The sequence below is a fragment of the Trichocoleus sp. DQ-A1 genome (assembly GCF_039961955.1).
Taxonomy (GTDB): Bacteria; Cyanobacteriota; Cyanobacteriia; order Cyanobacteriales; family FACHB-T130; genus FACHB-T130.
Genome location: NZ_JAMPKE010000028.1, coordinates 1 through 57,671 on the forward strand (window position 1 = coordinate 1; position 57,671 = coordinate 57,671).

Here is a 57,671-nt window from a genome sequence, read left to right on the forward strand (position 1 = left end):
TTAGTGCCATAGGGTTTGAAGTTCAGCGATAAAGAGGCAGCAAGTGCGGCAGAGAGTTCTGTTAGATTGGGGTCGCATTCCACGCTCAAGACGGGTCTAACACCAGCCATGACCATGCCAGCTTCTACACCACCGCCTCCAGCAAACAGTACAATAGCCGTTGGAGCATCATCCGGTAGGGTGGGAGCATGACCTAAATATTTGAGTACCTTTTGGCGTTTTTGACCGTCAGCGGTTTTATAAGTTTCGACCAGGTAACGGTAAGGTTGACCTTTAATAATTTTGGTTCGGATAAACATGAATAGAGTGCCTAACTCTAGGATTTTTTTAGGCATTCTATACGACAGATGCCGATTCAACTGAAACCTGATTCCAGCTCTTCGCGGGTATTTGAAGGTCGCGAAACCGAAATTCTGGTCACGGGACCCAAAAGAGGTGGTGGGATCTCTGGCTTAATTGGTGGAGGATGCCTGAAAATTGAATAGAAGACTCTAGCTATAAGTGTTTTGGACATTCTGAGACCTTTCTCCCTCAACACTAATAGCAGCAAGGATTTAATCGCTTTCCAACCGTAAAACTCCTTGGAATCGGGGTTTAAGTAGCAACGGAACAGAAACTCACGTTAAGCCTGAAATGCTTACAGAGTAAACGTTCTAGAAATCGCTTTTCAGTCTCAATGAGACGTACCAATTAGTCTTTAAGCTAATTGGTACAGAAATCTAGAACAGAATATCAGGGGTTTTAGGCTCCTAAATTTCGGTAGGTTTAATTGGTACACCCCTTAACGGGAGTTCTTGTTCCGTTGCTACTCAAACCCATTACCTGCGCTGAAGTTAACTCCTCCTGATTTTTATGTTCTCCGTAATGGCAGTCCTTGTCGATGTGCTAGCTCAAACTCTTCAGATTTGTATGAGCACTGATGAGCTGTGTGGGTGCGCTGACATGATCGGCAAGTTCTTCTGATAAAAGGACAAGCTCCTGCAATCGCTCTTGAGCCACGATAGATGCGGAGCGAGGCTCCCTAGGCAGGGGCACATGGCGTGACATGGCGAAGGCTGGTCCCGCAGTACGAAGACCATACCGTGCGCCTGCTGGCAGCAGGGTTAGCGCCTCCCCCAACGGCTTGATGACAGTACACATCATCTTGATGGCCATCCTGGAAAAGTCACGCAGTAGAGCAGCATCTTCTGTGCTGTTGTCGAAGACATACTGTAGCATTCGTAGCATCAGTCCGTAGAGTTCATCGAAGAGTTCTGCCACTTGCTTCGTGTACTCATCTTCAATTAAGTTGCCTTTTACCGCTCCATAACTTCCTCGGTAGCGAGAGATTGGATTCTTGATGGTATTGCGGGCAGGTTCAAATTCTTCCCCCCGGCACTGGCTTTCTTCCTGCTCAGACTGAAGTTCGCTCTGGATCTTTCTAAATATTCCGTAGTGGCAGTCAGTGCGGTCTGGCACCGTCCCCTCACCTTGCGAGGTAATCGCCTCAATAGCAGCTTCAGCAGATGCTCTGTCAACTACCTTGACGATATCGGGAAAATCAACTAAATCCTGATCAATCTGCCTCTCAGGCGCTCCAATAAACAACTGTTCCTCAGGGATTGACTGAAATCCTGATAAGATGAGGCGGTATAGCTCTCCTACTGTCCGATATTCGGGAGAGGGTGAATCTGTTTCGGCAAGACCAAGCTCTTTGGAGAATGCACGCTCTGGTGTCACCTCTGCTGGCCGCTCGTAATAAACAAACCGCTTAATGGCTTCAGGACCAAAGGGTTCGAGTTCCAGTGGGAGGTTGAGCGGGTAATACTTCGAGTTCTGCGGGAAGTTGGGACGCAGATAGTAAGGAGTACCACCAATGGCTGCCAGGAGGTTCCAGACCTGTGCCAAGTGCAGCATTTCTTCAGAAGCTACGAAGTAGATTTGAGCAGCCCACAAGCGCACCTTTTGGAGTTGCTGCCAGTTTAAGCCGCCCTCTGTCAAATCCTGCTTCAGGGTGAAAGCGGTGTAGAGGTAGGAGCAGGCAAGGGTATGCTCCAGCTCGCAGGCTTCAGAGAGAAGGCTCAGCAGCTCAGAGCGGGATGAAATGATTTTCTTGTCCGACATGGATCTACTCGTTATCGATGCAAAGTAACATCATTGCCTGCTGGTTCCGCCGCAAGCTGAAACTTGATCGCCTTTGCCGCACGCAAGGCCAAGGCAGCGACTGTAAGCGTGGGGTTAGCCGTTCCACAGGTCGGGAACACGCTAGCCCCCAGGATAAATAGGTTTGGGTGATCGTGAGCGCGGCATTCGGAATCCACCACAGATTGAGTGGAGTCGTTTCCCATCCGGCAAGTCCCCATGATGTGCCCTGCGCCTGAATAATCGTTTCGATCCTTTGGAATTCTGATCTCAGTTGCCTTCATAGCTGTGAAGATCGTCTCCATAACTTCCCAGGCACTCTCAAAGGCAGCTTTATTATATTCATCGACTTTGATATGGAGCTTTGGCCTTCGGATACCCAAACCATCCGTTTGGTCTGAGAGCGTTACCCGGTTCTCTGGGTTCGGGAGCATCTCGGTAGAGTAACTGATGCGGAATTGCCGCGTAACCCGTGCTGCAAGCCGCTCCTTGAGTTCGTTACCGAAGAGGTTTTCCTCACGCACGAGCTTCAACACAGTTGCATAGGGTGTTTCTACTCGACCCCAACCGTCGTTACCTATAGACATCCGGAAGGCGCTCCTGGTGCTGCGGAATGCGCCATCCCGAAAGTTATCAATACCTGAGGTTGTAGGCGGACCGCGAAACGGAAACAGTGGCTCCAGGGCTAGGGCTGCGCCTGCCCCTTGCAGGTGATCCATTAGGTTGCGCCCTACCTGGTCGCTGGAATTTGCAACGCCATTCGGTGTTCGCTTACACGCCGACATCAACAGCAGCTTGGCAGTCTCGATGGCGTGTGCAGCTATCACCACGATACGGCCTGAGACGGTATGCTCTTGACCATCCCAAGACTTGTAGATGACTCGGCGAATATGCCTGTCCTCATCTACCTCTAGACGTGTTACCACCGACTTCTCGCGAAGAATAGCCTTTGCCTGCTCAGCTTTGGCCAGATGGACTGTCGCATCGTATTTTGCCTGGATCGGGCATATAGGCACGCAGCTTGAATTTCCAGCGCAGGCAGGTCGATCATCATAGGGTTGGGAGTTGCGTGCTTGTGGAGTGCTGACCAGAGCCAGCGGAACGTCATCGAACTGCACTCCCACAAGTGCCTCTGCTACCTTTGTGTCACCGTAGCTCGACCATATCTTACTCATCGGGAAAGAACGGCTGCGATAGGCTCCCAAAAGCCCATTCCACTCGGCGTGATCTCCTGACACCCCAATGGCCTGTTCCGCCTCGCAGTACCAAGGTTCCAGTTCGTCATAGGTTATTGGCCAGTCAACTCCTACACCGTAGACAGACTTCATCCGGAAGTCGTTGGGAATCAGGCGGGGGACATTTCCCAGCCAATGCCAAGTTGAGCCACCGATGCGCCGCTGATAGGTACTCTTGAACAGGTCGGTACTTGTACTTTGCTCGTAGTAATCCTTCTCACTGTCCGGGCTGGGAGCCTTAATGTCACCGAATCTGCCTTTATAGGGCGATCCGGGTGTCTTTAATGATGCTCTGGCGTAGGCTCCGACCAACTCCACACGTTCGGGGCCTCGTTCACCAGCCTCAAGAATCAGAACCTTGAACTGTTCATTGGCTAGTTGCCAAGCAGTCAACGTACCGGCAACTCCTGATCCAATAATAATGACATCAAAGTCTTGTTCCATTTTGGCTCTCTAGCCTAGCGCTGTTTAGGAATGTAGTCTGGCGGATATTTCCAGTGGCCAAAGTAACCTCCCGACAGACCCGGTGGGTGGGCCTGGATTATAGACCACATGAGACTGCTGAAGTACCCTTCAGGAGATCCGAATCTCCATGTCTTGCCATCTGCTTCAGGAAATCCAGATGTGTACCAGAGGATGATAATCTGCTTGGCAAGCGGTCCAAGTGTACTATTCTCGATAATTTGCTTCCTAATCTTTCCTACAATATCGTCACCCTCAGACTGGATTTCGTAGAAGAGCTTTAGAAGGTTTTCCAACTGGTTTCCTACAGGTTCCTGCAAGACTCTCTGCATATACTGGTCTGCTAAGTTTCGATCCAACTTATGCTCACCTGTGAGGACTGAGGAGAGTGCGACGAAATCATCGAGCATGGATAAGCTCCTTCCCGTAAATACTGTCTAATGCAGCGGACTGAAGGTCGTCCACTGTGCATTTTATTGCGTTCTCGAACGCAATAAAATGCAGGACAGAAATGTAACATAAATTTCTGATTCAACGGATGACAGGCGTTTCCGGAAACTTCCAAAATTTGTGATGAATTAGCGAAGCCACGATAAGTTCAACTGTGATAGGGTCATCACACCCGATGGAACAGAAAATCGGGTTAAGCCTGTAATCTTTGTGTAGTTGTAGTTTTAGCGCTTTGTTTTTTTTGTTCATTTTGGGTGTCATTTAATTCTGCCCTAGGAAAACTGGTTTCTGTGCTCATGCGTTCTTTAAGAGAAATCTGTGAGATATCCGGAGAGGTGCAGCCTCAATTGGTAGATCAACTCAGTTATGAAGCCCAGAGGCACAAGGAAGTCAGCTATGGCATCAATGCATCAGGTACTCCAAGTCCAACAACGCTTTGGGGACGATCAAGACACGTTAGCTTCACTGGCACCGAATTTTCAAAAAGTTAATAATGGTCAAGCTGGTCCACCCGTTACCTTTCAGGTAGAAGCAGGTGGCAAGGACGCTTTTGCCCTCATCCAAGGATATGACCTTGATAAAGTTGGGCTTAAGGTTTTGCTAGATGGGCAAGTTGTAGGAACCCTCAGCCGGGGCAGCAATTCCGGTTGGTCCACGTTTATATTACCTCTGCCTGATTTGAACAAAGGCGAACACAAGCTCCAGTTCGTACCCGGTGATGCTCCTGATAACAGCCTAATCGCTACGGCGATTGTGCAATGGAGTCCCAGCGATGCACCGATCCAAAACCCCTTCCCCGATGATGCTGAAACCGTGGTGTTTCGAGGCTGGGTAAACCTAGATTTGCAACGTCAACTGGGGGGCAGTCCCGATGGCGATACCCTCTGGCTGCTCGATGCTGAGGTGGAGGAGGACATTCGAGGCATAGGAGCAGCTGTGCTTACTAACAAAAAAGTCAACAAAGAGCGCCAGCATGCGATGGGAGTAGTCAAACGCCTACCCATCCGCTTTCAAGGCATTGACACGCCCGAAATCCATGCCCTTGGGTCGCGTCAGAACTATGGCTTTCTTGCTCTGGCCAAGCTGGAGGAGATTGGAGGCAGGCGGTTTTTGGGCCAACGCACTGAGCTTGCTGTTCAGCTGCGCTGCTCAGTCCACAAAGATACCATCCTAGACCCTAATGACAGGGTTTTAGGCTACGTTACCCTGGATGGTCTAAACGTTAATGCTGAAATGGTGCGCTTGGGCTACGCCTTCCCTTTTCTATATGACAGCGTCAGTTTGGCCATGCAGCAGCGTCTACGCGAGTATGCCTCAGCCGCTAGCACGGCTGAGGCGGGTGTGTGGCGTGAATACGCCTCTATACCTGTGGAACCCTTGCCTGAAGTGAAGCAACCTTTCGCAGACTTCGGTCCAGTGAATTTCCCTACTTTCTGGCGACGCTGGGCTGAGTTTCGCAAGTCAGGAGGTCTAGGTGGTCCTCGCTTTGTTGAATGGTTGAAAGCTAATAAGGACAAGCGTCTAGCCGCAGCCCCACACGGTGCGAAGGTGTTTTCTGACCTGATCGATCCCTCGTCCAATCGTCTGTTGGTGAAGCCTTGGGAAATTGTTTTCGAGGAGTAGCGCTTCCAGACAAGTGGCTTGCCAGCATCACCCAACGATTAGCTGAATTGGTATTCATCACTGGGCAGCTAGTTCAGCCTACCTTGCAACAAGGGCAGAACATAGAAGTCCTGACAGCCGGGGTTGGGCAAGCCCTGGAAGAAATAACTACGCTTTGACTCGCTGCTGGTGACCGAAAGACGAGGCTTCCCATTAATGAGAAGCGATCCACCTGTAAATTTTCCTGCGGTATATCAATGTGACGGAGAAGGACAAGGAGATGGCAATCGCGACATTAAGCTTTAGATCGAGAGTAGGGCTGACAGGTTAACTTTTACAATTTTATGTTCTAATGAGTGCGAGAAATATTTGTTGTAGTTTTTGTTCAAGTCATATTTAGGGGTAAGACTAATTGGTACGTCTCATTGAGGCTGAAAGCGATTTCTAGAACGTTTACTCTGTAAGCATTTCAGCTTAACATGAGTTTCTGTTCCGTTGCTACTCAAACCCCGAATCTATATAGAGCCATAGGAATAATTAAGTATTGACAAGGGTTCAGATGTTTTTAGGTCATCAACCTTTTTTCTTTGTTCCGGGGGCTTTCAGCCCCTTTATTTAGCCAGAAAAGGTCTAAGTCCCAAAGTCCTACTAACGGGACTTAGACAAAAATGATAAAAAAAGGGCTTCAAACCTGGGCAGAGAAAGACTTTCAGCTTGAAAAAGTATAAATCCAGTATTCACAAGGGTTTCAGGCATTTTTGGGCCATCGACCTCTTTTTCTTGCTCAGAGAGGTTTTCAGCCCCTAAAGGGGCTAGAAAATGCCTAAGTCCTACTAAAACAGCACCGCTTCCCCTCTATCCCTTATCCGTGAGGATACCAGAGCCATTGAACGATACCTTGGATGGTGCCGTAAAACAGACCCGCCGTTCAATGGGGAGGAAGATTCGCAAGGAAGTCTTGGTATCGCTAGCCATAGAAGCGATGTTGCAACGTGTCGAGACCGCTGGGGGATGGAGAGAGATCGCATCCGAGGAGGAACTGCGGCAGCTGCTGGGGTTAGAGACTGAGTGACCCATCTGCCGCAGCCACCGATACTAAATATCCGAAGTGCAGGATATTTTCTTCTCAGGTGCAGGGAAACCAAAATTGGGAAAGTGGAATCGTTACATATTCTCTATCCACCAGTCATCTGCAAGTTCTGCGATCAATTCATATTCAGAAGTGATTTGAGCTGCATATTCATCACCCATCTTCTTGGAATGTCCAATCAGTGTTCCAAAGGACTCAGTAATATCTTTCCGACCAGGTTGGCGAATATGCTTTTCTGCAATATGCCTCAGAGCATGAGGGTTAATCCAGCGAGCTTCTCCGCATAAGCTTTGTGTTGCAATTGCAAAAGCCCGACGAACCGTTTCCCAGAAGGTGTCTACCTCAAAAGGCTTCCCAAAGGCTTCCGTTTCGTGCTTGCCGAACATAAAGAACAAACGGTTATTGGCTTCAAAATTACTCTTGGCAATTTTCCAAGCATTAATCCGTCGCTCAACTCCCGACCGTCGCCACTCTTGATACTGGATATATTCTTCTGGTGAAGTTTTCACGGTTTTTGGAAGAATTCCTTGTTGGGCAGCTTCTATCCTTTGATGAATGCGTTCTACCTTATCAAGCCTATAGTTCCAAAGTTTCATCCATCCCTCTGGTGTCTCAACTAATTCTTGAATCAGGGGTCGCCACTTGTACACCCACATATCTAAATCAGGGGTCAAGATAGCGGGCAATCGATAATGCCGAGGCTTGCTGTGAGAGGAGTGTTGGGTAGCGCGTTTGTGTTCCTCAAAGTAAGCTTCATAGTAGGGATTGCCCTCATCGTCCTCTCGACGGAATAGGGTTTCGTTAAGAGCCAATTTTCTAATTTCCTCCTGCCGAACGGGACAGTAAACCAGAATTTTGACAATTAAATAAGTTTGCCAGGAACGGGCAACTGCTGAAGTTTGGCGTTTCCTCAAATATTTACTGAGTTCTCCTGTCTGTGGATCGCAATGACCCGTATGCGGAGCGCATAACTCCCTCAGGTATTGAACTACTTGTTGGGCTTCTGGATGGGTTAACTTTTTGCTGGAGCCTTTTTCTGCCTCAAGCTGTTCTTTCTCCTTGGCATACTCTTGAGCGTACTCATTTCGCAAGTCTTGTAAATCTAAAATCAGTGGAATATCCGACCAATTGCGGCGAGTCGATTTGTCGTAGTTTAACCACTTAGCGATCGCAATCGCTGTTTTAGCCATACTTACACCTGTGGAATGACAAACTCCTCGTGTTTCAATTGCCCAATATGTATATTTGTCCAGTAGGTCTACATCAGTCAGTCGCTCTAAATTGAGTTCAGAGTTAGGATACTCTTGGGCGTACCAGCCTAAGAATGCTAGTATCTTGTCCTCATCATTTTTAAATGTTGATGGCTGGATAGCGTCTATTTTGGGTCTACGGGCTTCTCTATCTTCTCTAGACTGTTTTGGATTGGATGCAGTTCGGCGTATACTTCTGCCTCCGGTTAGGCGAAACTCTTTGAACTCTGCAACTTGCTTAAGAATATGACTGGGCAGATTGTCTTTAGATAAGCCGTAGGGTGAATGTCGTTCTCTAGTTTTTGGTAATTCAGGACTCTTTTCTCGAAACGGAGAAACTGTTGCAACCGGATCGGGAAATAGACAATGCCACCAAGCCTGCTTCTCTAGCCACTGTATGAATTGCCGAAGAGTGGAACGATAGTTTCTCCCAGTACTTCGAGATGTTCTTCCTTTCTCAACAGCTTTTTCAAATTGTCGGTCGAAAATATCTAAGGCTCCGTTGAGTTGGGCAACGGGTAGTCGCTCGCAAAAGGAAGCAAATTCCTCGACCTTCAAATTTTGTGCAACCGGGTCTAATTCCGGAAAGACGTATTGCCTTAGGGCAATGCTCAGGTATTTATCAAAGTTAATGCCAACGTTCTTGGCATCGATAGAGGTTTCCCAGAGTTTTAGGGCACGACCGAGAGTGTATTGTTCCATGTTCATGTAAGGGTAATAAATAATCTAACGGACTTGAATTCTCGAAAAAAGCCCTAAGCTGATGCGCCTACCGAACAACGCGAGCTACTCAGTAACTAGAACAATAGTACTATGAGTATGCACTCATACGTTTTTTGTATGAGTGCATACTCTAAAAAAAGTTACTTTAACCTTTCTGCAAAGGGTATTTTATCGAGATTCTCGAAGCAAGCTTCGAGAATCTTCACCGTGGGATTGTGGTTAAAAGCTAGAAAATTATGGTATAAATGTACTAATTTTAGGTGGATTTATGTATGAAAAGCTACTCGCTTAGTCATGTACTAAATTTATGGCGTAAGTCCAAGGAAGCAAAACTTGTTGCCAATGATTTTGAGAAATACCTCAGCATCGCTTTGAGGTTTTATGTCATTCCTGAACTAGATCCTCTTTCTCAAATTTTAAAAACTAAGCAGTTTGCTGCATACTGCGATGAATTCCCATCTGCCAAACTTAAAGACGCTTTAGAAATCTTCAATCAGCAGACCTTAATCGCGATAGAGAACGGGCAAATTTCTGAAGGTACCAGAGATAATTACCGTTCGACTCTCAAGCGATTTTTGGAGTGGATGGAGAGACAAGTTTGGTGGCGCGAGTTATTTCCAGTTCCAGTTACAAGAGAGGATGTTGCTCCTTTTCGAGTATCCCTAGAGCCAAAACCGACGCGGGGAAAGCTGGCATCCTATGGATTGACGTGGAGTCAATTGCCACCAAATGTAGTCCAGGAGATGCAGGCATTTAAGGAGTTTCGGTTAACGGGAGGTCAGAACCTACGCCGCACTGCGAGTTCTCTCCGGGAACGTCGGGAATTTGAAAGAGTTCGCAAGCCCAAAGTCGATCCGGTTAAACCATCTACGTTCCAACATGATGAACAAGCCGTACTCCGGTTTCTGGGCTGGTATGCCCAAGAGAACCCTGATTTTGAACTGAGCTTGGAGCTGTTAACGGATGTAAATCTGCTTGATGACTACACTTACTGGGCTACACAAACTCGTGGAGTCAGTCATTCAACGGGTGAACAAATGGTTGGCACAGGAATTGCGATCGCTAAGTGGCTCAATTACAACAATTCACAGCGGCGTAATTGGTCAGATATTCCGATTGTTCTCCAACTACAGGACTTACAAAGCGAATATTCAGAGATTTATCAGAAAGAAAAGCAGAGACTTACACAGGAGAAATGGGAGCAGAAGCAGCTAACCCATGAGGAAGCTCGACAGGTTGTTCAATACGTCCAAAGCCTGTGCGCTCCAAATTATGGAAAACATCATCAACAAACCGGAGAGTTTCTCAGTCACGGGACTCGACCAAAATCCGCAGTTGCTAGAGCTTGGCAGACTTACCTAATTCTGAAGCTTTTGGTTTACTGCCCCGTTCGTCAAGAGGAGGTGAGAAATTTAAAATTTGGAGAAACTTTGTTTCGCAAACAAGATGGCCAGGGGATTCCCTATTATGTGGTGAAACTCCAGGAGCATAAACTCTCTTCGAGAACCCACAAACCTCGTGAATATAAGCTACCGGCAATTCTGACCGAAGACCTTGATTTGTGGGTATACAAGTGGCGGTCTCTGATTGCCGAGTCGGTAAAGACTTTGCCAGGATGGACAGAGTTTTGGGGCTATGGTGCTGACAAAGTAGAACGAATTCGGGCCAGAGTGGAAGCGGCTCGACAAGGAATTGTCGCTGAAAAGGTAAAAGCTCCGATTGATAAATACATCCAGCAACAAGAAATAAGGCTACAAGGAGCGGAAAATCGTATAGCTGCTTGGAAAGTAGCGAAGACAAACTTCGAGAGCCATAATTACTTATTTTTCATTACTGGTAAGCGAGACCCGAATAGTTTCGGCAAGCCTCATTATGTTGCTAGCATCTGGCGCATGGTCAATCGAGCGATCGCGACGGCAACACTCGCTTTATTCGGAGAAGCCCGATGGACGAATCCTCACGCTTTGCGGCATATTGCAGAGAAACATATCCGGCAAATCGGGAAATCAAATATTGCCCATCAATTCGGAACTTTGCTTGGACACTCAAAGGAAATGGGTGATCAGTATGCGGCTCAAATTACATCAGATTACGAGGTAATAGAAAACATCGTAGACGGCTGGTGGGAGTAACAACCGTAACAAGGATTAAATAAAGTTGTAAGTTTTGAACAGTTGATGGTTGCTACGGAATGTAAGCTAATCCTCCCCACACAATTGATTCAGGTACCAGTAGGGCTTGCACGTCGTCATTTTATAGTCAAAAAAGTGGTTGATAAGTTTTAAACTCAATCAACTTGCTTGCACAACTTCGTTGCCACCAGCTCTCCAGCGGCCTGCGATCGCATTCGATCGGAATTCGATCGGGGCGATCGAACGGGAAAAGTCATACTGGTTGAGGCGTTGGATAATGTATTCGATCAATGTGATCGCTCCCCCTCCCTCGCCTATGAGCTTGATAGTGATGATTCTCTCTCAGTGAATTTATCTGTCCAACCCCCTGTTTCCGATCGAACCAATCGAAAAACAGATGAAACCCTAGTAGGAGAATACACAGAGGCATTCGATCAAAGCGATCGAATGCGATCAAAGCGATCAAACAATCAGACGGAAGAAGTACAAAACCCCCAAGGCGCTACTCCCACGTCTTTGAATACTAAACCCACCTCACCTATCGAGTTCCGAGTAAGTAATCGCGTTTTTTGGAAGAACTGCCTTTCCTATTGCGAAGAGTTAGCCCCGTTTGAAATTACCGCTATTGATGGCGATTACGCCAAGCTTGACTTGATTAACAAGCCGGTGCTAATTGCAGAGCTAACGTTAGCGACTTAGCGCTCTACTCGTCACCTCTACCCCGACGCCTAATGCTCTGAAAGCGGCTTTCAGCAGGGTTTCTTAGGATATGCGTACCCGTCAAGCCGTAACGCTTAGTTAGACATTACACATAAAATTCCCGCGCTGCCTGTAATCTCTAGTTAGGAGTTACACCTTGACTTCAGAATCAAAAGGAAAATTAGAAATTCTTAAAGCAGCGGCAGATATCTCAGATTGGGGGTACGGTCGTTGGGCTTACGAACAGTGGGAAATCTCAACGAACAGTATTGGGACGGAAGTTTAGAACCCGGTGGTATATTTTGGGGATTTACAGCCCACGGACAATCGCTTGGCTCTTATGAATCCTGGCGCAATGCCATTACCTTGCACAAAGCTCTTGTTGAACCAGCTTCTAATGCCTGGGGACGCGGTAAATTACTGGGTAAGAAATTCGCGGCGGATGTGTTGCTCCACGAGATGATCCACCAAGCTCTTTTTCAACAAGGAAAGGTCTGCCCGGAATCCCACAACTGCGAGGCTTGGTGCGATGAGATTAATCGCTTCATTCCCTTGATGGGCATAGAAAGCAGTTTGATTGCCCGACCTGTGAAGCAGCGCCGAATCAAAGTTGAGTCAGTAGGGGTAGACGGCAAGCTTACCACGAAGTCTAAAGTGACGTGGGAGCCACGACCGGGGTTTATGTCTCGTTCGACGATCGCTAATTTTCCCCACTCGTTGCGATCGCACTCTTACTATGAAAAACCAGCCGTGCAGTTAGGCAAAAAATCTGGGTTGTTGGTAGATAGCGATGCCGCAACTGAGCGTAACGTTTAGTTACGCGTTACAGTTAACGAGCCAGTGCGAGGTTGAGTCGAGGGTCAATATATATATTTGGTGAAAGACTTACCTTGGTTTACTGTAACGTCTAACTATAAGTTACGGTAAACCAACGCCTTTTCACAACATAGCTGCTCTGATAGTGCAGGTTCATGAAAATACACTGAAAGTTTTCAGTGCTAACCACTGCTACCTAGGAAAATATCTAAAAGATAGTGAAGTATAGATGGTGAATTACTTACCGCTAGCAGTGGTTGTGGCTGTTCAAACAAGGGCACATAATTATATTTTTGTCAACATCTTAGTTCTAGATTCTGTGAGAAACCTGTAGAAAACCCAAGGAGATACCTGAGATGACCAATGAACTATCCCCTCCTAACCTACAAGAGGCAGATACTCTGCTGTCTGACCTATTTAAAGAGGTCAAAAATTGGGAAGGTACGCTAGCTGGTGGCGAGAAACTTGGTATTGGTGCAGAGGCTGTTAATAGCCTATTTCAAACTAGGGTTAGCTTTGGCAACCCCAGAGACAGGTTGATTCGGCTTACAGAGGAGACATTCAAAAATAGTGGTACTGAACTGAACGACATTTACAAGCAACAGATGCGGGAGCAGTTCGACTTCTATTACATGACACTCACCGTCGATCTGCGTCCTGAGCGGGCTGCTAGATTTTGGCGATTGACCTGTGAGCTTGATTTTGGTTCTAAAGAGAGCGGTGAGCCAATTATTCAGAGCCTGTTTCCAACACAGCGGTGGCGCTCGGTTCTGAGTTCTGATGTCGGTATGGAGGTGGGGTTGAATGGCAACCTAGATTGGAATGTCGGCGTGGATAGCTCTCAGTTGGCTCAACTGTTGCAATCGCTTCCAGGTGAGCTAAAAGCGAATGTAGCCAACAAAGATGATTTCAAAGTGTTCCTTGCTATTCCAGCCTATCGATACGAACTCGGTCATCCTGAAATCCTTACTAATGGCGAAGGTAACTCTACCTGTTACTGGCGTATTCAGGATCGGGAGTTGCAAAAAATCGGGACAGCGAAATTTGCAATTGTCTTCAAAGTACCCAAGGGAACTGAATCTATTACTCTGCGGGGTACAGCGTGGGCTGAACCAGATATCAATTGGCTCACGGCTGATATACGGGATGTCTTCGGTGAGTTGTCAGATGGATTGAAGCATCTACTACGGCAAAAGAATGAAGTGGCAAGCCGATTTGCCCGTGGCGATGCCGAGGAATGGATGCTAACCCTGCCTAAAGCAGCTAGTCATGCATAGACAGCTTATTTGTAAGTGAACTGAATTGGAGAGGCAGCAACTGATGGCTAAGACGTACTACACCTATCGCATTCGCGTTGCTAACTATGAGCGGGTGCAGGTGGAAAAGTGGAATGCTCAGCATCAAGATTTGGGCCAACCCTCTAGAGTCTTTCGCTACAAGGAGAAGTTGGAGGAAATTACGCCCCTGTTGAAAATCGCTGGGAAAAAAGATAAAGATGGGCTGAATGATTCCAGTAAAGCGCGCGCACTGGGAGAAGCTTTATTCGATGTTCTGTTTGATGATGTACTGAGCCAGGATTTCGTTAACTTTTACCATCAGGTAGTGCAACAGGAGAAACAACTACTTAGAGTTGAATTGGATATCGATGAACAGGGAATGCCTGAGGTGGCTGCTCTCCCTTGGGAATTCTTGTGTTTGCCTGCACGAGCGAACTTAGGAACAATCTGGATGGGAACGGTGCCGAATTTGGTTTTCTCGCGTCGTCGCGCGCAATGGATTCCGGCACAACCAATTCAGTTGGATAAGGATGAAAAGCTGAGAATTGCTTTGGTTGTGTCTGCTCCTCCAGATTTACCGACTGTCGCTTATGAACCAGTACAAGAAGCGTTGGAAAAACTAGCAAGCGAGCAGGCAAACCGCATTGAGTTGCTGCCTATCGTGAACTCAGCCAATCCTGACGCGATTGATACTATTTTGTCGAAAGAACCCCACCTCTTTCACTTTATTGGTCATGGACGTTTGGTAAAGGAGGGTAGTCAAGAAGTGGGTCAGATTGCCTTCGTAGACCCAGACTTTGATGAAGCAATGTGGGTGGATGCGGATTATTTCAGCGAACTGTTTAATCAACATCGTCCTGGTGTTGTGATGCTGCAAGCCTGCGAAGGAGGAATGTTATCGGCATCGCAGGCATTTGTAGGGGTTGCCTCTAGCATTGTTCAACAAAATATCCCGGTTGTGGTGGCTATGCAGTATGAAGTCACTAACAGCACTGCGAGTCGGTTTGCCCTTCGCTTTTATCAGCAGCTAGCGGCAGACGATCCAGTAGATATTGCTGCTCAATATGGACGACGTGTGATTGCCTTCGGTTCAACGCAATATCGCAAGCGAGATTTTGCAACCCCTATCATCTTTATGCGCGTGCAAGATGGCTATCTGTTCAAACGTCCGGGTTCTCACCCAATTTCAACAAGTGAATCTGAGAACTCGTTTTTAGTTGAAGAAATAAAAGACTTGAATCATTTCGAGTTTAATAAATTAGCAGATATTCTTACAAGAAGTGGTCGAGTTAGTAAACTAGATGCACGAAGAGCGTTATGTATATCGATACAACTCGATCCGTCTGATATAGATTTCATAGAAGCTATTGCTCCTCGTGATTTTGCAACGCAATTAGTCTTTCGGCTTTACGAGAATCGTAATTTTTTGGCACTATGTAAGCTTTGTCAGACAATTGCCCCTAACGTTCCTGGTTTCAATTCTGATTTAAACTCCATCAAAAGCAAGCTAAATTGTCATTGATATGGAAGAGTTACTAGATAGACGACAGCAAGAAAATATCGTTACTTTGATTGAATCTTCGGGTATATGTAACTCAAATGAGCGGCGCAGAACATTTCTAATTGAAATCAATCTAAGACCACAACAAAATCGTGTAGAGGTAGATGAACATGATTTTCTTGTAAATTTGATTGACCAGTTAGTCCAAACAAGAAATCAAGAAGCTCTTAGGTTGATTATAAAAAAAATATCGTCATCCTGCGCTCGTCAAGAATTGCGATACTTAGAACGTAGATTAAATTCAACCAGTTATAGACCTTCTCAACCCACAGGAAAGCCAGCCTATTTTGTGGATAACCAAGTATTCCAACTTATGCCTCTTGACATAGGGACAATTTGGGGATTACAACGTAGCAGTTTTATTGGTATATTAATTGGCTTCGAGCAAACTAAAATATATGAAAATTTTAAAAATATTGAGTTTATATTGGAGCAAGCGATAAAAGAAATTCAAAAAGTAAATGAGTTTACCACAGTACTGCCAAAGCGAGAATGGATACAGTTAGAGATAAATATGCATCCAGATGCGCCCTACAAAAAACTCCAAATTATAGATGCAGCAGTGGATATAAGTAATAAGGTGGCTGAAAGTTTAAAGGATGATTTTTTTCCAAATTCAAGTATACCAGGTTTCTTCTTTGAGATTGATGCTAAGCAACTCCATACAGGTTATTACGAACAAATTATAAATTGGTGCGAAGCTCTACTAAACCACCTATTTCCTTCACAAGCAGTAGCCATTATTATTAATGTTATTACTTCGATTGATGAAGATATTGATCGACGTGTTAAAACACTTAAAACCCAATTGCGAGAAATTGCTGAAGAAATCCCTATTGAGTTGATGCGTCTAGATGCTCGGCTGTTTTTCGCAAACAATATATCATCCCAGAAAACTGAGCGTACTAATTTTATCAATATTGAAGGAAAACCTGGATTACCGTTCTGTAGCTGGATGTATCATGTCCTGACCCGCAGTTCTCAACGAGAAAAGTTAGATAAGGAGAGAAAAAAATACAGAGATACTATTGATTTATATATAAATTTAAACGACCAGTATTTAGAAAAAGAATTGCAGGATACTTATTCTGGAATCACAGCGAGAGATGTCGTGTTAGATATTCAAGTAATCGCCCCTACAATGCTTGGAAAAGCGTACTATCAGTTGCTTTGCCTTATTGTAAATTTATTTCCTCAATGGAGTTATGAATGGGTTGGCGTTTATGCAGAAAGTGCAATTGAGGATGCAGTTAGTGCTGCATTAATCATAGCAACCAATGCTGGTTTACTCTCAGATATACTGATGAAGGCTTGGGTTGATGCCATAGATATTGACAGGTTTAATATAGATTTACTTTACCAAGATGGGCCTATTACACCAGATTCTTATAATATTAATAACTTTAAATTAGAAGGTTTCTTTTTGGCTCTTCTGCGAAGCGAACAGGCTCAAAGTGACGAAAAAGTTCAAAGCATTCTTCAAAAGCTAGCGCTTAACTCACCCTCTCTTCAGGCATTGCATCATTTCTATCAGAATCAAAAGGAGGAGAAGGAAAATGAATTTCTCAATCAAAACGATCCCAATCAGTTTACCCTTGCAATTCGAGCGAAAGTCAAGTTTGAGCAAGCAATAAATCACTTTAAAGCTGCCCCAACTAGTCACCTTCCTAGTGCCATCTGCTGGCTACTAGCTGCCAATCCTCCTTGTCAAAACAACATTACAGAACTGTTGCAGCTAGAAGCAAAAAAACGTGCAGTTTTTGGGTTATGTACGCCCCAGGAGTGGCAACAGATAAAAAAAAAGCAGGAGAAGGAACGTCAAGTCCTAGATTGTCGGCGTGAACGCCGTCTGATTTACTCCCACTCATCTTTGACCAACATCTAGAGGTATGATTGATGCTTGCCGAATGGTATTTTTGCTGTTGCATTAGCGCCAACCCATCCGACACGGAAGCCTTTCTATCAATTCTGAACAGTCTTGAAAATCCAGAAAGTGATTCTCAGTTACTCTACTTAGCCTATAACGAGCTAAAGCACACAGAAGACAGAATGCAAATTTATGCATTGCCTGCTGTACTGAAGTCACTGCATCGAGAAAACATTCCCGCTGGGCTTAAGAGTACGGTTAAGCGATACTTTAACCATTTAACCGAGAGTGTTCCAGAAGGTGTAGAGAACTCAGTTCGGCAACTGATTAACTTGGCGTTATCGAATCAGCCCTCTGCCAAAATCATCGAGATAGTCAATTCTTTTGTGCGAGAGAGTCAACACTTACCAGAACGGAGGTTGAGTCCTACGCCCTATCTTGACTTGAAAGAGTTTTTGCCAGAAACACTTGTGCTGGCAATTCTTGCCGACCAACTTGAAAATCATGAAAGATTAATTGATGAACTTATAGCAGAAGTTAATAAGCAGGATGAAACCTCTTCACCTATCAGTGAGTTCCTTCAAGCGGCGTTAGAGTGCCAGTTGGGTCGTTTGGCATTTCGGCTTTCTGCATCGATTGCCTCGTTAACATCGATTGAATATCCGGATAAGCTACGGTCTTTAATTGCTAAAAAAGCATCTGTTGTAGCGCAAGTAGAACCAGATCTCTTGCAGACTTACGCTATTGTCTTATTCAGAGAGCCAAATATAAAATATACAGCTACTAGCCAGTGCCAGCGTATCATGCAGGAATCGCTGACATTAAGCGAACTGCGTAATTTGATCCGAGAAGCTCCAGAGCAAGACCGCCATAATCTAGATGCTTCATTCCGTCGAGTCGGCATTCAAAATACCCCCAACCGCACTGAAAGTTTGCCAATTTTCTACTGGCATATTGCTTTATGGGAACTTTCATCTCACATTGATGCATCAACGACGGCTGACGAGCTAATTAATTTCTGGGCACCTAGTCGGTTGCCACAACATCTACACATAAATTGCCCTGAAACGGATATTCAAAAATTGGTAAAAGCTCAGTTTAAATCTCTTCTGAATCTGCGAGGCTTACAGAGAAAAATTCCGTTACAAGTAAACCATAGAGCAAAATTTAATCTCGACAATCAATATGCATGGATATTCTTTTCTCCGTGGATCGCACGAACTCAAAATCCGAATAATCTATATCCTATGGCTGATGAGCCAGCGCTACTCATTCGCCTTATGGGCAGCGTATTTGTCGCTATTCGGCTGCTGCAAGAATTAGCACAGGACAAGTTTAATCGGGTTGAATTTGCTGCCCGGTTGCTGGCTCATGCGTCAGATGTGACTGCCATAATTGAGAGGCGCTACAACAAGGGCGAAGCACCTCAGCTTTCTCCTGCTTTAATGGGACTATTTCACTTCACCCAGCGGCAAATTAAGCTTGCAGGTACTGGAAAGTTTGAGTCGGTTGATCCGCAAATTTTTGTTGAGATATGTGAGCGGGGACAATCTCTTGAGGAAGAACGTTCCAATATCAACATAGAAGAATCACTATTTATAAATTCCGTTCTCCCGGAAGTGCTAATTTCCTGGATCTTAGATGCTTATCCTAGTGTAGTCAGCCCTAAACTATCAGGGCGCTGGCTGAGCTTAATTCCCTATGTTCACGGGCACCATATCAGAGAACGCCACAGCTTTCCCGAACAGCAGAAAGCAGCCTTAGTCACCCGTTTCCTGTGTCCTGGTTACTCGCGTCGCCCAGATGATCGTTTGAACTGGAAAAGTCAACGCTCTAATAATCCCCCTCCCTGGAAAGTAAACTCGCGCCAACTTCTCCTAACAGAACCGTTACATCCAAATGAATGGATTGGATCGGAATGGGATGATGAGCGTGTCAATTGGGGAAGCGAACCCTCGGCAGTTGCATCGAATTGTTTGGTCTACACATTAGAGTTGTTAGATACAATCGGGCATCACCTCCCTGATTACGAAATCGCTCCAAAAGCATTAGAGCAAACGTTTTCTGATTGGAAGCACTGCCTGAATAGTGTGGGACAAACTAAAAACCTCGATCGATTCACCCGCTTGCGGCTGCTGGAATTTTTAGACAGCTCCATTTTAGAAAACCGATCTGAAGAGCAACTCCTGCTTGCCTCGGTGCTGCTCGAATACGGCAGTATCTACGACCTCAAAAATATGCTTGAACGAGTGTATCCCACAGAAGCAGATCATAGAACATTTAAAGAAACGGGGTCTGCTCGTCAACAGTTACAGGCAGCATTGTTACCAATGATGTGCAATCGTCTGGAAAAACATACAGACTTGATGCAGGAAATTAATGATGAACGTGATATCTGGAGCCAACAAAGAAAAGTTCAAAGTCCACGAGAAACATACAAAGAGTTACAGTATGCCGAACTATTCAAAGAATGGGTAACGAAACTTCTCTATCTCAGCAATATTCACGAAAATGCTGAAGATTTTAGTGGACTTGGCGTTGACTTGGCAAATTTGCGTCGCGCATCATTGGAAAGACAAGCGACCACCACGATTCGAGCTAGAACCCTCAATGTAGAACTCCGCAATGACCAGAAGCTGCTTGTTTTACCGCCTGGTGAGCAACCGATTGCAGACTTGGCAATCAAGGCAATAAATTATAATCCCAATCGTCTCACAGCAACAGTCTTCTATGAAGATTTTGAGACCGCAGGAGTGGAGAACTTATTTAAAAAAATTCCTGCTGAAATTCGTACCCTGAATCATGAAAGCGATTGCCCCTTAAACGTTCTAGCTGTGGTGGTTGATGTTGCTGAGACAGAACAAGACGATCGACATCAATGGAAATATACCTTTGATTGCGGGTTTGAGTCTGAGTCCCTGCTAACTTACGAATCCGCTCAGTCTTTGTCTTTCAAACCTGGGGAACGCGTTAAGCTTCCTATTCAGCAGTTTAAGAAAGAAAACAAGTTAGAGTGGGAGATATCAGATCGGTCTTCAATCAAAGGTTTAGCTCACAGATCTCTGCCAGGAGACATCAACAATATCGATGTTGATGAAACTTGGAAGGATGGTCAGCGTACTCTGTCTTTGCAACGCAAACTTGATAAACAGACAGAGCTGATTACAGACAAGGTGAACCTACGTCTGTGGGATGCCGATATTTCTCGTAGCTTTTGTCAACGTTCCCAAACGTTAAAGCGTAACGTCTTCGCCAAACTAAATTCTCGGCAGGAATGGGTGCCAGTCGACCTTGATTTCAGCGATTTGCTTTCCCAGGCATTTCCTTCTCAACAGCGCAGTAATATTGCTGTTTTGACCCTAATCGAGGAAACGATCGGGCAATTTGGCGAGAAGGCATGGCGGTTTTCTCGTCAACCTGGAGAAAACTATCTGATTGAACAGCATCGTTTTTTGGGTGATGATGCTGCAACTTTAGCAGATGCGATCACAAACTATCAAAACCCCAGAGACAGGGCAGTGGGATTGCTCATCTCCATCACTCCAGACTTTGAATCAGGTCGGGTGGGGTTAAGGCTAGTCCCCCCTGATTCCATCAATCCTGCTGCACTCAATGGATTTTACCCAGATTTAAGCGTTCCCTTTGATGATCGGAATATTCGGTGGCGCGAACTGTTTGATCGGTCTGATGAACGGTTGATCGCCGAAAGAGATGATCGTCGTAACTGGTTCTTCCACCTTCAAGAAAACATTGCGATTCCTGGTTATCCTCGTCAAGTGAAGGTGGAATGGGATGTTAGAAACCCTGATCGAAATGCACAAATCGCAGATTTGATTATCAAAAAATGGAAAGAATCCGAATGGCGGCGCTGTGCCGCAAGCGGTGAAACACCTCCATTTTACAGAATTACCCCTCAAAACCAAGACTGGGCCGCTTTCCTCGATCGCTGGCTTAAATTGCCTGAGAGACAGTACATAGAAGCAGGAGATCGTGTTAAAATTTCGCGACCTCTGGGATGGATTGATCGTGAAGGAGATGGTTTTGTACCCTGCATTACAAGTGAAAATATCCGCGTTTTGGTGCAAGCTGAATCCCTTACAATGCTTCCTCTAGAACATCAGACAGAACCTCCGATTGGTGAAAACCGAGAGGCAGAAATTTTTTGGATCGAATGGTTTAAAATCCAAATTCTTCCCGATATACCTGATGAACAAAAGAAGACCATTTTTCTCAATGCGAGCCAAAATCACCGATGTGTTGGAATCATAACGCTTGTGCCAAAATTAGGAACAGAGGGGACGCAGTGTCAAGTGGTTTGGCAAGTGAGTCAAGGTGCGATCAAGGAGCAAGGTTTGCAAATTGATAACTTGGGTGAACTCCGTATCAGTCAAGGGTACAAGATTGTTGGACAACAGCATCATGGGGAGTTGATGTTTCATATTGAGAAACCCTACATTCAAGCTAGGGCACTCTGGTCATTAAAACAGTGGAAGAGCGGCGAGTTAGACAAGCTTTCCTATCTAGGAAGAGCGCGTTCTAGTGACGGGAAATATTTGGAAATTTCAGAGTCAAAGTTATCTCCTGGTAAATTATTCTTCTTGCCCCATCAAATTAAAGAAACTTTTCATCCAGCAATCGGCAAAGAAATCAAATCTAAAGAACTGAGTTTTAAGGAGAATAGCTTCTGGGAAGACAATCAGACAACATACACTCGCAGCAAACCTGCCTTCGATGAACTACCCTTCCAATACCGACGTGCAGTTCTGAAGCTCGAAAAGCAGCTTTTGATCGGTAATTGTAGAGAAGGGACAAGTGATGGAAAGGTTACTATTCAAGCGACTGAATTATTTCTAACGCCACGAGAGGAGGAAAAATGTGTATTGCGAAGACGAATTGATTTGCGCTCGATTCGTGACGTTAAGCAACAATACACAAATAGTAACACCGATCTATGGAAGCGGAGACTGGAAGACTATCTGCGGAAGCCACCCGAACCCCTAAGAGCAACCTTTGCCAAAAACAGAGGTGAACTCGGATTTTGGCTGTCCAAAGGTGAATCAGATGAGATCAGAGTTCCAGAAGACTCTTCTGGGAAGAATTGGACGCTGTGGGTGCCACTTGCGCCGGAGCGTGGCAAATTTGTGATGGGGGGCGATTATTCTGACCAGGCTAGGATTTGTTTATTTATGGAGCAGCGGCGAGTCTGGGCTTCCTGCCGCCTAGTACCATCTCTCACTCTTGAAGAATTTAGAGTCAATTATTGTGAAGCCCCCACACTAAATACTGAGGTCTTTTTACTCAAAGACAAAGATATTCGTCTTTACTATGTGGGTCCTGAAGAGGTTAATGACTTTACAGGTGAGCAGTATGCAGAAATTCATCACCGATTTGAGATGGGATATGGGGAAACTTTACTGATTCCTGAAAGTCAACTGGAATTTGATGATGGCTCATTTAGTAAAGCACAATTTTTCCTATTTTATGGCGATCTTATCAAGGTCATCTCATTCAAAAAAACACTAATTGAGGGTAGTGCTAATGACCAAGTTACCCAGGATGTTCTCAATATTAAGGGTATTCACCTTCAGTGGTCTGAAGCACGACAGCTTTACTATCAAAGTAGTCGATATCAAATTGTTCACTTGCTTCACCTCAATCCTCAGAGCAAGGAGCTAGAAATCTCCTATATTGATGGATTTAACGAAAACGCGATCGCGCAACAGCGAAAATTTGAACCCAAGAGGTTCAAGGCATATCTCACGCCAGAAAGCAAAGATCGACTGTCTGATAGACGGCAAAGATGGGCAGACAATGGAGAATCTGACCCTGTGGTTTTTGGGCGCTTAGATGAGGAACGCTTTAAAAGCAGCTACGGTAGAGACATCTACTTTGACCATATACGATTGTCATTTGTCGAGTCTTCAAAAGGTTCGTGCCTGCTCAATAGAGATCTGGTCTTTCTCAGAGCGGGTCAAATCAAGTCGGTTAAAAATGATATGGCGCTGACCCTCAAACCACCAAAAGGGTTTGATTCAGAAGATGTTGGCAAAGATGCAAATAGTCTGCTGTTGCTGCGGCGAAATTTCTCAGTCCGGGAAAACCTCCTCAAACAGGTTTATGAAGAAAAAGGAGAAAACTATTTTCAAGACGATCATCTGCTGATCCAACTAACTCAGAAAGACGATCAAAAAATTACTTCACTCTTGCTGATGGAAGGTGATAGAGTTCCATCTCGAAAGGCATCGGCATTGCTGGGAGCCGTCTCAAACCTTGGTAGAGCAGGATTGTTAGCAATGATCGTGAGCGCAGAAAATCGGGGTGTGGTGCAAATCGAATATAAGCCTGGAATCTTCGTTCGCCTGCAACCATATCAGATTCAATCTCGCCCTCATGACCTACCGCGAGGTACGAGCATTCGCATTGAGGCATCTGAGGGGAATTTGAGTATTACCCGTGCCGCATTTGGAAATGCACAATATGTTTCAGAAAGCATTCGACCTGCTGTCATATTACCGACAAACGACATACAAAAGATTGATCCAGAAGACTGGGGAAGTCAAGGTCGCTTCGCCATCGGGGGTTTACCCGATATTGTTGCCCGTCCTGGTAGTTATACGAACGATCAGTGGAAGAAGGCTCTGCAATCCGAAGTCATAACTGATTTGATGGCAAGACAGCATCCCAAGATCGCCTGTTTGGGGAAGATTGCAAAGGGAAATTACTGCATTGCACCACCCTCTGACAACTTCCCTTGTGGTCGCCTGACAAGGATAGACAACAGCCTAACAGTGCAGTATGTGCCTTTAAAGTCAGAACCGACAGATCCAAATAACCCTAGCATTCCCTGGCATTTGCTCTCGTTTGGAGACGAATCAGTACAGCAAATCCTTGAGCGAGCTAATGCAGAATCGTGGCGTTATCATGACAACGAAACCTTTACCTGGGTTCCAGACACAAAAAAATTTAAGGTCGAGAAGCTGCAAAACCGTGATCATACAGTTTGGACTGGTCCTATTTTCTTCCAATCAGTTGGCGGAGAACTGAGACTACGGTACACCCAATCCGAGTTTCGGAGGTTTGGGTTCCCAGTTGAGGAGCTAATTTATGCACTGAAGCAACCGGGGCGATCGCATTGCTATCCAATAGCAGGGATTTCCAAATTTGTCGCAGGGCGTTCTCAATCTCTGGAGTATAGTTTGTGGATTGAGTTAGCGCCTGGACGCTTGGTTGAGCTACCCGTCCAACTGATTGTCTGGCGTTCTGGTGTAAATGACAAAGCTAAATCGCTTGCCGACTTGATGTACTGGCAGGGGTTTGCACCAGGCGATCGAGTTGAGCTTGAACTTGTCTCAACCGAGCCGCTGACCATCGATCGGATAGCTCTCAAAAACTGGATTCCAGGCGTTCGGAATGCCCTCGGTTCAAACCGCTGTTTCATTCCAGTCGAGTCTGTAGACGAACAGCAAGGAGAAATCACCCTTGGTCACGGAGAGTTTAAACTCAAACTGCCCTTTACCGCTCAAAACCCAAACTGGCAGATGGCGATCCTAACTCCTGAAAATGATATGAGGGGTATTGCCGTGGGTCAGCCTAAACGCAATCCTAACCGTGATGATGTTGTGTTTCTCGGCATCAACGATCAAGACAAGATCGTCGTTTTAGGTTTTGAGATAATGACACCTGTACTCGCTCTGGAAGAGGCAGATGCTTGGAAAAGTCACCCAATTACTGGTTGCTTAATTCGTCAGGGACCGCGAAAACCTTTCCTTGATTCAGAACAGCTAAAAAATTGGGTTCGTGCGGCGGGTGGTGCTTTACCAGTGACGGTTGAAGGATTGGACAGGAATGAAAATCAGCATCTCCTATTATTCTCAATGCGACATCAGCAGGACGCTGCGCTAATTCCACCTGGTTGTATCAGCCTTGCTCGTTTTGTAGATCTTTTGCCTGACCAGTACACAGCAATGTTGCGATGTGGTGGTGGGTTAATCACCCTGCCCATGCGACAGATTGTTTCTGGACTAGATCGATCCCTCTACACTGTGGCAGCAGAACAGCTTAAACAAGCTCAGGTTTCTCTTTGGTTGCGTCGAGAGCAAAACGGCGAAATTAAGGTAGGATTCAGCGATGACTCTGGAAATCAAGACCTACTTGTTGAATCGTTAGACATTCTCCTTCAAAAGAATGGCGAAGAAGAAGTTGGATTAATTTGTCAATCAATTGAGACAAAAACGCTGCACTGGTTCCCAATTCAGGAAGCTGCCTGGACGACTCTATCGGTTCCAGAATTCCGCGATGTGTTTAAGTCAAAGGGCGCATTCAAGGTCAGAGGTAAGCTCATCACCCGTGAGAGTCAGGTTGGCAGGACTTCTATTATTTCGATGCTCGCTGTGCCAGATGTGTACGCCGAGTCTAAAAAGCTGACTATCGGTCAGGAACTATTCGTGCAAGTAGTTAAACAGGTTGAAACGAATGATGAGAACAAGCAGCGATATCTAGTGGAGTCTTTGACTACTCAGGTCATCCTAGACTGTGAAATTTACGATCACCAACGCTTACAACCAGGAGAGACGCTTCCTGTTGAGGTTTTATGGCACATCAAAGGTAGTCCAGAGTTAATTACAGTCGTTCCGGTTGGCAAGAAGCGAAAATATTTAGACTTACCCACCTGGATGACAGAGAAACTTCCTGAACCCGGACTACAGCGACAATCAATACGGCAATACATAAGATGGCGGCAAAGTGAACAATTAGTTAACGATCCTAGCAATGATCTCGAGCGTTTCCTCTGTCATTGTTTCAACGATGCCTACGGAATTACCTATGGGCAGACAGCGCGAAACTCTGATCCTGAAAGCCAGCTAATAGTTGCAAAACAATGGGAGAACCAAAACCGATATAAACCTGAAATTAATGCGGCGTTTGCTATCATGGCAATCCTTCTTCTGAACAAGCATGAAGAGACGAAGCGTAAGGCTTACGAGTTAACCCAAAACTTGGGACGACGGGCACTTCGCAGCTTGCACATCGAGGTTCTGTATCAGCAATGGTTGAGGATTAAAGATAATCGACAAAGGACGGATGGGCTATGGCGACGGCTACGCCAGCTAGAGACTGACGAACACTTATATATTCCTCTCAAGGAAACTAGCCCTGATGCGATCAGACAATTCTGCAATGCTGTAGAGATGCGCTCGGATACCAATCTTTTACCCATTGCCAAAAGTTTATCTGCGGCATTAGGCGAATTATCCAGCACCGCAGAACTAGAGCGTCACGCTTTGATTACAAAAAACTTGATTAACATTTACCTCACTTTTCACCCTAGATCTAGAGTGAAAAAATTGCAAAATCATCACACAAACAAACTACAGGAGATTTTGAAGCTAATTGACCAAAATAGATTTGATATCATGCTTCTAGAACCTCTAAATCCTAACGTAGATAATTACTCTACAGATTTAGATAAAATTGATTTATTAGCTGAACTATTTAGACAAGAATACGCCGAGTATGATTGGAAAAGCTGGCTATTACAGCAAATCGGTCACCTAGAAGAATTGGCTTATAAATCTATTTCACTTCAAGAAAACACTAAAAGTTTAAAAGCTCGTTTCCACCAAATTAACCAGAAATTAGGGGAGTAATTCGTCATGGAAAATCTTACTATGGATTTCGAGCGAATAGAGCAAGAGCTACAAGAACTAAGAAGCCGTTTTTCAAGGGCAGATGTAGTTTTGAGTGACTTAGAAGAGATTCAAATCCAGTTTGAAGATCTTGCTGAAATCCACAAACAGCTCAAGGAAGATGTAAAGAAACATGTGTCAGAATTTTCACGATTTAATGCAGAATCAACTGACATAATAAAGCTACTTCAGCAATCACAAAAAGATTTTGAGCAGCGTTTCACTCAACTTAGAGATGCAAATCAAATAAAAATTGACGATATGAAATCTCAACTCTTGGAATATCAAGATAGATTAAGCATTCATGATTCTCATATCCAAGCTCTTCAGTCTTCTATGAGTCTTGTCGAAAAAAATTGCCATGACATCAAAAATGATTTGGGTGGTTTGCCCAAACAAATTCAATATTTAGTTGACCAACAACTCTCTTCAACCCAACAAGCTTATTGTGACTTAAAAAAACAAATAAGAATAATGAGGTATGCACTGATATTTGTGATTTTGTTCTTGCTGATTGTTGCTTGGGTTGGGCTGAAGTAAAGTAGTACGGAAAACCAGATTGGAGAGGCAGCGACCTATGGCTAAGACGTACTACACCTATCGCATTCGCGTTGCTAATTACGAGCGGGTGCAGGTGGAAAAGTGGGATGCTCAACATCAATCTATAGGCGAACCGTCTGGGGTATTTAGCTATAAGAAGTTGGGAGAAATTACACCATTGCTCCAAGTGACTTGCAACAATGAGCTGAAAGACTCCAGCAAGGCACGCGCAATTGGAGAAGCTTTGTTTGATGTTCTATTTGATAATGTGCTGCGTCAGGATTTCGTCAACTTCTACTACCAGGTTGTGCAGAAGGACAAGCAACTGCTGCGGGTTGAGCTAGATATCGATGAGCGTGGTATGCCTGATGTGGCGGCATTGCCTTGGGAGTTCACCTGCTTACCTGGAAACGCCAACTTAGGTGAAATCTGGATGGGCACCGATCCTAACCTCATCTTCGCCCGCCGCCGTGCCCAATGGCAGGCAGCCCTACCGATTCAGTTAAACCAAGGTGAAAAGCTGAAGATTGCCTTAGCGATCGCTGCAACCACAGGTTCTTCTGATTTGGGGTCAGTTGTCTATGAAAAAGTGCAGGCAGTGTTAGAAAAACTGGCGAATAGCCAATCAGATCGTGTTGAGCTGCTGCCAATTGTGAATCCAGCCACTCCCGAAGCAATTGATGCGGTGCTAGAGCAACAACCCCACATTTTTCACTTCATTGGACATGGTCGCCTCAAGAATGAGGCAGGGGAGGAAGTGGGGCAAATTGCTCTAGTAGATGATATGTTCGACGAAGCATTATGGGTTGATGCCAGTTTCTTCGGTGGGTTGTTTAATCGACACCGTCCTGGAGTTGTGATGTTGCAAGCGTGTGAGGGTGGAATGCTGTCTGCTTCGCAAGCTTTTGTTGGCGTTGCCTCCAAGATTGTGCAGCAGAATATCCCCGTGATTGTAGCAATGCAGTACGAAGTTTCAAACGTCACAGCAAGCCGCTTTGCTTATCGTTTCTATGAACGGTTAGCTCAGGGTGACCCAGTTGATATTGCTGCCCAAAACGGTCGTCGCACGATTGCCCTTAATACGCAGTATCGAAACCGCGATTTTGCCACCCCCGTCATCTTTATGCGCGTCCAAGATGGCTATCTATTCAAGCGTCAAGAAGCAGAAGCTGAATCCGGAAAGCCAAATAACCAACCTATCGCCAAGGACAATGCTTATAATATTCAGATTGTAGACCAGCATCAGGATGTGAATCAGCGAGGCAGATTCAACACCAATGCTGGTTCTGGCAGCACTGTGCATCAGTATCACGGTGTTGGAGTTGAGCCGAAAGCCAATACTGCACCCAGCAAGCCTAGCCAACAGCCTACCGCTAAAGATGGTACTCGGATTATCCAGAACGTGCAGCAGTCTGGAGATAAGAACTTAAACTTTGAGCAAGCCAATAACCTCAGTATTGGAGAAGATGAGCACCTTTGAACTTTTTCAGAGCCAATCTCTGCCAGTTAGGAAAATACATTAAATATGATGAAATATAGATGTTTTTAGCCGCTCATCGTTAACAAATGCTCAGAATATTCAGATTTTGGCAGCATCAGAATGTGAACCAGCAAGGTAAATACAACACCTATGTTGGTTCTGGTCGTAACGTGCATCAGGCTCACGGTGCTGAAGTTGAGTCGAGAGTCGGGACTGCACCCAGCGGGTCTAGCCAAGCTCCTATCGCTAAAGATAGTACTGAAATTATCCAGAACGTGACGCAGCATAGAGAAGTAAACTTAAACTTCGAGCGAGCCAGTAACTTCAGAATTGGAGATGGTTATTAGCAGTTGCCATCGTCCTAGAAGAAGTAAAGATGATACACCCTATATTTAGGCAAGAGTGGCGTGACCGAGCAGGATGAACTCATTGCAATCCTTGACAGTATTCTCAGAGGTCGGCGGGATGAGGAGGATATTGCCAAGCTGCGCCAATCCCTTAGCATGGCTGGCAGCGTGCTGCAATTGATATCACAGGATGGCAAGTTTAACACTAACATTGGGCAAATAACTGGAGGGGAAGTTCACCTTGGCGATCGCATCTACCAAGGTGCCGATGCCGAAGCTATCAAGGAAATCTTACAAGACGCTTTACAGGCACTTCAGCCCAACACTAAACTGACTGGAATTCCTGAGAACTTACCCCGCAGTGGGGTCGTGCAGTTTGTTGGTCGGGAGCGAGAATTGGAAACTTTGCACCAGCAGCTTCAGGAGAATGAACGGGTAGCGGTGTCTGCGATCGCAGGGATGGGGGGCATCGGTAAAACCGAACTGGCACTGCAATATGCTCTCTCCAGCAAGCAAACCTATCAAGGTGGCATCTGCTGGTTACGGGCGAAGGGGTTGAATGTAGGCACTCAGATTGTCCAGTTTGGGCGATCGCGCCTCCAGCTTCAGCCTCCTGAAGACTTGGACTTAACGGGTCAGGTAGGATTCTGCTGGACGCATTGGGCAGCGGGTGAGGTGTTGGCGATATTCGATGATGTCACGGACTACGAAGTCATTAAAACCTACTTGCCCCCTGCTGAATCCCGGTTTAAAGTATTAATGACCACCCGCCTGCGGTTGGGCAAATCGGTCAAACAGTTGGAAATTGACGTGCTAGATGAGTCAGCAGCACTAGCACTTCTGGAATCGTTGGTAGGAGCAGAGCGCATCCAGAAAGAACTGGATAATGCCAAAAAACTCTGTGCTTGGTTAGGATACTTACCCCTAGGGTTGGAGCTGGTGGGGCGCTATCTTGACCGCAAACCTGACCTTTCTCTGGCAGAAATGCAGCAACGGTTGGAGAAGAAGAGATTGGATGAGCGATCACTCTCTAAACCTGATGCCGACATGACTGCATCTTTGGGAGTTGCCGCTGCCTTTGAACTGAGTTGGGAGATACTAGATGAGCCAACAAAACAGTTAAGTTGTTTACTGAGCTTGTTTGCCCTAGCCCCCATCCCTTGGTCGTTAGTCGAGCCGTGTCTGCCAGAGCAAGACTTAGACGAATTGGAAGAGCTGCGGGATGATAACTTGCTTAACCTGAACCTACTCCAGCGTAAGGGGGCAGGCGTTTATCAACTGCATCAGCTCATTCGGGAATTCTTACAGGCAAAGCAAGCCAGTTTAGCTAAGTCAGATGAACTTAGACAGCAGTTCTGTCAGGCGATGGTAGCTGTTGCCCAGCAAATTCCAGAAATCCCGACCCGCGACTTGGTTATAGAACTTGCTCCTGCCATGCCCCATGTTGCCCAAGCTGCCACGACTTTGAATCACTATTTAAGTGACAAGGATTTGATTAAGCCTTTTGAGGGTCTGGGCAGGTTTTATAGAGGGCAGGGGTTCTATCAACAAGCAGCCGATTGGTACGAGCAGTGCTGGAACCAGACTGAGCAACGCTTTGGCTCGGAACATCTTGACGTGGCAAATAGCATTAGCTGTCTAGCATCTATTTACAGAATTCAGGGTCGTTATCCAGAAGCCGAACCTTTGTATCAACAGGCATTAGAGATGAGACAAAACTTGCTGGGAGCAGAACACCCCCAAGTGGCAGACAGCTTGAATAAGTTAGCAGTTCTTTATCACGATCAAGGGCGATATAAGGCGGCAGAGGAGATATACAGGCAGGCACTGGAAGTGAGACAACGCCTGTTAGGCTCTGAGCATCCAGATGTGGCAGAGAGCTTTAATAACCTAGCATACCTCTACGTCTCTCAGAAGCGTTACACAGAAGCAGAGTTCCTGTTTAATCAAGCAATCACTCTATATAGACGCACGATAGGAGAAGAAAGTATCGAGGTTGCTACGATTCTGAATAACCTAGCACAGCTCTACAGGACTCAAGAACGGTATACCGAAGCTGAATCTCTATATATACAGGCACTAACACTAAATAAGCGATTGCTAGGGGAAGAGCATCTCAATGTAGCAGCTAACCTAAATAATCTGGCTTTTATTTACAATAAGCAGGGTCGTCAGCTAGAGGCAGAGCAACTTTATAAGCAAGTCTTGGTAATAGTGGAAAAGCTTTTGGGAGCTGAACACCATTACCTGGCTTTTACCCTAAAAAACTTGGCTGAGCTTTATGCTTTGCAGGGACGCTATGCAGAGGCAGAACCGTTATACCTACGAGGATTAGCAATCCTTGAGACAAAGTTTGGTGCAGAGCATCCAGACACTATTAAACTCTATGAAAGTATGCATCAACTAATAAATGCTGAGAAAATGACGGAAGGATAAGTTGGTGTTATATGTATCCTAAACAACCTAACATTCGGCTTTTATTAATCTTTGCTAGCCTAACTATAATTGGGCTGTTTTTTTCCATTCTCTACCTTCGATCATCACCCACCCAAAATTCAGATCAAAGTCCAAGTCCAACTCACAATAAAACCGATGAGGTTTCCAACCAGGCAGAGCAGTTTTTGATTCGGGGAGATGAATTATACAAAAAGTTTCAATATAATGATGCTATCAGCTCTTTTAATGAGGCATTAAACCTCTACCAAAAAGAGCTAAACAAAGCAAAACAGGCGATTGCTCTTGGAAAGATAGGTCGAGTCTATCATGACTTAGCGAATTACAAAGAAGCAATACACTATCATGGAAAGCGTTTAATAATTGCTCAAAATATTAAAGATACACAGGAAGAATCCGCTGCTCTAAGTAGTTTAGGAAATGCCTACGATTTGATGGGAAACTACGCCGAAGCACTCGGTTATTATAGACAGAGCTTGAAGATTAGTCAAACAATTAACTATCTTCAAGGGCAGGCAGTTGCTGAGGGCGAACTGGGAAGTATTTACCACAAATTGGGAGACTATGAAACAGCAATCAAAAAACATAATGAGCGTTTGAGAATTGCTTTAGAGCTTGAAGATTTTAAGTTATCCCTTAAGTTAGCGGGTGATGCTTTCAGCGGTTTGGGCAATGCTTACTATGCTCGGGCAGAACATAGAGCAGATAAAACAACAGAAAAATGCAATAAAAAAAGAGAAAACTACACTGAAGCAATAAAGTACCATAATTTGCACTTGAAAATTGCTCAAGAAATTAGCAATCCCCGAGGAGAAGCAATTGCTTGGGGAAGTTTGGGAAGCGTTTACCACCATTTATGGAAATGTGAGAAAAAACAAAATGACCTTGATAAAGCAATTAAATACCTAAACAACCGGTTAAATATTGCACGAGCAATAAAAGACAGTCGGCTAGAGGGAGCTGCTTATGGTGGACTAGCTTATGTTTACCTTTCTCTCAAGGACTATTCTGAAAGTATTAAACATGCTAATAAATATCTAGAAATCTCTCATAATACTCTGGACTACCCTGGTCAGGGTAATGCATTAAATCTCTTGGGAGTCACGCATTTTCAATCAGGTAAATTTGACGAAGCTAAAACAAACATAGAAGAAGCTATAAAAGTGCGTAAATCTCTACGGGAGGGATTGACAGATACGGAGAAGGTGTTCATTTTCGATACCGAGCAAACCGCCTATCTCAATCTGCAACAAATCTTAATTAGCAAAGATAAGAATGAGCAGGCACTAGAAATTGCTGAGCAGGGAAGGGCGCAAGCCTTCTTGGATTTGTTAATAAATCAATTGAATGGTAATCAAAAAATATCTAAGGCTATTAATATTGAAGAAATCAAGAAAATTGCTTTTGAGCAAAAAGCTACATTAGTAGTCTACTCTATAGTAGAGAATTCTATTCTTGACCACAGTAAACCTCTCTATATATGGGTTGTTAAGCCAACAGGAGAAGTCGAGTTTAGAACTAACGATCTGAATAATTTAAAAAAAGAGCTAAATAATCAGAGTAATACTAGACAGCAAGGTTCACAAAATTTAGTAGATGACTGGCGCGATCTTGTAGTTGCTTGGGATCGTGGCGCTGATAACCCTAATAAGGCACCCGTACCTGGTTCCGAACAAGAAAAACGAAAAGAAATACTCCAGGCTTACTATAATCTCCTAATTGAACCAATTGATGAGCTACTTCCAACAAAAGAAGATGAAAAAGTAATTTTTGTCCCTCAGGGGACACTGTTCCTCGTTCCTTTTGCCGCCTTGCAAAATCCCTTTAATGAAAAATACCTAATCCAAAAACACACGATTTTGACTGCCCCCTCTATTCAAGCTATTCAGATTTTGAGTCAACGGCGTACTCAAAAACAAAACATTAAGCCTAATCGCGAAGCTGAGGACATTTTAATTGTAGGTATTAAAAAGTACGTCAAAGAGCTTAAAAAAAGTTCAAGACAATTTTGTTCTAAAGATTACCCACTGAAGGATTTACCCAAAGCAGCCGAGGAAGCAACAGAAATTGCTAAAATTCTGGGTCTTTCCCCTGCCAAGGTCTTGATAGATGACAAAGCAACCGAAGCAGCCGTTAAACAGCAGTTGCCTCAAGCGCGAATCATTCATCTGGCGACTCATGGCTTACTGGATAGTTGCGAAGAAGAAGCAGTTCCAGGAGCGATTGCTCTGGCTGAATCTTCTGAAACTGACAAACCTAATGATAGTTGGCTCACTGCTAGTGAAATCTTTGATATGAAAGATAAGGAAGACAGGAGACTAGACAAAGCTGAGCTAGTTGTCCTAAGTGCCTGCGATACTGGAGGGGGACGACTGACCGGAGATGGTGTGATTGGTCTGTCTCGGTCTTTAATTGCTGCTGGAACTCCTAGCGTGGTCGTTTCTCTTAGGAAGGTGAATGACAAGTCAACGAAAGTATTAATGACTAGGTTCTACCACTACTGGTACAAAAAAAAGCTAGACAAAGCTCAAGCTCTTCGTCAAGCAATGCTAGACACAATGAACACACCAGATAGCGAGACAAACACGAAGTATAAAGATCCATCTTACTGGTCTGTTTTTACCCTTATTGGTCTACCATGATTGCTGAAGCAGAAGGAATCTTCAGCATACAGATCATTTTTGGTCAAAGGTTCCATTGGCTAAAGCGCTTGCTTCACATGGTATTCCATTACAGGTTGGCAGCCGCTACTGCATCTGATGACCAACTTGCCATAGTTGATTGCATTGTTGCAGAAAAACACGCTGAAGCCGATCTTCTATTGCTTCGCCATATCTTGATTGTAGGTAACCTGAGTTCGGGATAAGGAAGGGACAAGCGAGTAAGCTAAAAGTCATCACACAACAGCTTTACAGGCTCGTCCCATGCTTAGTCTAGAAGAACTTTTTTGCTCTGTCGATGATTTCTGCCTTCTTTTTGAACCTTTGTGGCATAAACAACTGATGAGGGATGCACTCAAACATCGCCACCGCCATCGTCAACTGTGCCTGAGCGAAATTATGACCATCGAGATGGCATTTCATCAATCTCATTACCGGAGTTTTAAAGCGTTTTACCAAGAGAAGGTACATGGACAGTGGAGTGCAGCCTTTCCCAAGTTGGTGAGTTATCAACGCTTTGTAGAATGGATGCCTTCCACAAGTCATGCCTTTAAGTATCTATCTACACAGTTGTTTTGGTCAGTGTACAGGTGTGTCTGTAATGGACTCGACCAAGATTGCGGTCTGTCATAACCGACGAATCAAAAGCCACAAGGTGTTCAAGGATATCGGCAGGCGGGGTAAGACTTCTGTAGATTGGTTCTTCGGCTTTAAACTACATCTGATTTGTAATGACCAAGGGGAACTGCTGAATATCGCTGTCACTGCTGGCAATATAGATGACCGTAAGCCTGTGCTGACTCTACTTAAAGGGTTGTCGGGTAAGGTGGTGGCTGACCGAGGCTACATATCGCAAAAGTTGTTTGAGCAGATGTTAACCCAGATGGGGATTCAACTAATTACTAAGCCGAAGCGCAATATGAAAAATAAGCTAATGCCGCTGATAGATAAGCTGCTTATCCGCAAACGCTCCATAATTGAGACAATTACCCTTCCAATTGAAAAACATCTCTCACATTGAGCATTCTAGGCATCGCAGTCCGGTCAATTTCTTGGTGAATTTGGTCTGTGGATTAATTGCCTATTGCCATCAGCCCAAGAAGCCCTCTCTCAATATCAATGCGTTTTTCCTCCCTTCTGCTTAACCCGAACTCAGGTTAGGTAAGAATCAACGCCTGATGCAGTTGGGAAAGTATAACGTCAATATTGGACATGGGCAGAATTGGACATGGGCAGAATGTTCAGATTGGCGATCGCATCTATCAAGGTGCAAGTGCCGAAGCTATAAAACGGGTGTTCCAGGAAGTTCTTGACCTTGCTGCCTACGCGCTTGGTTTGAAGGATAAAAATCTTCAGGTTTGGGTTTTTGCCCAGCAAGTAGTGCAGGTGCTTCAAACAGATATTGAACGTGAAGAAGCTCAAGAGAGGCTTGAAGGGCGAAGTTGGTAGGCGGTTTAGTATGGAACAAGCATGAAGCTCCTAGTAGACAATGACTTCTGATGAGCTAGGCAACATTCTCGATCGCATTGCCAGTGGTAAGCACGTTGAAGCTGACATAGCTGCCTTACGTCAGTTACTGAGTTCAAGCGATCACCAGAGTTTGTTGCAGCTAGGCAAATACGGCATCAACGTCGGACAGGGGCAGGATATTCAGATTGGTGATCGCATCTACAAAGGAGCAGATGCTGAAACAATTAGAAAAATTATTCAAGACGAGCTGCAATCACTTCCGTATGGATATAATAGCCAGTCTGTTCGCAACGGCTTATATGCCCTGACTGAATTGATGGCAGCGCCTGAAGTGCGTGCTGCTGTAGTTGCCTTCCGCACCGATTTTCAGGCTGTGTGCGAACAAATCGATGTTGTAGGCAACTACAAAGACTTGCATGACCTGTTGCATACGCTAGAGTTCCAGTGCTACAGCGGTATTGTCCAGGAAGCCAGACGATTTCCAGATGACGAGACAGCTTTGGACATCCTCATGGATTATGAGCTAACGCTTCAGCAAATCATGACCGACGTGCGAGAAGTTGCGGTTCGGGGAACCCTAGCTACCAATGAAACCCTGTGGATAAAAGACCTTGAGCGAACCCCCGAAGAGTTACGCGGAGCCATTGAGAACCTTGATACGCGGCAGCTCAAGAGGGCTGTCTGGCTCATTAACCGAGTGCTAGCTATCCAGCCTTCACGAATCAATACGAGCCTGAATACGGCAGCACGCGCCTTACGCCTGCCTGCCCTAGTGAAGGCGATGACCTGCGTGCGAGACAATCTGACACATTGCGAACTTGATCCAGAGAAAGCTAGCCAGTTCAAAGACGGTGTCGAGGCTCTCGCTAACCTAGAGCGCAGCCTAACCGTTCTCGTTCGCACTCACAACGACTGGCAGGAACTCGATTTAGAACTACGCCGAATCGAAGCCAATCTGGAACAGGATATTTTTGAACTGGAAATGTCCTGGCTCGATTTGAAAGCGATGGCAGAGTCGCTCTACAGCAGTAGCATAGATGAATGGGCGCTATCGTTTAAGAAAGATAGTGAGAATTTGGACAGCGCGATCGCAGGGCAAAATCCTGCCAAAGTCAAACGGTACTTCCGCAGTTACCGCAGGCGTGCAGGCGATCGCTTCTACCGAGTTGACGTGGAGCTGAAGCGATTGTGCGGCAATTTGCGGATAGTTGGTGAACCCCTAGCATCTGTGCTGAGGATGATTGGATGAGTAACTCTGGTAGTCCTGTTAAGTCTAACAAGGCGGGTACATCTTTACCATGACACTTTCTAACGTCGGTAGCATTCTGGCTGCACTGACTCAGTTAACCCAACTCAATCGGACAAGCACTCTGACTCACCGAGTCGAAGACCTAACTGTAACCGAATTTATCTGCTTGTTGGACTTCATCACCGCCGAATTTCAGCAATATCTGCGGGCGATCGACACGATCGGCAACGAAGCCCTAGAGATGATGTTGGATCAACTTCTAGAGGTGATCGCGCTAAAAATTGGTCAAATTCTCCAAGCCGAACACACCACTATTTTCTTAGTTGATCGCGATCGAGGTCAACTGAGGTCGAAAATTGTTCAAGGTAATACCCAAAAGTCAATAGAAACCAGTACTCCTATCAATGTTGGCATAGCAGACCATGTTGCTACTACTGGTGAGTATCTCAACATTCCAGATGCCTCTAGCCATCAGCTATTTAACTCCGAGTTGGAAAGACAGCTAGGCTTCCAAATACGCAACATTCTGTGTATGCCGATTTTGAGTAGTAAAGACCAAGTTATGGCTGTCGTTCAGCTAATGAACAAAGTTGGAAATATCCCCTTCGATAACAACGATGAAGAAAGCTTTCGTGACTTTGCTGCTTCCATCGGCATTATCCTAGAAAGCTGCCAATCCTTCCAAATGGCGGCTCGCAACCAAGCGGGAACCAATGCGCTTCTAAGGGCAACAGCATCGTTGGGTCAGAGTCGAGATTTAGAAGCAACAATGCGTCTAGTCATGGAGAAGGCTCGCGAATTGATGCAGGTGGATCGCAGTACTCTGTTTATGCTGAGCAAAGAGACGGATGAACTATGGAGCAAGGTAGCTACGGCAGATGGGGAAACGCTTATGGAAATCCGCAATCCCGCTAACCGAGGCATTGCTGGCTATGTGGTCTCCACAGGTCTGGTGCTGAATATCCCGGATGCTTACAAAGATACCCGATTTGATCCCAGTACCGATCAACGGACGGGATATGTGACCCGCAATATTCTCTGTCTACCAGTGTTGAATTCAGCTAACGAATTAATCGGCGTGATTCAACTGATTAACAAGCACCAAGGCCATTTTACTAGCTCAGATGAAGAGTTGATGCGGGCTTTTAATATTCAAGCTGGGATGGCTTTGGAAAACGCCCAAGTCTTTGAAAACGTTCGAGTTCTACTAGAGCAACAACAGTCTAATAAAGAGTTCCTGATTGGGGCAGATGAGAGTAGCAAGCGACTACTAAATTTGAGCGAAGAAGACCGCTTAGAAGGTCAATTAATTGCTGATGCTAATAATGAACAGCAAGCCAGCCCCGTGTCTATCGGCATTAGTGATGAGAAACAGCTCAAGAGTACGAATGATGATGCAATCAGCTTTCCATCGTTATCCTCTTTGCGGTCTGCTCATAGCGAACTCCTCAAACGCCATCGCGAGAGTGGCAGTACAACCAAGTTGCTGGCAGAGATGGAGGAATTTATTTACCGGGGGCGAGCTACTGGTGCGCTGCTAGACACCGACGAAGACCGATGGGCTAGCCAAAGTTTATTAGATTACTGGTCAGCGATATTGTACCGTGCTGGGCGCGAACCCCCCGATGCTACCTTAGCTGAATTTGACTCGGCATTGGCTCCAGAACTGGATGATGCGCAATGTCCTTACCTGGGGTTAGAGGCATTCCGGGAGGAAAAGTCAAACCTCTTCTACGGACGCCAACGTCTTTTAGAGAAACTGGTTAATCACCTCAAGGAAAACCGTCTATTAGCCGTCGTCGGTTCTTCTGGCAGCGGTAAGTCATCAGTGGTGTTAGGCGGACTCTTACCAAAGCTGAAGGCAGGTGGGCTGTCAGGCAGCGAAAACTGGCACTACTACTCGCCGATGGTGCCAGGAGTAAATCCATTGGAAAACCTCGCTCGACTCAGCCAATTTCGTGATGTTAGTGGTACTGAGTGGCTCCAGCAGCAAGTTGAGAGCTTTCAGAAAGACTCTAACCATTTAACCAAACTGAGCAATGACTTTGGCAACAGACCGAGTGTCCTCGTCGTAGATCAGTTCGAGGAAGTGTTCACGCTATGCCGTGAGGATAACGTGCGTCAGGCGTTCATCGACAACCTCATCGGTTTGATTCAGTCGCCAGGTGTCAGGCACACTGTCATCCTCACGATGCGAACTGACTTTGAGAGGCAAGTGGCACTCGTGCCAGTTTTCAAGGACTTGTTTGAGCAGGCTCAGGTACGGGTGACAGCACTGGATGCCAGCGAACTACGGGAGGCGATTGAAAAACCCGCCGAGTTAGTGGGTTTTAAATTTGAAGAAGGGCTGGTTGAGGCGTTGCTTCAGGATGTTTTGGGCGAACCAGCAGCACTGCCACTGTTGCAGTTTACCTTGCTGAAGCTGTGGGATAACCGGGAGCGCAATCGAGTTACGTGGGAAACTTATAAACGTTTAGGTGGCGGTCGTCAGGCACTGGCTCGTAGTGCGGATGAGTTTTACGAGCAGCTAATTCCTGAAGAGCAGGTGACGGTCAAACGTATCCTATTGCGGATGGTTCGACCCACTGAAGGGTTGGAAGTCACTAGCAACCGCATCCAGCGTAAAACACTGTACCAGGCAGGTGAAGCACGTGATCGCGTTGACCGAGTGCTGGACAAGTTGATTCAAGCGCGGCTAGTACGCCTGACGGAAGGCGACACGCCTGATGATGCCCAAGTTGAGGTTGCCCACGAAGCTTTGATACGCAACTGGCCTCGACTGGTGGAATGGCTGGAAGACGAACGAATTAACCTGAGACGCCGATGGCGTCTAGCTGTAGCAGCAGAGGATTGGCAAGCACGAGGAAGAGATAAAAGTGCCTTGTTGCGAGGCTCCTTACTTGCAGAGGCTCAACGCTACGAAGACCTAAATGCACTAGAAGTTGAGTTTATTCAGCGTAGTGTTGAAGAAGAAGAAGTTGAGTCGATTCAGCGTAGTGCTGAAGAGTCGAAAGAAGCACTTTACGAGCAAGCTTCAGATGAAGCCTATAGGCGGCTTCAGCGAGTTATCCAAGAAATTGATGCCAAGCTCCAAGAATTGAGCGCATCACAGCAGAATCATTTAATTGAGACCATTACTCAAATTGGTATGCAAGAGCAACTTGATGCACTCACCCAATTTCAACTGGAATTGGAACAGGGTAAAGAAGTCGCTGATTGGCTTGAGCAACATATAGATAGCCTGACTCAGATGATAGGTCAAGAGGCATTGAATGCATATCCTAAAATCAGAGATGCTGCTACGGCAAAGCAAATCAGAATATTCTATTTATCCATCAGACAGTTTATAGAGCGGCTCATTCATTGTTTGAAATGGGGAAGAACTGGCAGTCTTGAGACACCAGAAACGCCTGTTGTTCTTGAAGAAAAGCTCTATAAAGCTGCATTTGAAAAATTGAAAACTATTCAACCTGAGCGACTGCCCAAGGAGGGCATCGAGCAGTTGGAAGATTACATTAATTACTTGCTCGAAAGTTTACCGACTTATCAGCATCTCTCTCTCGACTAACCCCTTTACTCCTCCTCCAGTGGCTGAATGACCAAGCAATTCAATCGCTCGCACAGCACATCTTCCAAAAGCTTCAATCCACGAATCAAGCTCCTACACCTCAATTAGTGTCAGTTGATGACTTAGTACAACAGGCGCGTGAAGCAAAGCTATCCGCAGGAATCGCCTCTCACTTTCCACGCTCCTCAAACTGCATAGCTGCAAAATGCTCCATCAGCAAGCGATGGATGAAAATATAACCACCTCCAACTTTTTGCAGGAAGATGTGATCGCAACAGTAATCTAGGAACTGGGCATAATTCCAGGGCATATGTTGGTGAAAATAAAACACGGTTCGGAAGCTGATGTGGACAAGACAAGCCGTTCCACCTGTCAGCAATCCGACAAATAACCCACAGAACAATCCCCAATACTGGGGAATCGTTAGCCACGAATCAAACAAATAAATCCCTAGAGAAAGGCTCAAAGAAACTGCGATCGAAATGATCACCCATGTTTTTGCAGACTGCCAAATTCCCTGATTAGGGATGGTTCGCGTCTCCACTTCAGTACCTGAACGAAGACCGCCAAATAGTCCCAGAATGACACCTCCCAACATACCTAATAACAACCCATGAATAGGTGTTGGCCCCAATATTCCCGTTAGTCCTAGCAGTAATCCAAACGGTGTAGAACCAATTAACCCAAACAAGATATAGTTCTTAACATTCGTCCATGACCCTCTCAACGCCTCTACAGGTTTGGAATAACTCTGACCAATCTCTCCACCCATCCACCAATCAAGCAATCCAAGGGTCAGCCATGTCAGCACACCAATGAGCAGACCAACCTGAGGGGTTTTCTCAATTCCAGCGACCGTCCCCAGAATAAGTCCAACCCCTAGCCCAACCCATACGCTGTCCACCAACCGTTGCAGGAAACTTTGGCGGGAACCAGGATGCATTCGTTCAATCTTCATCACAGCCCAAGCTGACGATATATTAAAGAAACTGTACACGGTCCAAAACGATAGCCCGATGCTGCGCCAATGCCGACCGAAGCCCATACTCACAACAACAGTCCATGCCAATGCAAAGCTAACGATGAGCGAACTCATAATGATATAAATCCATCGTTCTCTAGCTGTTTGCAGCCGACGGCGATCGAGCCACTCAATCAAGAAGATGGTTTGGGAGGAACGCTGTAGTTGTTGGGCTAGCCAGCTTAACCATCGGATGGTTTGCGTGGGTGAGTAGCGTCTATCGGCTCCCCGTCGCTTTAACATGCGATTGATGTAGGTGTTAAATAGCCGTTGGTGATGGTTTTCTACAGAGGTTTTTGGTAAGTCTTCAAGGTTAATACCTTCGTAAGCCAGTACCAGAATGTTTAGCATCAGTGGTGATCGCGCCAGTTCTTGCAAGATGGCATCGTTTGCCAATAGCTCTCTCAACCCCATCAGGTCAGTGTTGAGGCTGTTCAAATAACCATCAACTTGTTCTGGAGTGAGCGATCGCAAATAAATTGCCCGTTGCACCGTGAGGCGATGGGAAAGCCCTTCGTAGTCCTTGATGCGGCTGCACACTACCATTTCCGTCCCGTGGGCTTGCTGGAACTGGTTGAGGGCAACTACGCAAGCATCTCGGTATTCAGCTCGAACTTCATCCAAACCATCCAGCAACAAGAGGAGTTGCTGTTGGGTCACCCAGGGTTTGGCGATCGCCTTGGGTACCTGATATTTTGTATTCAATTCTGCTACCAACCAATCGGCAAGACTGTGCCCTTTACTGCTCCAAGTCGAGAGGTTGAACACTACGGGAATCAGATGATCCATGTCTTGCTCGGCTCGCGCAATGAGTTCGCAGGTAAGTTGGAGCAAGGTAATTGTTTTGCCTGCCCCTGGCTCTCCTAAAATCAGCAGCGTGCGTCCAGTGCCGAGTCGATCGAACAAGTTGAGGACTGTTGTGCCTTCGGATAAGATGGTTTGAGTATGATCGGCTGTCTCCACAACCAAAATCCAGGGCGTTGCCAATACATTGGAGCGGTCTTCTAAACCGAGTTGAATGATAACCTGATGATGCAGAGACGTTTCCAGCACGCCCTGAACCCAGAAGTTTTTGACCTTGTTGAGTAAAGCCTGTCGATTCCGATATTCCTGGGGTGTCAGTTGCGATCGCACAACGGGCGGATGCTGTAGAACGTCTTGAATCACCGTTTTAATCGTTTCCGCATCCGCACCCTGGTAAATGCGATCGCCCACTTGAATTTCCCGCCCCTGCCCCAGGTTAACCGTGTACTTGCCGAGCTGCACCACACTCTGACTCTGTTGCTCCCGGAGTAATTGCCGCAGCAGTTGGTGATCGCCTTCGGTTTCTTCCCCGTTGGCAATGCGGTCTAAAATTCCACTGAGGTCATCGGGAGGAGCCATTGTCCGCACCCACTCGGCTTAACTGAGCTATTAATCTGAATACACAGCGGTTGAGGCTGTATCCAGATTTTTTCAAACGACGAGAAGCCGAAACGATTGAGGGTCAATCCAGCAAATACTCGGCCGAGAATCTGTTGGTTATGATCGGCTAGAGGTGCATTATTGTTCCGATTCTTGACGATTGATGGGCGGCTCGCTCCACCCTTTCTGCAATGATGACTCCTGATGAACTTAGTGCCATCCTAGAGCGGATTACTTAGCACCAGCAGACTGAACAAGATTTAGAGATGCTGCGGCGATCGCTGCGACTAACCGATAGTGTAGTGCAATCGGTGTCTCAGGATGGCAAGTTTAACACCAATGTTGGGCAAATTACTTGAGGAGAGGTTCACATTGGCGATAGCTTCCCTACTGCGCGGAGCGCAGAACGCATCTACCAAGGTGTTGATGCAAATTTGCGTAGGTGGTGGCGCAGCGATAGCACCGAAGAGTGTGTTCGGCTACTCTGGTAGAGAGGCTTCGTTAAACTACAAGGTAAAGTGTCATGGATGAACAGCTTCAACGCATTCCAAACAATCAATTTTTGGATATTTCACCCGTTTCAGACATTGTTCACTATGCTGGATTATTACATCGAGTTATAGACCTATCTTCTGAGGTTATAGAGTACAAGAAAGTTGTAGAAGAGTACCATATAGTTGTAGAACAGGAAGAAACAAAAAGACTTGAAATTAGAACGATAGCTACTAAAGAAATGACTGAACTCTCGCGTCAGTTAGATATGCTTGAGAAAGATTTGCTAGCAGATATAGATAGACTAAAAGTTTTTGTTGAAGGAACGATGGATGCTGTGCAGGAGCTTATAAGAAAGGGACAATATGAATTTGCTGATAAGTTTCATGAGCGCGTATCTGACAGGTTAGAAGGGAGAGTAAGTCTAGTTATGAATAAGTTCAATCAAGCAAATTCTGGGAGTGCGGTTTTCAAAATCGAGGAGAATGAATAGTTGTTACAGCTTGAGCTTGGATTAGTTTTATAGAGGATAAATTTATAGATATAAATTTTTATCGAGTTGTTACACCTGATGAAAATAGCCTTCTCAAAATCAAAAGTTTTAGATTTATAGAGAGATTTTGGAGTAACTGAAAATGAGGGGATGCTTAATATATGGCGGCTTGTTTATATTAGCAATTGTTGTGCTGATGTGTCTTGTTGGAAGCTTACTTGGCTCATCTTCGGCTTTTTTCTGGGCTATATTTACGTCGGCAATAATTGCTTTAATTTTATATTCAGAAAATCAGAGAAAGAAAGCTGAAAAGAAACGTCAAGAAGAAGCACGCAAAAGGGCGATCGCAGAAGCACAAAAAAGAGCGATTGTTGAGCGACAAAGAACACTTGTCGAAGCACGAAACCGTCCTAACCTTTTCACTTTTAATCCTTCCACTGATTTAGAAGATCTTAGTGACTATGCCCAGAAGAAAAATCCTGTTCGGTGGGCAGCAGCTATCCAGAAGCGTTATGAGGTAACAAAGTCAGCACTTGATGATTCGGTAATGGTTGTTAACGATGACGTAGACCAGCTTCGTGTCTATCGAGAAAAGTTACATAAGGGGGTAATGAAAGATTACGAGGCAGCTATTCGACCATTTAAGGAAAAGCTTGCCCTCATAGAAGATAAGATACCCAAGCCAAAGGAGCTGAAGGTAGCAGAGAATTACACTTTCCCTGAATCAATGCAGCCTAGGCATATACGAGAATCGTTGTATAAGCCGATAAGTGATGAGATGTCTTCTATGGGTAACTTAGGAGGGCAAATCGGAAGAACTATTTCAAATATTTTAAATCGTGGTGGTTTTTCTAATATCAATAATGTGGATAAAGCGCAATTTGGTATTTTTGCTGCGGTGGTCGGAGTTAAGTTAGCTATCGGTCTGGTCAACCAGAAGAAGGAAACAGCACGAAAACTTACTGAAGTGCAAAAGTTAGAAGCAGATGTAGATAAATATTGTGTTCAGATGGCAGGAGCAATTAAAAGCATGGGAGTAGCTGCGTCTGAAATCAGGTATCTGCGACAGTTACACGATAAAAATGTTGATTATATGATGCAATATTATGGCACTGTAAAAGAACTTTCAGAGCAAGGGAAATCGCTGGAGCATTTAGAAGATGATGAAATTAAAGCTGTCGAGTCGTTTTATATGGGAGGTAAACAACTAGCTCGTTTGATGCAGGTAGATGTCATGAAATCTACTACCCAATAGTAGTAACAACTAATAAAAGAAGCCTGTACCGATAATTTGTGAGTTTTTAGATTACGCCTTTGTATAGCAATGGAGAATTTCTGGTCGCTAAGGCTGAGAAGCCAACATGCTAAAGCTTGTAGGGATTACTTCGATTGGACACTTGCTGGCTTGAACTGTCCCACTCTTGCCTGTAAATGGGACAGTCAATCTTGAAAATCCTTAATTTTACGTAATATAGCTTGCCTATTGCCATCAGCCCAAGCCTCAAAAATGGGACAGTTGTCCTTAGCGACCATTTTTTCTCCGCTGCTATACAAAGGCGGATTAGATCTATGCTTTTGGAAAGAGTTTTGATAACGAAATTGTGTAGACTGATGAAGAGGTTGGAAAATTCCTAAATCTTGGCGACACTTCATTTAATGAAGCGAAAGCGATCAAGTTTTTGCGTAAGTCAAGGTTGTCGATCATGGAGAATTAAGAGTTTTGGGCTAGGCAATCCTGGCTTTCCAAGTACTCATGTGGCTAACGGGTAACGACAATACCATAAGTCAATACTCCCAAAAATTAAAAACCCTGAAGTAAAACTCAAGTGGGGAACGCTTGATCATTACACAAAGCAGCTCTAAATTTCTGTAAATCCAATATGTCCACGGGTATGATCTGAATACTTGATAAAAATCTCTATAAGGTTTGGTTTCAGCACATTTCACCATAAGTTGATAGAGTTCTTTTATTGCTAGGGTGCGACGACGCAGAGAGCGCACAAGTGCTAGAGTTGTCATATCACCAATAGCATTGATTTTATTCAAATTCTTTGCCACCACTTGCTGGATGGTAATACTCCGGCTGGTTTTCAAGATTTCTAGTAGTAAATAGTATGCTGTTTCATTACCAACGCCGACTGCACTTAAATTTTTTAATGCGGTTGAAAAATTATCCCAGTCTCTAGGTGCGTTTAGCATACACGCTAATTCTTGAATGGCTACTTTATCTCCAACGCCAATTTTTATTAAGACATCTGATGCAGTTTTATAGGATTTTTTCTCCGGTTTAGTAACTTTTAAAATCTTAAGCAGTGTCGGGATTGCTGTCTTATTGTTAGGATCGATTTTGCATAGTATTTCTGCTGCTGTAAGAAAGATAGCTTCATCTTGAGTTGTTTCTAAAATCTGTACTAATGAAGAAACTGCTATCTTACTACTAGGATTGATTGTACATAGTATTTCTGCTGCTGTAAGAAAGATAGCTTCATCTTGAGTTGTTTCTAAAATCTGTACTAATGAAGAAACTGCTATTTTTTTATCTGGATCGATTAAACCTAAATTAAGAGCTGCGACTAAATACACATAAACACTTCGAGTTGTTTCCAGTAAATGCACTAATGCCCGAATAGCTATCTCATTTACCGGATCAATTTTACCTAAGCTATAGGCTGCGTATAGGCGAGTGAGTTCATCCTGAGCAATTTTTAGTAAACATATTAATGCTTGCTTTGCAAGCTCATTTTCGGTGCCGATTGTACTTAAAGTCTCAGCTGCACTACAACAAACGGTTTCGTTTCGAGTTGTTTCTATCACTCGCACCAATGCCTTAATTGCAGTTTCATTGCCTATACTGATTTTTCCTAGACTTTCAGTTGTTAGAGAAAAGATACTTTCATCTTGAGTTGTTTCTATTATTTTGACTAGTATTAAAATCGCAGTTTCATCACCGTCGGCAATCTCTCCTAAACTTCCAATTGCTTGCCAAAAAGCAGGATTGCCTACCTTCAAAAGGGTATCTTGTGTTTCGTCCTGTGTGCTTTCTATTATCCTTACCAATGCCCTGATTGCAATCTTATTACTAACACCAATTTTACCTAAGCTCTTGATTGCACTACAACTGATGTCATGTGCGCTAACGTACGTATAGTGACTATTCCCGAAAGGATCGGCATCAACAGCATCCCAATCCGTCTCTTTTAGGATACTTTTATCTTGAATGATTTCTAGCACCCATGCTAGTGCTTGAATAGCAGTCTCATTACCAACATTAACTTCTCCAAGGCTATCTGCTGCTTTTTCACATAGGCGCGCATCTTTATCTGTCGTTAGCACCCATACTAATATTTGAATGGCATTTTCATTATCAAAACCTAATTGCCCTAAACTCTTCACCGCTCGTTCTCGAATAACTCTGATATTGTAATTATTTTTATTTTGCGTAATTTCTAGTAAAAGTCTTAATACTTGAACTGCTGTTTCGTTATCTGGGTTTATTCTCTCTAGGTCGTGAGCTGCACTCCAAGAGGTATTTGCATCTTGAATAAAAAAATATTTGGCTAAAAGACCAACTAAGCTTGAATAGGAATCTAAATTTGGAATTAATATTAGGTTCCATAATAGTTTTCGGATTGGTGCTTGGGACACTTTTTGATAGCATAAGCTACTGAAGGTTGATTCTAAGACTTTTGTTAGCGCCTGAATCACCTTTTGAGAATCTGTACTGCTAAGTATCATTTCAGCATAGCTTTGTCTCGTATTGACTTTTCCAGGACTTAAAAACAACTCCCAGCCACGTTTCAGCAAATTAGAACTTCCGAACTTCCAATCCATTAATTGATTAATAATGTCATCAGAAAAAGAGCAATCCTTAAATTCTGCAATTCCTATGGCTGCCAGAAGAAAAGCACGGTCACTATAAAATCCACCACAGCGATCTCTAAAGTTTACTAGAGATTGAATTAATGCCTCCTTCTTGGATTTTAGTGTTTCATCTTTACGTCCTAACCACAGCAAAAATACTTGTTTCCACTGAGGTTCAAAAATTCGATAGATGGCCTCCTTTGCCATAGGATTTTTGGGAATGGGGTTGAAGAAAAACTTTCCATCACTAATGCTAATAGCAGCAAAATACTCTTCAAAAGTTGGGTGAAAGAAAGCATAAACTCTTTGCTCCGGATCATCAGCATCCACACCAACTTGATTTAACCAACCGATTCCCAGCGCCAAGTCGAGTAGTGTTTTTTGTCCTTGTGATAGTGGTTTATCCAAGTGGCGGCAAACAAAGTCGTGACGCAATCTAAATCGAGCCTGTTGTCGATTATCAGTATCATCAATTGCTTGCCAAGATAGTTCTGCTAATGCATGATTCAGAGACTCTCTTTGTGTGAATGTTGTTGGAAACTGTTCCTGCTTCCATTCATAAAATCGGTCTATAGATTTTTGATATAGTTCTGCTTGAGTTTCGGGTAGTTTCCCTTGTTGTAGATACCAACTAAAACATAGGAGAGTCAATCGTAATGGATTCTTAACCAAATCTCGAATTCGTTCTCTCCCTGGTTCTTTCAATGCAGAACATAGCGCCTGCCCTAAATCTTTCTTTCTTCGTGGTGCAAACCATTGTTGAATAAATTGCTCTACTTGTGCGGGATAAGAAAAATCTAAAGTACGATACGTATCAAAACCAGCTAATGAATTGTAATTTCCATCCCATAGATTTAACCGACAGGTCAAAATCAAGCGTGCCTGCCGCAACCATCCTCCCTCCTGAATTTGACGTTGAATTTCACTCAATGAATTTCCAGGAAACTGTATTTCATCCAAACCATCCAGCAGTAGCCAGACCCGCCCCTGCTTAAATTGATCTGAAAAGTTGCGTTCATCTGCTTCAGAGATTTTCGCTCCCCCTGCTTCACGAATGATGCTTTGCAGCCAGGTTTTTTCCAGGTAGCTCTCTAACGTATTACTCTGCAAATCTGCTAACGATATCCAGATAACAATTGATTCTGGAAATTCTGTACATATCCATTTTGCAATTTGCTGAAGGAGAGTCGTTTTTCCTGCCCCTGGCTCACCAATAATCGCAATTCTATTGCCTTGACTCTTTTGACTTTTTCGCTGTCGTATAACCTGCTCTAAAAATTCCTCATGCTCAAACCGTTGAGTAACTTCTATTTCCTCCACCATGTCAGCATCACGCTCTTCGCCCCCACCCTCGCGATAGAGTTCCGAACCTCTCTCTGGAGATACATCCCGTTTACGGCGAGGTATTTTCTTCCGTTCAACCAATCCTAATGGCACGTACACTTGCTCGGTTCGATAGCTAATCCCCTCACGACTCATTAGAGGGTTGGTAGTGAGTAGCAGTCGCTCCTCCAACATCGCTTGACTAACGGCGTGCCAGTCAATATCAAGCGCAGGAGTCGTCGGTTGGAGGAGTTCCCGGAGTGCTTCAAGGTCAAACTGGTAATGGCGATCGCCAATGTGAATCTCGCCCTGGAGCACCTGCCCAATATTCGTATTGAACTTGCCATCCTGAGAGACGAATTGCAGCGTAGTGCCACTGACTGTGAACCACTGCCGCAGTTGGGCAATCTCTGACTCATCTCGGCTGCCATTGAGAATGCGATCGAGAATCGCTATTAAATCATCAGGGTTAGGCATCTAGTGGGCGATCACTCAACATTCCTGTAGCCACTATCATAACTGCACTAATTTTCTACCCTCCAGACAGATGCGTCAGGCGCGATGTGTTAAAGCGTGTCTGTGTGATTTCAGCACTTAGAGATTTATTGCAACCTTCGATTACTCATCAGGTGGATGCAGTCCGGCTAAGACAAGCAGGCGTCGAAGATTAGCTACACCTGCACGGTTGAGTGCAAGCGCTGCGATGGTTGCACGACCACAAGGGGTTCGACCGATCACTTGAGTCAAATCCTCACTCCAAGCAAAATGCTCTGCCCAAATCTGCTGGCGAGGATTGAACAGGGCAATCTCTTGTCCAGTCTGTGGATCGGGGTAAACAGTCCGGGTGTATTTACGACCGTTACAGCCGAAACACGCCCAGGCTAGATTTTCCGCAATGGTTGCTCCGCCTAGTTGTCGAGGCTTGATATGATCGACTGTAAAGCTGTCAGGAGAGAACGCATCCGGGCAACGGCAGTATTCGCATCGATTCTTTGCCCGTTGAGCAATGTCCTGTCTCAGTGCTGTAGGGATTCGTTCATATTCAGACGGCATGGGAAGGCTGGGACTTCGACTGAACTTGCTGGTTTAAGCGCATCAGGTCAATGTTCCTGAGCTTCGCTAGCTCGATCAGAGCTTCTAAACGTTCTACTCTCTGTTGCTCTAGCAAGTCTTCGTAACTAATCAGTTCCTGATGCTCAGCTTCGGTCAGTTCACCCCATTCACAGCGATCGCGTAACGTATCTAAGCGTGTCTGCTCGTCTTCAGGCAGATGGTTCTTGATCGCCTCAAGCAACTGTGCTTCCTGGGCACTAACTGTACTGTACTGAGGCGGTTCCGCTAAAAATTCCAATAGTTGCACAACAGCCATCAATTTGTCTTGAGGCAGTTGCCCGATTAGCGCGATCGCTCTTTGGCGAATATCAGTAGTAGGAGGCATTGCCCATGCCTAAGTAATGGTTAATTCATAGTTTAGCAGTGTGGTTTCAGTCAACGGAAGTTACATTGGAGCAAGCTGTCTAGAGTGTGAATCGCCCTTGCCAAACATTGAGTAATGATGAGTTTTGATGAGTTAAACACCATCATTGAGCGGATTGCATCGGGAACGCAGACGGCGACTGATGTTGAAGCGCTTCGAGTTGCCCTGAGCAATCGCAGCCAAGATTTACTGCAACTGGGTAAGTATAACGTCAACATTGGTCAAGGACAGGATATTCACATTGGCAATCGCACTTACGTTACTTGGAATGAGGAAGCGATTCAAGCCCTGATTGAGGTTGTTCAAAAGCTTCAATCCACGACTCAAACTCCTACACCTCAATTAGCGTCAGTTGATGAGCTGGTGCAACAGGTGCGATCGCATCTGCACGATGATATTCAATGCTTGCATGGCACGATGCCGCTTTGGGGCGTGGATCGTTGGGTGCCGCTGGGTGAGTTGTTTGTGGATGTCAATATTCTGGAGGAGGTGAGCAGTAGTCGGAAGTCCGAACTGGATGACCTGTGGCAGGACTTCACGACAGGGATGCAGGGGTATTCGAGCAATCGCAGTTTGGAGCGCATTGGCTTGGGCAAACAGCGGCAACGGGTGTCGGGGCTGGAGGTGCTGGCGAAGAATACGAACCTGATGGTAGTGGGTAAACCGGGTTCCGGAAAGACTACGTATTTGCAGCGAGTAGTTACTGAGTGCCATGCAGGAAACTTACAAGCGCACCGGATTCCAGTGTTGATTAAACTGCGAGAGTTTGTGGAGGATGGGCGTGAGGTTGCCTATTCGCTGGAGCGTTATCTAGAGCGGTGCTGGCGGTTATCGGATGCAGAAACTCAATTGGTGCTCGATAGAGGTCGGGCGCTGGTGCTGCTGGATGGGTTGGATGAGGTGACGGGGGAGGATGGGAAGAAAATTGCTTATGAAATCAAGCGGTTTGCTCGTGCCTATCCGCAGGTGCAGGTGATTGTGACATGTCGAACGCAGAGCCAGGAATCGCGGTTTGAGCGGTTTGATTATGTGGAGGTGGCGGATTTTAATGAGCCGCAGGTGCTGGCATTTACCGAACACTGGTTTATGACGGTGATGGGGGATAAGTCGGCGGGACTGGCGAAGGCGCAGGAGTTTCTGGGGCTGCTCTTTTTGGAGGAGAATAAGCCAATTCGGGAGTTGGCGATTACGCCGATTTTGCTGAGTTTGACCTGTGCAGTATTTCGTCAGACGGGGAAGTTTTACTCGAAGCGTTCCAAGCTCTATGAAGAGGGGTTGGAGTTACTGCTAGAGCAGTGGGACAAGTCGCGGGAGATTGAGCGGGATGAGATTTATCGGGATTTGTCGGTGGAGCGGAAGCTGGAGCTATTGAGCTATCTGGCGGTGAAGAAGTTTGAGCAAGAGCAATATGTGTTGTTTGAGCAGGCGGAAATTGAGGAGTATATTGCGGAGTTTTTGCAGATTGGGCGGCGGGATAGTCGGGCGGTGTTGAGGGCGATCGAGGTGCAGCATGGGTTGTTGATTGAGCGATCGCAGAAGGTTTGGTCATTTTCACACCTGACGTTTCAGGAATATTTCACTGCGAAATGGTTTGTTGATTATGCTGATTGGCAAAGTTTAGTCAGCCACATTAAAGAGGAACACTGGCGAGAAGTTTTTTTGCTAGCCGTTGAAATGGTAAACAATACTAATCAATTGCTGCGATTGATGAAGGAAAATGTTGATGCTATCACAGCTAAAGACCAAAAATTACAGCAGTTTCTTGACTGGCTCAACCAAAAACATCTCTCAATCAAGACTTTTTACAAATTAGCTGCTGTTCGTGCTTTTTACTTTGTTGCTAATTCTACCCTTTACGTTCCTTATGGAAACGGACTTGATTTTGACCTTGCCTTTGCCCTTGATTTTCAACACGGTTCTGCTCGTGCAGTTGCTCTTTCCATTCCCCCTCCAGATGAACTGACACTTAGTGCTATTAAAGTCGCTAAAGGTATATATGCTCTTGATCTTGATTATGACCTTGCCTTAGACCGCTCTCTCTCCAATGCTCTCAGCATTGCTAGTGACTTCATAATATACAATGTTAAAAATGCTACTGATCCTGCTTGTCCTGATTCAAAGCTAGCGCGTGAGCTTTCGATTGATCTGAGCCGTCCTGGTAGTCTTGACCCTGAGCTAGATCAAATTTTGCGAAATCTCAAGTACCAACTTCCTGAACCAAATAAAGACGAAAGAGCAAAAACATGGTGGCAAACTAATAGTCAAGCATGGACTGAGCAATTAAGATTTACCATAATAAAATATCGCAATATTGGTCAAGATTGGCAGTTCAGTGATTGCAAAAAACAATTACTCAAGCAGTATTACGATGCCAATAAATTGCTAGTGGATTGCCTGAATAGCGGTTGTGTGGTGAGCGATGAAGCAAGGGAAGAAATTGAGGATACATTATTGTTACCGATCGCCGAAATCGAAAAACGCAAACGTGAAAAGTTAGAGTAGGGAATTTATACAGCTTAATCAAGGCTTATCAATGAATTAAAGAAGTCTAAGTAAGGCATTTTCAAGGCACACCAAATAATATTTGTATATATAATTTTCAGTTTTTGAATGTCATCTGTTTGCTGTATCGCTATAGATGAAAGTTTCTTGACTAGGTTTGGCATTAGTTGCTCTTTTACAATATACCTAAGCCGTAAAGAAATCTCAGCAATAGTACTTATATCTTCGGACTTTGATAACTGATTAACTAAAAAATCGTACATTTGTCTTTGAGGAAAGTCTGAAAATAACCATAAATTCCAAGCGGCTTCTAGGCGAACTCTTTCACGGCGATTACTATCTACGATTTCTCTTAGAGTACAAATCGCCTCTTGACTCCCATTGCCAATCTTACTCAGCCTATCTATAGCGTAGACTTGAATGCCTTCATCGCTCGTTTCTTCCTTTAGAAGCTTGATGAAAGCTCCTGTAGCTTTTATATTGCCGGGGTCAATTTCGCCTAAGCATTCGGCACCATGATACTTAACTGCTGGTTCATTGTTTGTATCAATTAATTGACTGAGGGCGGAAATTGTATCAGCATTTCTGCAATTGTGCCAGCTTAACATCTCTGAGGCAATCACTAGAGTAGCAGTATCTTGACTTGCACGTAGCAGTTCAACAAGAGCTTTTGTAGCCTCTGGAGTTGTTTGAGTCAATTCGCCCAAGCTAAAAATTGCTGCTCTCTTGATTTCAAGATTATCTTCAGACTCAGCTAGTTCTTTCAAAACTCTGATAAGCTTTGAGTTGTTAATGCCTATTCCAATCAAAAGAATAATTGCATTCACCCGAATCTCATTACTAAAAGTGGCATCAGCTATATTTTCTAAATAAAATTTGAGTTTCAAATTTTTTGGATCGACTTTACTAAGCTTCCAGCAAAGTTCTAGTTTTATTTTTTCACTGTCGCTGTTATCAATCCTAACAATAAGCTCTTGGTAAGCTCTATTTTTTAATCCGAATTCTTTGATAACAAGACTTATTTGCTGTACTAAGTAAGTATCTTTGCTTTGTTCTAGCAAATCTAATAGAACTCTTGTAGCTTCCAGTGAGCCTCCAGAGCTAATTCTTAGAAGCGTTTCGGCAGCCTGGATACGAATTTTTTCATTTTCTGTAGATCTGATGATATCAGCCAGTGTATTTTGGATATCAAGAGAATCACTTTCTATAAGCTCTAAATTTTCAATAATTTCTTTAAGAGTTTGTTCGTTTGGTTCTCTGAATAATAAATTATTTAATATTTTTACAAACCTAGAATCCTGGGGGTTAAGCATCTTTAGAAAACCGAGGCATTCTTTATGAAACAATCCATTCTTATTTTTTTCGATCAAGTCAATGAGAGCTGATATTAGTAGTACTCGATCAGTCTCTCTTAAAGCGGCTTCTGCTATATCTCCAACCGGGTTGAGATTGAAAAAACAAATATAATTTTTTCCATCAAAATTAACAGGCAAATATCCAAATTTCCATTTTACGACTTCTGTAATAACATATTTTGCCTTGGAAAAAGCTTTGTATTCTGTAATGCCTGATGTTACCAAACAGTAGGGACGGTACTTGTAAAAATTGCAACATCGATCACCAAAGTCAACTAAGGCATTAAGCAAGTTCTTTTTGGCTTGACACTGAATATTTTCTCTCCCTAGCCAAAGCAAGAAAACTTCCTTATATTGTGGCTCAAAAACTCGATAAATTGCATTCGGATAGTTTGGATTCTCAGGAATGTGATTGAGGAAGAAATGCCAATTATTAATTGCTAGTGCAGCAAAATACTCCTCAAATGTGGGATGGAAAAACGCATATACTGCCTTTCTCGGATTCTCCCCATCCACCCCCACCTTATTCAACCAGCCCAACTGCAACGCCAAATGAAATAACGAATCTTCCTCATCCGGCTCACCCAAAAACTCACAGACAAAGTCATGCCGCAGCCGAAACCGGGTTTCTTCCTTGTCAATTGCCTCCCGCGCTAACTTACCCAATGCTGCATTCAACTGCCTGCGTTGCTCTGCCGTCGTCGGAAAATGCTCCCGCTTCCACTCATAAAAATCCGCCACAAACTGCTCATACAGCCCTGCCTTTGTCTCAGGCAGCGTCCCCTCCCCCAAATACCAGTTGAAACACAACAGCGTCAGCCGCAGCGGATTCTTCACCAAATCCCGAATCCGTTCCTTCCCCGGTGCCTTCAGTGCCGCACACAACCGTTCCGCCTGCGTCCTTTGTTCCTCTGGCAATGCCTCAAACCACTGCCCAATAAACTGCTCCACCTGCTGCGGATAGGAAAACTCCAGCGTGCGATAAGTGTCAAACGTATTCAGGGCATTGCGGTTGCCATCCCACAGATTCAACCGACAAGTCAGCACAATTCGCGCCTGCGAGAGCAATCCTCCCATCCGCACCTGCCGCGATATCTCTGCCAAGGGATTGCCCGATGACACCTGCATTTCATCCACCCCATCCAGCAACAGCCACACTCGCCCTTGCTGAAACTGGGCAACAAAGGCATCCTTAACTTGTCGAGAGGCTTCCGCTTGTCCCTGCTTCCGGACAACCGCTTGCAACCATCGTTCCAACAAATACGGTTCTAGTTCTTGCCCCCGCAAATCTGCCAGCGACACCCAAATCGCGATCGCTCCCTCTACCTGCTGAGTCACCCATTGGGCAACCTGCTGCAACAGCGTCGTCTTTCCCGCTCCCGGTTCGCCAATGATGGCAAGGCGCTTCCCCCGACTTTTGGGACTTTGCCCCTGCCGCAATACCTGTTCGAGAAACTGCTCGTGTTCAAACCGTTGGGTAATCTCAGTTTCTTCGTACAGCAACGAACCCTGCTCTGGCGGCACATCCTCCCGTCGCCGAGTCTGCCGCTTGCGCTCCACCAATCCCAAGGGCACATACACCTGCTCGGTTCGATAGCTAATCCCCTCGCCACTGGTTAGCGGGTTGGTGGTGAGCCGCAGTTGCTCCTCCAGCATCGCTTTGCTGAGGGCGTGCCAGCCAATGTTGGGCAAAGGAGTCGTGGTATGGAGGAGTTCCCGGAGTGCTTCAACGTCAACTTGGTAAATGCGATCGCCAATATGAATCTCGCCCCCCTGCACCTGCCCAATATTCGTATTGAACTTGCCATCCTGAGAGACGAATTGCAGCGTCGTGCCACTGAATTTGAGCCACTGCCGCAGTTGGGCAACTTCTGACTCATCTCGGCTGCCATTGAGAATGCGATCGAGAATCGCTATCAACTCATTAGGGGTAGGCATCTAGTGGAGATTAACTTAGGGGCACTCTGCTTAATTCCAGTATGCCCATCAACTTTCTAAAAGTGTAAGTGCTTGTACTCAGTACTTTGACATTGCCAGGTAAGGGAAAGACAATAGAGTAAAATCTGCGGAAGAAAAAAGGAAGTGTTCGCTCGGCTACTCAAGCCTAAATCAGGCTTCATTCTTAAGCTCTAAGTTGAGTATGACAACCCCTGATGACCTGGGTGCAATTATTGATCGGATTGAAGCTAACGCGCACACCCTTGAAGATATTAAGGTTCTGCGGCAGTTGCTAGGCAAGGGCGATCGCGAAACTATCTCTCAATTGGGCAAGTATAACGTCAATGTTGGTGAGGGGACACGTCTAGAGATTGGCGATCGCGTTTATGTGGAATGGAGCGATAAAGCAATTCAAGCTCTGACTGGGGCGATCCAAACACTACCCCTAAGTGGCAGACACGTTGAGCAAACGGCAGAGGAAGAAGAGTTAGAAGAACTAGATTTGGATATCCAGTCTATTAAGTTGATTAACTCTAGATTGAAAGCTGTAGAAGAGATACGTAAAGTAGGACAGCTTTCTGCAAAGCAAGAAAAAGAATTTAATACCTTAAAAATTCAAGTCCAATCTTTAAGTAGGCTTAATCAAGAGCTAAAAGAAACAGCAAAAAGAACCAAGACTTTACTTCAGGAAGCAGTGCAGTTTTTGGAGGAAAAACTAGAGGATATAAAGTCATCTAAAACAGAATTGATAGGAGTTAGCTACCAGCAGGACTATAACAACCAAATAAAATTCATTAAAAGCAAAATTGAGATAGTTAAAAAGTTTGAAATAAAATTAGAAGTTGGCAGAGAAGCTTCGGCTTGGCTAGATAAAAATATAGCTCAATTAGCCAAAAGTGCGGGGAAGCGTGCGCTGAATCGATGTCCTGAAATTAAAAGCAATACGTCACCCGAGCAAATTGATGACTTCTACTTCTCGATAGAACAATTTCTAGAACAAGTCAGTCACTCCCTTTCTTTGGGAAGGTACAATATTCTAGACTCGCCAGAAATCCCCTTAGTCTTT

Annotated in this window: 31 protein-coding genes and 4 pseudogenes (1 of these 35 running past the window's edge); 25 read left to right on the forward strand and 10 right to left on the reverse strand. The window is 44.9% G+C overall.

Going from position 1 to position 57,671, the window contains the following annotated elements; all coding sequences use genetic code 11:
• The 4 genes and pseudogenes from NDI33_RS21035 to NDI33_RS21050 form a co-directional block, all read right to left on the reverse strand.
• Positions 1-299, reverse strand: a pseudogene (locus NDI33_RS21035) (hypothetical protein); the annotation flags it as partial.
• Between the two features lie 586 nt (positions 300-885).
• Positions 886-2,103: a ferritin-like domain-containing protein gene (locus tag NDI33_RS21040; RefSeq protein WP_190675728.1), complete on the reverse strand. Its 1,218-nt coding sequence runs from the start codon at positions 2,101-2,103 to the stop codon at positions 886-888.
• 11 nt (positions 2,104-2,114) lie between these two features.
• A complete protein-coding gene (locus NDI33_RS21045; RefSeq protein ID WP_190675806.1) occupies positions 2,115-3,800 on the reverse strand; it encodes a GMC family oxidoreductase in 1,686 nt (561 codons plus the stop codon).
• Positions 3,801-3,814: 14 nt separating this feature from the next.
• Positions 3,815-4,228 (reverse strand): sugar dehydrogenase complex small subunit, encoded by a 414-nt coding sequence (locus tag NDI33_RS21050; RefSeq protein ID WP_190675730.1) that lies wholly within the window; start codon positions 4,226-4,228, stop codon positions 3,815-3,817.
• Positions 4,229-4,664: 436 nt separating this feature from the next.
• Here NDI33_RS21050 and NDI33_RS21055 point away from each other — a divergent pair, with 436 nt between their 5' ends.
• From NDI33_RS21055 to NDI33_RS21065, 3 genes are all read left to right on the forward strand, one after another.
• Complete coding sequence (locus NDI33_RS21055) at positions 4,665-5,891, forward strand: thermonuclease family protein (protein ID WP_190675732.1); 1,227 nt, start codon at positions 4,665-4,667, stop codon at positions 5,889-5,891.
• Positions 5,867-6,049: a hypothetical protein gene (locus NDI33_RS21060; RefSeq protein WP_190675734.1), complete on the forward strand. Its 183-nt coding sequence runs from the start codon at positions 5,867-5,869 to the stop codon at positions 6,047-6,049. The genes NDI33_RS21055 and NDI33_RS21060 overlap by 25 nt, the downstream gene beginning before the upstream one ends.
• Before the next feature lie 707 nt (positions 6,050-6,756).
• Positions 6,757-6,942 (forward strand): hypothetical protein, encoded by a 186-nt coding sequence (locus tag NDI33_RS21065; protein ID WP_190675735.1) that lies wholly within the window; start codon positions 6,757-6,759, stop codon positions 6,940-6,942.
• Positions 6,943-7,034: 92 nt separating this feature from the next.
• Here NDI33_RS21065 and NDI33_RS21070 read toward each other — a convergent pair whose 3' ends face one another.
• Positions 7,035-8,912, reverse strand: coding sequence for a hypothetical protein (locus tag NDI33_RS21070; protein WP_190675737.1), 1,878 nt, complete (start codon positions 8,910-8,912; stop codon positions 7,035-7,037).
• A gap of 293 nt (positions 8,913-9,205) precedes the next feature.
• On the opposite strand from NDI33_RS21070, the gene NDI33_RS21075 reads away from it, so the two are divergent.
• The 18 genes and pseudogenes from NDI33_RS21075 to NDI33_RS21160 form a co-directional block, all read left to right on the forward strand.
• Positions 9,206-11,065, forward strand: coding sequence for a hypothetical protein (locus tag NDI33_RS21075; RefSeq protein WP_190675739.1), 1,860 nt, complete (start codon positions 9,206-9,208; stop codon positions 11,063-11,065).
• A gap of 168 nt (positions 11,066-11,233) precedes the next feature.
• On the forward strand, positions 11,234-11,764 hold the full coding sequence (locus tag NDI33_RS21080; protein WP_190675741.1) for a hypothetical protein: 531 nt from the start codon (positions 11,234-11,236) through the stop codon (positions 11,762-11,764).
• A gap of 231 nt (positions 11,765-11,995) precedes the next feature.
• Entirely contained in the window at positions 11,996-12,580 is a 585-nt protein-coding gene (locus tag NDI33_RS21085) for a hypothetical protein (RefSeq protein ID WP_348245663.1), read from the forward strand.
• 356 nt (positions 12,581-12,936) lie between these two features.
• Positions 12,937-13,857 carry a hypothetical protein gene (locus NDI33_RS21090; RefSeq protein ID WP_190675744.1) on the forward strand — a complete coding sequence of 307 codons (921 nt, stop codon included), beginning with the start codon at positions 12,937-12,939 and terminating at the stop codon, positions 13,855-13,857.
• 43 nt (positions 13,858-13,900) lie between these two features.
• Positions 13,901-15,379, forward strand: a complete 1,479-nt coding sequence (locus NDI33_RS21095; protein ID WP_242033134.1) for a CHAT domain-containing protein — start codon at positions 13,901-13,903, stop codon at positions 15,377-15,379.
• 1 nt (position 15,380) lies between these two features.
• A complete protein-coding gene (locus NDI33_RS21100) occupies positions 15,381-17,303 on the forward strand; it encodes a hypothetical protein (protein ID WP_190675747.1) in 1,923 nt (640 codons plus the stop codon).
• An 11-nt stretch (positions 17,304-17,314) separates the two neighbouring features.
• A complete protein-coding gene (locus NDI33_RS21105; RefSeq protein ID WP_190675749.1) occupies positions 17,315-26,932 on the forward strand; it encodes a hypothetical protein in 9,618 nt (3,205 codons plus the stop codon).
• 6 nt (positions 26,933-26,938) lie between these two features.
• On the forward strand, positions 26,939-27,511 hold the full coding sequence (locus NDI33_RS21110; RefSeq protein WP_190675751.1) for a hypothetical protein: 573 nt from the start codon (positions 26,939-26,941) through the stop codon (positions 27,509-27,511).
• Positions 27,512-27,548: 37 nt separating this feature from the next.
• A complete protein-coding gene (locus tag NDI33_RS21115; protein ID WP_190675754.1) occupies positions 27,549-28,991 on the forward strand; it encodes a CHAT domain-containing protein in 1,443 nt (480 codons plus the stop codon).
• 122 nt (positions 28,992-29,113) lie between these two features.
• The gene (locus NDI33_RS21120; RefSeq protein WP_190675756.1) at positions 29,114-29,338 is read left to right on the forward strand and encodes a hypothetical protein; all 225 of its coding nucleotides are present in this window, start codon (positions 29,114-29,116) and stop codon (positions 29,336-29,338) included.
• 60 nt (positions 29,339-29,398) lie between these two features.
• Entirely contained in the window at positions 29,399-31,774 is a 2,376-nt protein-coding gene (locus NDI33_RS21125; RefSeq protein ID WP_347275895.1) for a tetratricopeptide repeat protein, read from the forward strand.
• 11 nt (positions 31,775-31,785) lie between these two features.
• Positions 31,786-34,434 carry a CHAT domain-containing tetratricopeptide repeat protein gene (locus NDI33_RS21130; protein WP_190675758.1) on the forward strand — a complete coding sequence of 883 codons (2,649 nt, stop codon included), beginning with the start codon at positions 31,786-31,788 and terminating at the stop codon, positions 34,432-34,434.
• Entirely contained in the window at positions 34,431-34,658 is a 228-nt protein-coding gene (locus NDI33_RS21135; protein ID WP_190675760.1) for a hypothetical protein, read from the forward strand. The genes NDI33_RS21130 and NDI33_RS21135 overlap by 4 nt, the downstream gene beginning before the upstream one ends.
• A 58-nt stretch (positions 34,659-34,716) precedes the next feature.
• Positions 34,717-35,597 (forward strand): annotated as a pseudogene (locus NDI33_RS21140) (IS982 family transposase).
• A gap of 67 nt (positions 35,598-35,664) precedes the next feature.
• A complete protein-coding gene (locus tag NDI33_RS21145; RefSeq protein WP_190675762.1) occupies positions 35,665-35,901 on the forward strand; it encodes a hypothetical protein in 237 nt (78 codons plus the stop codon).
• A gap of 40 nt (positions 35,902-35,941) precedes the next feature.
• Positions 35,942-37,171, forward strand: coding sequence for a toll/interleukin-1 receptor domain-containing protein (locus NDI33_RS21150; protein WP_190675764.1), 1,230 nt, complete (start codon positions 35,942-35,944; stop codon positions 37,169-37,171).
• Between the two features lie 49 nt (positions 37,172-37,220).
• Positions 37,221-38,390: pseudogene (locus NDI33_RS21155) on the forward strand (GAF domain-containing protein); the annotation flags it as partial.
• Between the two features lie 477 nt (positions 38,391-38,867).
• A pseudogene (locus tag NDI33_RS21160) lies at positions 38,868-40,739 on the forward strand (hypothetical protein); the annotation flags it as partial.
• A gap of 169 nt (positions 40,740-40,908) precedes the next feature.
• Here NDI33_RS21160 and NDI33_RS21165 read toward each other — a convergent pair.
• Complete coding sequence (locus NDI33_RS21165; protein ID WP_190675767.1) at positions 40,909-43,143, reverse strand: NACHT domain-containing protein; 2,235 nt, start codon at positions 43,141-43,143, stop codon at positions 40,909-40,911.
• A gap of 544 nt (positions 43,144-43,687) precedes the next feature.
• Here NDI33_RS21165 and NDI33_RS21170 point away from each other — a divergent pair.
• On the forward strand, positions 43,688-44,149 hold the full coding sequence (locus NDI33_RS21170) for a hypothetical protein (RefSeq protein ID WP_190675769.1): 462 nt from the start codon (positions 43,688-43,690) through the stop codon (positions 44,147-44,149).
• A 142-nt stretch (positions 44,150-44,291) separates the two neighbouring features.
• Positions 44,292-45,404, forward strand: a complete 1,113-nt coding sequence (locus tag NDI33_RS21175; RefSeq protein WP_190675771.1) for a hypothetical protein — start codon at positions 44,292-44,294, stop codon at positions 45,402-45,404.
• A 530-nt stretch (positions 45,405-45,934) separates the two neighbouring features.
• Here the strand turns inward: NDI33_RS21175 and NDI33_RS21180 are convergent.
• The 3 genes from NDI33_RS21180 to NDI33_RS21190 form a co-directional block, all read right to left on the reverse strand.
• Positions 45,935-49,810 carry a HEAT repeat domain-containing protein gene (locus NDI33_RS21180; RefSeq protein ID WP_190675773.1) on the reverse strand — a complete coding sequence of 1,292 codons (3,876 nt, stop codon included), beginning with the start codon at positions 49,808-49,810 and terminating at the stop codon, positions 45,935-45,937.
• Between the two features lie 141 nt (positions 49,811-49,951).
• A complete protein-coding gene (locus tag NDI33_RS21185; protein WP_190675775.1) occupies positions 49,952-50,386 on the reverse strand; it encodes an HNH endonuclease signature motif containing protein in 435 nt (144 codons plus the stop codon).
• On the reverse strand, positions 50,376-50,771 hold the full coding sequence (locus NDI33_RS21190; protein WP_190675777.1) for a hypothetical protein: 396 nt from the start codon (positions 50,769-50,771) through the stop codon (positions 50,376-50,378). The genes NDI33_RS21185 and NDI33_RS21190 overlap by 11 nt, the downstream gene beginning before the upstream one ends.
• A 114-nt stretch (positions 50,772-50,885) precedes the next feature.
• On the opposite strand from NDI33_RS21190, the gene NDI33_RS21195 reads away from it, so the two are divergent.
• A complete protein-coding gene (locus NDI33_RS21195) occupies positions 50,886-53,312 on the forward strand; it encodes an NACHT domain-containing protein (protein ID WP_190675779.1) in 2,427 nt (808 codons plus the stop codon).
• 14 nt (positions 53,313-53,326) lie between these two features.
• Here the strand turns inward: NDI33_RS21195 and NDI33_RS21200 are convergent, their stop codons facing one another.
• Positions 53,327-56,605: a HEAT repeat domain-containing protein gene (locus tag NDI33_RS21200; protein ID WP_190675781.1), complete on the reverse strand. Its 3,279-nt coding sequence runs from the start codon at positions 56,603-56,605 to the stop codon at positions 53,327-53,329.
• A 202-nt stretch (positions 56,606-56,807) separates the two neighbouring features.
• On the opposite strand from NDI33_RS21200, the gene NDI33_RS21205 reads away from it, so the two are divergent.
• A protein-coding gene (locus NDI33_RS21205; protein ID WP_242033135.1) for a hypothetical protein crosses the window boundary here: on the forward strand, positions 56,808-57,671 show its 5' portion. Its footprint extends 129 nt past the window's final position; the window shows 864 of its 993 coding nt (coding positions 1-864); it begins with the start codon at positions 56,808-56,810; its stop codon lies beyond the right edge, outside the window.

Bases quoted from the DNA above. Each gene is read 5' to 3' on its own strand.
- NDI33_RS21040 (WP_190675728.1), bottom strand. From the start codon at position 2,103: ATGTCGGACAAGAAAATCATTTCATCCCGCTCTGAGCTGCTGAGCCTT.
- NDI33_RS21045 (WP_190675806.1), bottom strand. From the start codon at position 3,800: ATGGAACAAGACTTTGATGTCATTATTATTGGATCAGGAGTTGCCGGT.
- NDI33_RS21050 (WP_190675730.1), bottom strand. From the start codon at position 4,228: ATGCTCGATGATTTCGTCGCACTCTCCTCAGTCCTCACAGGTGAGCAT.
- NDI33_RS21055 (WP_190675732.1), top strand. From the start codon at position 4,665: ATGGCATCAATGCATCAGGTACTCCAAGTCCAACAACGCTTTGGGGAC.
- NDI33_RS21070 (WP_190675737.1), bottom strand. From the start codon at position 8,912: ATGGAACAATACACTCTCGGTCGTGCCCTAAAACTCTGGGAAACCTCT.
- NDI33_RS21075 (WP_190675739.1), top strand. From the start codon at position 9,206: ATGAAAAGCTACTCGCTTAGTCATGTACTAAATTTATGGCGTAAGTCC.
- NDI33_RS21090 (WP_190675744.1), top strand. From the start codon at position 12,937: ATGACCAATGAACTATCCCCTCCTAACCTACAAGAGGCAGATACTCTG.
- NDI33_RS21095 (WP_242033134.1), top strand. From the start codon at position 13,901: ATGGCTAAGACGTACTACACCTATCGCATTCGCGTTGCTAACTATGAG.
- NDI33_RS21100 (WP_190675747.1), top strand. From the start codon at position 15,381: ATGGAAGAGTTACTAGATAGACGACAGCAAGAAAATATCGTTACTTTG.
- NDI33_RS21105 (WP_190675749.1), top strand. From the start codon at position 17,315: ATGCTTGCCGAATGGTATTTTTGCTGTTGCATTAGCGCCAACCCATCC.
- NDI33_RS21110 (WP_190675751.1), top strand. From the start codon at position 26,939: ATGGAAAATCTTACTATGGATTTCGAGCGAATAGAGCAAGAGCTACAA.
- NDI33_RS21115 (WP_190675754.1), top strand. From the start codon at position 27,549: ATGGCTAAGACGTACTACACCTATCGCATTCGCGTTGCTAATTACGAG.
- NDI33_RS21130 (WP_190675758.1), top strand. From the start codon at position 31,786: ATGTATCCTAAACAACCTAACATTCGGCTTTTATTAATCTTTGCTAGC.
- NDI33_RS21135 (WP_190675760.1), top strand. From the start codon at position 34,431: ATGATTGCTGAAGCAGAAGGAATCTTCAGCATACAGATCATTTTTGGT.
- NDI33_RS21145 (WP_190675762.1), top strand. From the start codon at position 35,665: ATGGGCAGAATTGGACATGGGCAGAATGTTCAGATTGGCGATCGCATC.
- NDI33_RS21150 (WP_190675764.1), top strand. From the start codon at position 35,942: ATGACTTCTGATGAGCTAGGCAACATTCTCGATCGCATTGCCAGTGGT.
- NDI33_RS21165 (WP_190675767.1), bottom strand. From the start codon at position 43,143: ATGGCTCCTCCCGATGACCTCAGTGGAATTTTAGACCGCATTGCCAAC.
- NDI33_RS21170 (WP_190675769.1), top strand. From the start codon at position 43,688: ATGGATGAACAGCTTCAACGCATTCCAAACAATCAATTTTTGGATATT.
- NDI33_RS21175 (WP_190675771.1), top strand. From the start codon at position 44,292: ATGAGGGGATGCTTAATATATGGCGGCTTGTTTATATTAGCAATTGTT.
- NDI33_RS21180 (WP_190675773.1), bottom strand. From the start codon at position 49,810: ATGCCTAACCCTGATGATTTAATAGCGATTCTCGATCGCATTCTCAAT.
- NDI33_RS21185 (WP_190675775.1), bottom strand. From the start codon at position 50,386: ATGCCGTCTGAATATGAACGAATCCCTACAGCACTGAGACAGGACATT.
- NDI33_RS21190 (WP_190675777.1), bottom strand. From the start codon at position 50,771: ATGCCTCCTACTACTGATATTCGCCAAAGAGCGATCGCGCTAATCGGG.
- NDI33_RS21195 (WP_190675779.1), top strand. From the start codon at position 50,886: ATGATGAGTTTTGATGAGTTAAACACCATCATTGAGCGGATTGCATCG.
- NDI33_RS21200 (WP_190675781.1), bottom strand. From the start codon at position 56,605: ATGCCTACCCCTAATGAGTTGATAGCGATTCTCGATCGCATTCTCAAT.